Annotated in this window: 49 protein-coding genes, 1 tRNA gene and 1 pseudogene; 25 read left to right on the top strand and 26 right to left on the bottom strand. The window is 72.8% G+C overall.

What is annotated here, in order from left to right; all coding sequences use genetic code 11:
* Both CWN80_RS14795 and CWN80_RS14800 read left to right on the top strand, forming a co-directional pair.
* Positions 1-406 (top strand): annotated as a pseudogene (locus CWN80_RS14795) (5,10-methylene tetrahydromethanopterin reductase); the annotation flags it as partial.
* Positions 403-1,044 carry an FMN reductase gene (locus CWN80_RS14800; RefSeq protein ID WP_007929590.1) on the top strand — a complete coding sequence of 214 codons (642 nt, stop codon included), beginning with the start codon at positions 403-405 and terminating at the stop codon, positions 1,042-1,044. The pseudogene CWN80_RS14795 and the gene CWN80_RS14800, both read left to right, overlap by 4 nt.
* A gap of 28 nt (positions 1,045-1,072) precedes the next feature.
* Here CWN80_RS14800 and CWN80_RS14805 read toward each other — a convergent pair whose 3' ends face one another.
* Both CWN80_RS14805 and CWN80_RS14810 read right to left on the bottom strand, forming a co-directional pair.
* Positions 1,073-2,557, bottom strand: coding sequence for a hypothetical protein (locus tag CWN80_RS14805; protein ID WP_128277490.1), 1,485 nt, complete (start codon positions 2,555-2,557; stop codon positions 1,073-1,075).
* Between the two features lie 121 nt (positions 2,558-2,678).
* Positions 2,679-3,599 (bottom strand): NAD(P)H-dependent flavin oxidoreductase, encoded by a 921-nt coding sequence (locus CWN80_RS14810; RefSeq protein WP_007928578.1) that lies wholly within the window; start codon positions 3,597-3,599, stop codon positions 2,679-2,681.
* 38 nt (positions 3,600-3,637) lie between these two features.
* Here CWN80_RS14810 and CWN80_RS14815 point away from each other — a divergent pair, with 38 nt between their 5' ends.
* Together CWN80_RS14815 and CWN80_RS14820 are read left to right on the top strand one after the other, a co-directional pair.
* Positions 3,638-4,312 carry a peptidylprolyl isomerase gene (locus tag CWN80_RS14815; protein WP_007928577.1) on the top strand — a complete coding sequence of 225 codons (675 nt, stop codon included), beginning with the start codon at positions 3,638-3,640 and terminating at the stop codon, positions 4,310-4,312.
* A 28-nt stretch (positions 4,313-4,340) separates the two neighbouring features.
* Positions 4,341-4,676, top strand: coding sequence for an MGMT family protein (locus CWN80_RS14820; protein WP_007928576.1), 336 nt, complete (start codon positions 4,341-4,343; stop codon positions 4,674-4,676).
* Between the two features lie 21 nt (positions 4,677-4,697).
* Here CWN80_RS14820 and CWN80_RS14825 read toward each other — a convergent pair whose 3' ends face one another.
* Positions 4,698-6,206 (bottom strand): DHA2 family efflux MFS transporter permease subunit, encoded by a 1,509-nt coding sequence (locus CWN80_RS14825; RefSeq protein WP_007928575.1) that lies wholly within the window; start codon positions 6,204-6,206, stop codon positions 4,698-4,700.
* A 112-nt stretch (positions 6,207-6,318) separates the two neighbouring features.
* Here CWN80_RS14825 and CWN80_RS14830 point away from each other — a divergent pair, with 112 nt between their 5' ends.
* Positions 6,319-7,383 carry an XdhC family protein gene (locus CWN80_RS14830; protein ID WP_007928574.1) on the top strand — a complete coding sequence of 355 codons (1,065 nt, stop codon included), beginning with the start codon at positions 6,319-6,321 and terminating at the stop codon, positions 7,381-7,383.
* On the opposite strand, the gene CWN80_RS14835 is transcribed toward CWN80_RS14830, so the two are convergent.
* Positions 7,374-7,934 (bottom strand): nucleotidyltransferase family protein, encoded by a 561-nt coding sequence (locus tag CWN80_RS14835; RefSeq protein ID WP_007928573.1) that lies wholly within the window; start codon positions 7,932-7,934, stop codon positions 7,374-7,376. The genes CWN80_RS14830 and CWN80_RS14835 overlap by 10 nt on opposite strands.
* 471 nt (positions 7,935-8,405) lie before the next feature.
* The gene (locus tag CWN80_RS14840; protein ID WP_007928572.1) at positions 8,406-9,221 is read right to left on the bottom strand and encodes a hypothetical protein; all 816 of its coding nucleotides are present in this window, start codon (positions 9,219-9,221) and stop codon (positions 8,406-8,408) included.
* A gap of 158 nt (positions 9,222-9,379) precedes the next feature.
* Here CWN80_RS14840 and CWN80_RS14845 point away from each other — a divergent pair, with 158 nt between their 5' ends.
* The 6 genes from CWN80_RS14845 (at position 9,380) to CWN80_RS14870 (ending at position 15,600) form a co-directional block, all read left to right on the top strand.
* Positions 9,380-10,630 (top strand): YncE family protein, encoded by a 1,251-nt coding sequence (locus CWN80_RS14845; RefSeq protein ID WP_128277491.1) that lies wholly within the window; start codon positions 9,380-9,382, stop codon positions 10,628-10,630.
* Positions 10,627-11,511, top strand: a complete 885-nt coding sequence (locus tag CWN80_RS15585) for a diacylglycerol/lipid kinase family protein (protein WP_007928569.1) — start codon at positions 10,627-10,629, stop codon at positions 11,509-11,511. Before CWN80_RS14845 ends, CWN80_RS15585 begins: the two co-directional genes overlap by 4 nt.
* A 42-nt stretch (positions 11,512-11,553) precedes the next feature.
* Entirely contained in the window at positions 11,554-12,312 is a 759-nt protein-coding gene (locus CWN80_RS14855; RefSeq protein WP_007928568.1) for an SDR family oxidoreductase, read from the top strand.
* A gap of 191 nt (positions 12,313-12,503) precedes the next feature.
* Positions 12,504-13,133 (top strand): VOC family protein, encoded by a 630-nt coding sequence (locus CWN80_RS14860; RefSeq protein WP_007928567.1) that lies wholly within the window; start codon positions 12,504-12,506, stop codon positions 13,131-13,133.
* Positions 13,134-13,420: 287 nt separating this feature from the next.
* On the top strand, positions 13,421-13,933 hold the full coding sequence (locus CWN80_RS14865; protein WP_128277492.1) for a MarR family winged helix-turn-helix transcriptional regulator: 513 nt from the start codon (positions 13,421-13,423) through the stop codon (positions 13,931-13,933).
* Positions 13,930-15,600, top strand: a complete 1,671-nt coding sequence (locus CWN80_RS14870; protein ID WP_337590153.1) for an MDR family MFS transporter — start codon at positions 13,930-13,932, stop codon at positions 15,598-15,600. The genes CWN80_RS14865 and CWN80_RS14870 overlap by 4 nt, the downstream gene beginning before the upstream one ends.
* A 55-nt stretch (positions 15,601-15,655) precedes the next feature.
* On the opposite strand, the gene CWN80_RS14875 is transcribed toward CWN80_RS14870, so the two are convergent.
* Positions 15,656-16,570 carry a pseudouridine synthase gene (locus CWN80_RS14875; protein ID WP_007928565.1) on the bottom strand — a complete coding sequence of 305 codons (915 nt, stop codon included), beginning with the start codon at positions 16,568-16,570 and terminating at the stop codon, positions 15,656-15,658.
* An 83-nt stretch (positions 16,571-16,653) separates the two neighbouring features.
* On the opposite strand from CWN80_RS14875, the gene CWN80_RS14880 reads away from it, so the two are divergent.
* The gene (locus CWN80_RS14880) at positions 16,654-17,676 is read left to right on the top strand and encodes a pirin family protein (protein ID WP_083853764.1); all 1,023 of its coding nucleotides are present in this window, start codon (positions 16,654-16,656) and stop codon (positions 17,674-17,676) included.
* A 134-nt stretch (positions 17,677-17,810) separates the two neighbouring features.
* On the opposite strand, the gene rsgA is transcribed toward CWN80_RS14880, so the two are convergent.
* Positions 17,811-18,896, bottom strand: a complete 1,086-nt coding sequence (rsgA, locus tag CWN80_RS14885) for a ribosome small subunit-dependent GTPase A (protein WP_007928562.1) — start codon at positions 18,894-18,896, stop codon at positions 17,811-17,813.
* 49 nt (positions 18,897-18,945) lie between these two features.
* Positions 18,946-19,461 carry a hypothetical protein gene (locus tag CWN80_RS14890; RefSeq protein WP_007928561.1) on the bottom strand — a complete coding sequence of 172 codons (516 nt, stop codon included), beginning with the start codon at positions 19,459-19,461 and terminating at the stop codon, positions 18,946-18,948.
* 149 nt (positions 19,462-19,610) lie between these two features.
* Between CWN80_RS14890 and CWN80_RS14900 the strand changes: the two genes are divergently transcribed.
* A complete protein-coding gene (locus CWN80_RS14900; protein ID WP_007928560.1) occupies positions 19,611-20,363 on the top strand; it encodes a thermonuclease family protein in 753 nt (250 codons plus the stop codon).
* A 30-nt stretch (positions 20,364-20,393) separates the two neighbouring features.
* Here the strand turns inward: CWN80_RS14900 and CWN80_RS14905 are convergent, their stop codons facing one another.
* Complete coding sequence (locus CWN80_RS14905; RefSeq protein ID WP_007928559.1) at positions 20,394-20,870, bottom strand: ATP-binding protein; 477 nt, start codon at positions 20,868-20,870, stop codon at positions 20,394-20,396.
* 100 nt (positions 20,871-20,970) lie between these two features.
* On the opposite strand from CWN80_RS14905, the gene CWN80_RS14910 reads away from it, so the two are divergent.
* The 4 genes from CWN80_RS14910 (at position 20,971) to CWN80_RS15455 (ending at position 25,040) form a co-directional block, all read left to right on the top strand.
* On the top strand, positions 20,971-21,852 hold the full coding sequence (locus CWN80_RS14910) for a DUF5926 family protein (RefSeq protein ID WP_007928558.1): 882 nt from the start codon (positions 20,971-20,973) through the stop codon (positions 21,850-21,852).
* Positions 21,853-21,854: 2 nt separating this feature from the next.
* Complete coding sequence (locus tag CWN80_RS14915; RefSeq protein WP_128277493.1) at positions 21,855-22,556, top strand: glycosyltransferase; 702 nt, start codon at positions 21,855-21,857, stop codon at positions 22,554-22,556.
* On the top strand, positions 22,553-24,070 hold the full coding sequence (locus CWN80_RS14920; protein WP_007928556.1) for a glycosyltransferase family 87 protein: 1,518 nt from the start codon (positions 22,553-22,555) through the stop codon (positions 24,068-24,070). The genes CWN80_RS14915 and CWN80_RS14920 overlap by 4 nt, the downstream gene beginning before the upstream one ends.
* Positions 24,071-24,383: 313 nt before the next feature.
* Positions 24,384-25,040 carry a hypothetical protein gene (locus CWN80_RS15455; protein WP_156811788.1) on the top strand — a complete coding sequence of 219 codons (657 nt, stop codon included), beginning with the start codon at positions 24,384-24,386 and terminating at the stop codon, positions 25,038-25,040.
* Between the two features lie 20 nt (positions 25,041-25,060).
* Here the strand turns inward: CWN80_RS15455 and CWN80_RS15460 are convergent, their stop codons facing one another.
* Positions 25,061-27,256 (bottom strand): alkaline phosphatase family protein, encoded by a 2,196-nt coding sequence (locus tag CWN80_RS15460; protein WP_157986940.1) that lies wholly within the window; start codon positions 27,254-27,256, stop codon positions 25,061-25,063.
* A 57-nt stretch (positions 27,257-27,313) separates the two neighbouring features.
* Between CWN80_RS15460 and CWN80_RS14935 the strand changes: the two genes are divergently transcribed.
* Genes CWN80_RS14935 through pheA form a run of 3 tightly spaced genes read left to right on the top strand, consistent with a single transcriptional unit; the run spans position 27,314 to position 29,924 of the window.
* On the top strand, positions 27,314-28,558 hold the full coding sequence (locus tag CWN80_RS14935; RefSeq protein WP_238148264.1) for a glycosyltransferase 87 family protein: 1,245 nt from the start codon (positions 27,314-27,316) through the stop codon (positions 28,556-28,558).
* Positions 28,555-28,962, top strand: a complete 408-nt coding sequence (locus CWN80_RS14940; RefSeq protein ID WP_007928547.1) for a DUF4446 family protein — start codon at positions 28,555-28,557, stop codon at positions 28,960-28,962. The genes CWN80_RS14935 and CWN80_RS14940 overlap by 4 nt, the downstream gene beginning before the upstream one ends.
* Before the next feature lie 29 nt (positions 28,963-28,991).
* Positions 28,992-29,924 carry a prephenate dehydratase gene (pheA, locus tag CWN80_RS14945; RefSeq protein WP_007928545.1) on the top strand — a complete coding sequence of 311 codons (933 nt, stop codon included), beginning with the start codon at positions 28,992-28,994 and terminating at the stop codon, positions 29,922-29,924.
* A gap of 21 nt (positions 29,925-29,945) precedes the next feature.
* Here the strand turns inward: pheA and CWN80_RS14950 are convergent, their stop codons facing one another.
* The 6 genes from CWN80_RS14950 to CWN80_RS14975 form a co-directional block, all read right to left on the bottom strand.
* Positions 29,946-30,989 carry an alpha/beta hydrolase gene (locus tag CWN80_RS14950; RefSeq protein ID WP_128277495.1) on the bottom strand — a complete coding sequence of 348 codons (1,044 nt, stop codon included), beginning with the start codon at positions 30,987-30,989 and terminating at the stop codon, positions 29,946-29,948.
* Positions 30,986-32,014 carry a 1-acyl-sn-glycerol-3-phosphate acyltransferase gene (locus CWN80_RS14955; protein ID WP_007928542.1) on the bottom strand — a complete coding sequence of 343 codons (1,029 nt, stop codon included), beginning with the start codon at positions 32,012-32,014 and terminating at the stop codon, positions 30,986-30,988. The genes CWN80_RS14950 and CWN80_RS14955 overlap by 4 nt, the downstream gene beginning before the upstream one ends.
* Positions 32,011-32,835, bottom strand: a complete 825-nt coding sequence (locus CWN80_RS14960; protein WP_128277496.1) for a patatin-like phospholipase family protein — start codon at positions 32,833-32,835, stop codon at positions 32,011-32,013. The genes CWN80_RS14955 and CWN80_RS14960 overlap by 4 nt, the downstream gene beginning before the upstream one ends.
* Positions 32,836-32,844: 9 nt before the next feature.
* Complete coding sequence (locus CWN80_RS14965) at positions 32,845-33,852, bottom strand: transglutaminase family protein (RefSeq protein WP_007929912.1); 1,008 nt, start codon at positions 33,850-33,852, stop codon at positions 32,845-32,847.
* Positions 33,849-36,440, bottom strand: a complete 2,592-nt coding sequence (locus tag CWN80_RS14970) for a circularly permuted type 2 ATP-grasp protein (protein WP_128277498.1) — start codon at positions 36,438-36,440, stop codon at positions 33,849-33,851. The genes CWN80_RS14965 and CWN80_RS14970 overlap by 4 nt, the downstream gene beginning before the upstream one ends.
* A 145-nt stretch (positions 36,441-36,585) precedes the next feature.
* Positions 36,586-37,818 carry an endonuclease/exonuclease/phosphatase family protein gene (locus CWN80_RS14975; protein WP_007929919.1) on the bottom strand — a complete coding sequence of 411 codons (1,233 nt, stop codon included), beginning with the start codon at positions 37,816-37,818 and terminating at the stop codon, positions 36,586-36,588.
* 239 nt (positions 37,819-38,057) lie between these two features.
* Here CWN80_RS14975 and CWN80_RS14980 point away from each other — a divergent pair, with 239 nt between their 5' ends.
* Positions 38,058-38,645: a winged helix-turn-helix domain-containing protein gene (locus CWN80_RS14980; protein WP_007929853.1), complete on the top strand. Its 588-nt coding sequence runs from the start codon at positions 38,058-38,060 to the stop codon at positions 38,643-38,645.
* Positions 38,642-39,922 carry an MFS transporter gene (locus CWN80_RS14985; RefSeq protein ID WP_007929852.1) on the top strand — a complete coding sequence of 427 codons (1,281 nt, stop codon included), beginning with the start codon at positions 38,642-38,644 and terminating at the stop codon, positions 39,920-39,922. The genes CWN80_RS14980 and CWN80_RS14985 overlap by 4 nt, the downstream gene beginning before the upstream one ends.
* Positions 39,923-39,927: 5 nt before the next feature.
* Here CWN80_RS14985 and CWN80_RS14990 read toward each other — a convergent pair whose 3' ends face one another.
* The 5 genes from CWN80_RS14990 to CWN80_RS15010 form a co-directional block, all read right to left on the bottom strand.
* Positions 39,928-40,392 carry a hypothetical protein gene (locus CWN80_RS14990; RefSeq protein ID WP_007929851.1) on the bottom strand — a complete coding sequence of 155 codons (465 nt, stop codon included), beginning with the start codon at positions 40,390-40,392 and terminating at the stop codon, positions 39,928-39,930.
* A 24-nt stretch (positions 40,393-40,416) separates the two neighbouring features.
* Positions 40,417-41,580 (bottom strand): acyl-CoA dehydrogenase family protein, encoded by a 1,164-nt coding sequence (locus CWN80_RS14995; protein WP_040881796.1) that lies wholly within the window; start codon positions 41,578-41,580, stop codon positions 40,417-40,419.
* A 151-nt stretch (positions 41,581-41,731) separates the two neighbouring features.
* Positions 41,732-42,574: a CoA transferase gene (locus CWN80_RS15000; RefSeq protein WP_007929545.1), complete on the bottom strand. Its 843-nt coding sequence runs from the start codon at positions 42,572-42,574 to the stop codon at positions 41,732-41,734.
* 1 nt (position 42,575) lies between these two features.
* A complete protein-coding gene (locus CWN80_RS15005) occupies positions 42,576-44,750 on the bottom strand; it encodes a 3-hydroxyacyl-CoA dehydrogenase NAD-binding domain-containing protein (protein ID WP_007929547.1) in 2,175 nt (724 codons plus the stop codon).
* A gap of 35 nt (positions 44,751-44,785) precedes the next feature.
* Positions 44,786-46,006: an acetyl-CoA C-acetyltransferase gene (locus CWN80_RS15010; protein ID WP_007929548.1), complete on the bottom strand. Its 1,221-nt coding sequence runs from the start codon at positions 46,004-46,006 to the stop codon at positions 44,786-44,788.
* Between the two features lie 114 nt (positions 46,007-46,120).
* Here CWN80_RS15010 and CWN80_RS15015 point away from each other — a divergent pair, with 114 nt between their 5' ends.
* Entirely contained in the window at positions 46,121-46,693 is a 573-nt protein-coding gene (locus CWN80_RS15015; protein WP_128277499.1) for a TetR/AcrR family transcriptional regulator, read from the top strand.
* A gap of 132 nt (positions 46,694-46,825) precedes the next feature.
* On the opposite strand, the gene CWN80_RS15590 is transcribed toward CWN80_RS15015, so the two are convergent.
* The gene (locus CWN80_RS15590; RefSeq protein WP_169330622.1) at positions 46,826-46,963 is read right to left on the bottom strand and encodes a hypothetical protein; all 138 of its coding nucleotides are present in this window, start codon (positions 46,961-46,963) and stop codon (positions 46,826-46,828) included.
* 69 nt (positions 46,964-47,032) lie between these two features.
* Here CWN80_RS15590 and CWN80_RS15020 point away from each other — a divergent pair, with 69 nt between their 5' ends.
* On the top strand, positions 47,033-47,581 hold the full coding sequence (locus tag CWN80_RS15020) for an NYN domain-containing protein (RefSeq protein ID WP_007929554.1): 549 nt from the start codon (positions 47,033-47,035) through the stop codon (positions 47,579-47,581).
* A 79-nt stretch (positions 47,582-47,660) separates the two neighbouring features.
* Complete coding sequence (locus tag CWN80_RS15025) at positions 47,661-48,146, top strand: hypothetical protein (RefSeq protein WP_007929556.1); 486 nt, start codon at positions 47,661-47,663, stop codon at positions 48,144-48,146.
* 56 nt (positions 48,147-48,202) lie between these two features.
* Here the strand turns inward: CWN80_RS15025 and CWN80_RS15030 are convergent, their stop codons facing one another.
* The 4 genes from CWN80_RS15030 to CWN80_RS15465 form a co-directional block, all read right to left on the bottom strand.
* Complete coding sequence (locus CWN80_RS15030; RefSeq protein WP_007929558.1) at positions 48,203-49,063, bottom strand: outer membrane protein assembly factor BamB family protein; 861 nt, start codon at positions 49,061-49,063, stop codon at positions 48,203-48,205.
* Between the two features lie 95 nt (positions 49,064-49,158).
* Entirely contained in the window at positions 49,159-49,629 is a 471-nt protein-coding gene (locus tag CWN80_RS15035; RefSeq protein ID WP_007929560.1) for a hypothetical protein, read from the bottom strand.
* A gap of 79 nt (positions 49,630-49,708) precedes the next feature.
* A tRNA-Leu gene (locus CWN80_RS15040) sits at positions 49,709-49,791 on the bottom strand.
* A gap of 93 nt (positions 49,792-49,884) precedes the next feature.
* Positions 49,885-50,061, bottom strand: a complete 177-nt coding sequence (locus tag CWN80_RS15465) for a hypothetical protein (RefSeq protein WP_156811806.1) — start codon at positions 50,059-50,061, stop codon at positions 49,885-49,887.
* Positions 50,062-50,207: the final 146 nt, after the last annotated feature.

Genomic DNA, 50,207 nt, shown 5'->3' on the forward strand with positions numbered 1-50,207 from the left:
CTATAGGAGCATCAACGCGCCGGTCTACGGCCACGGGCCGTCGATGGAGGACTTCACCCGGCAGACGCCGCTCACCGTCGGCACGCCCGAGATGGTCATCGAGCGCACCCTCTCCTTCGCCGACCACGTCGGTGACTACCAGCGCCAGCTCTTCCTCATGGACCACGCCGGCCTGCCGCTCCAGATGGCCCTCGAGCAGGTCGAGATCCTCGGCCGCGAGGTCGTGCCGGTGCTGCGAAGGGAGTTCGAGGCACGCCGCCCCGAGGGCGTGCCGAGCGAGCCGCCGACCCACGCCTCGCTGGTGGCCGAGGGCCCCGACAGCCCGCACCGTAAGGTCGTCACCAGCCCGGTCGCCATCGCCGAGCAGGAGGCTGCGGCGCAGCGCGAGGAGGTCACCACCCGATGAGCCGGTCCGTCGTCGTCATCACCGCTGGGCTCTCGTCGCCCTCGAGCACCCGGCTGCTCGCCGACCAGCTCGCCGACGCCACGCGCGCTGCCGTGGGCGGGCGCGGCGAGTCGGTCGACGTCGAGTTCGTCGAGCTGCGCGAGCTGGCCGTCGAGATGGCCCAGACGATGGTCTCGGGCAACCGGCCGACGCCCGGCCTGGAGAGCGTCCAGGCCAAGGTCGTCGCCGCCGACGGCCTGATCGCCGTCACGCCCGTCTTCACCGCGAGCTACTCGGGCCTCTTCAAGACCTTCGTCGACCTGCTCGACAAGGACGTGCTCATCGGCAAGCCGGTGCTCATCGCGGCCACCGCCGGCACGCCCCGGCACAGCCTCGTGCTCGAGCACGCGATGCGCCCGCTCTTCGCCTACCTGCGCGCGGTCGTCGTGCCGACCGCGGTCTTCGCCGCGACCGAGGACTTCGGTGGCGACGCCGACCTCGAGCGCCGCGTGCACCGCGCGGCGGGCGAGCTCGCCGCCCTGGTCGTCGCCGAGCGCACCGGTGTCGCCGGCTTCGCGCCCACGGGTGACGAGGCGAGCGGCCCGTTGGGTCCGGTGACCGACTTCATCCAGCTGCTGCGCGGGCACGACGGGAGCTGACCCCCCTTCGCCCGGCTGGCGGCGGCGCTCAGCCTCGCAGCCGCCGCCGAAGGGAGCCCGGCAGGCCGGCGACGGCCGCCACCCCGAGCGCCGTCTTGGGCTCGTAGCCGACCCGCCACAGCCCGCCGTGTGCCGCCGCCTCGCTGAAGAGCTCCTCCGGGTGGGCGCGCTGCGGGCTCTCGCGGACGAGATCGCGCACAAGCAGGGCCGCCATGAGCGGACGCACCGTCTCGGGGGCAAAGACCTCTACCCCGAAGCGGTGCGCGCCGCCGTAGGCCGCGCCGAGCACGGGGTTCTTCGTCACCGAGCGCGTCCACGTCGCCGGCGCGACGTTGAAGGAGACCGTCTGACCGGCGCCCTCCGCGGCGACGCCCCGCCACCGCTGCAGTCGCTTGGCGATCGTGTAGTTGGGTCCCTGCTGCGGGACGATGACATCGGCGATGCCGGGGCCCCCTTCGCCGACACCCGCGTAGGCCGGGGCGAAGAGCCGCCCGCGCCCGAGCGCCCGTACCGGGGCCTGCACCCCGCGCAGCCCCACGCCGCGCGCCGCCCAACGGCGCCGTGACTCCGCGACGACCTCCGGGGGCACGACGAAGGCATCGGTCGGGGTGGCCAGCCAGGCGAGCGCGGTCTGCGGGTCGTCGTCCGTCAGCGCACCCATGAGCAGGTCGACGGCTGCCGTGACCCGCACGTGCACCCCGGAGTCGGCGTAGGCGTGCATGCCGACCGCGAGCGGCTGCTCGCCCCGCACCCGACGCAGCCACTCGAGGACCTGCCCCGGCTGGTGGACGACGTCGGCACCGGAGTCGCCCGCGACGTCGACGGGGAAGGTCAGGGTGCCGGCGCTGCGCGTGGCCAGCCCCTTCTTGTGCCGCCAGGCGCGGCTGCGCGGCAGGTCGATCGCCAGGACGTCGGCTCCCCACGACAGCAGCGTCTCGAGCGGCCCCATCTCCGCGCCGGCGCCGATGAGCAGGGCGCGGTGGCCCGGCAGCGCGAGCCACTCGGGGTGGTCGATGACCTCGGCGACGGCCGCGGCGAAGCTCGGCTCGACGACCCCCGCGTCGACCCAGGCGGCCAGCTGCCCGCGCAGCTCGTCACCGGCGAGCTCGCGGCCACCGACCGGCACCCGCAGCTCGGCCACGGGGTCCGCGGTGCCCCGCACGCTCTCCGAGCCGAAGGGGGCGGCCCCCGGGGGCAGCGTCACGGTCGCCTCGTCGAGCGGAGACTCGTCGCCGGCTGCGTCGACGAGCACCATCCGGCGTCGCATCGAGGCGAGCCCGTCGTCAGCGATCTGCCGGGCGGCATCGGCGCTGGCCGCACTCGCCGCGGTCACGTCGCGGACGAGGTCGACATAGCCCTTGCGCCAGTCGCGCACGCCCTCGATGCGGTCGGCGAGCGCGGGGTCGACCCCGCGCACGGAGTCCGCGAGGACCCCCTTCGTCGTGGCGGTCGTCGACCGCACGCCCTCGCCGTCAGCCGGGAAGTGGACGCCGGCGGAGATCTCGTCGCTCATGACCCCATCCTGTGACGGCGGTCACGTGCGGATCAAATCCCTCAGACGTCGTCCCAGGGCGAGGTCTGCCACGAGGAGCAGGTCCGGGAGCAGACGCGGTACTTGACCCGGGCGGGCCGGCTCAGCCGCCGGGCACCAGCTGCCGCACGACGCTCGCCGCATCGGTCTCGGCGGTCAGGCGGTCGACACCCACGCCAGCGTAGAGCGGCGTGTAGTCGGTGTCGCCCCGCTCCCGACCGGCGGCGTGCTCCCCCTTCGCCGCGTCGGTCATGGCGTCCTCCTGGCCGGCCCACTGCCGGACGAAGGGGGTGGCCACCGCCCGCCCGCCGAACTCCCGCGGCCACGCGATGCCCTGGGCGACGTCGTGCACCCGCGAGTAGCGGGTGCTGTCCGCCGCGACGAGCGCTGCCCGCGCCTGCGGCGAGTTGTCGGCCTCGACACAGGTGAGGAAGGGGGTGCCGCACCACGCGCCGGCTGCCCCGGCCGACATGACCCGGGCGAGGTCCTCGGCCGTCGCGATGCCACCGGCTGCGACGACCGGGCGGTCGGTCGCGGCGAGCGCTGCGGCGAGGATCTCGTCGGTGCCCATCTCGTCACGGCCGTGGCCGCCCCCTTCGCCACCGCGAGCGACGATGACATCGGCCCGCGCGCGGATCGCCTCGTCGAGATCGGTCGCGTTGCCGACCTGGCAGGCGACGAGCAGGCCCCACTCGTGCAGCCGGCGCACCGGCTCCCGCAGCGGCCCGAAGGAGACCGAGACGAGCTTGGGCCGGGAGAGCCCGGCGAGCGCCGTCACCGCGTCGATCTGCTCGTCGAGCTCCGGCACCCAGGCCATGAGCCCGATGCCGAAGGGGGCCCCGCCCGCCCCCGCGATCGCCGCCTGCTCCGCGATCCACCCCGGTGACGCGCTGCCGCGCGCGCCGATCATGCCGAGGGCGCCGGCCGCGGAGACGGCGTGCGCGAGACGGCCGCCGGCGACGCCGGCCATCGGGGCGCTGATGATCGGGTGGGTGGTGCCGAGCAGGTCGGTGATCGCGATCATGTCCCTCATCATGCTCCGTGCGCTCCTAGACTCCGGCCATGACCCGACGTACCGCCGCTCTTGCCGCCGCCGCCCTGCTCGCCCTCACCGGGTGCGGCTCCGACTCCACCGACGGCGAGGGCGCCACCTCGTCGGGCGCGGAGACCACGGCCATCAGCGGGGAGACGGAGTGCCCGCCCGAGGACGGGGCGAAGGTGCGGGCCACGAGCTTCGAGCAGGCGCCGCCGATGTGCATCGACGAGGCCAAGACCTACACCGCGACGATGACGACTGATGCCGGTGACGTGACGATCGAGCTCGACGCGAAGCAGGCGCCCGAGACCGTCAACAACTTCGTCGTCCTCGCCCGCTACAAGTACTACGACGGCCTGACCTTCCACCGCGTCATCCAGGATTTCATGGCCCAGGGCGGCGACCCCTCGGGCAATGGCAGCGGCGGACCGGGCTACGAGTTCGACGACGAGCTGCCCCAGTCGGGCGACTACGAGGTCGGGTCCGTCGCGATGGCCAATGCCGGGCCGGACACCAACGGCTCGCAGTTCTTCATCATCACCGGCGACGCGGGCGTGCAGCTGCCGCCGAGCTACAGCCTCTTCGGCAAGGTCACCGAGGGCATGGATGCCGTCGAGGCGATCGAGGCCGATGGCTCGGTCGGCGACGGCACCCCGGCCAAGGTCCACCGCATCGAGAGCGTGACGATCAGCGAGAAGTAGGCCGAGGGCTCGAGGGGCGGGAGCGGTGGTGGACGACGTCCTCGTCGAGCGCGTGCTGCGCGCCGTCGAGCTCGTGCCGCGAGGGCGCGTCGTCTCCTACGGCGACCTCGCCGCGCTCGTCGGCACCGGCCCGCGGCAGGTCGGCGCGATCATGCGGGTCTACGGCAGCAACGTCACGTGGTGGCGGGTGACCAATGCCACCGGCGACCTGCCCTCGCACCTGCGCCAGGCGGCCTTCGTCGAGTGGGCGGTCGAGGGCATCGAGGTCAAGCCCAATGCGCTCGGCTGCCGCATCCGCGACCACCGGGCCGACCTCACCGAGCTCGCCGCCGCGTGGGAGGCGGCGGTCGCCGCTCTGGCGTGAGTGGCCGGGCCACCCGGCCACCTAGCCCCGCTGGTGACGCATCTGCTCCAGCGCGAGGGCGGCGGCGGCACCGACGACGAGCGCGGCGGCCGGCATGAGCAGTGACTCGGCGAAGGCGGAGGACAGCGCCTCGGCGACCTGCGGGGGCAGGGCTGCGGGACCGGCGGCGGCGCTCCCTTCGCCCGAGCCGAAGCGCTCGGCCGCTTGCGGGCCGAGGTGGGCGGCGATGCGCGCGGACATCAGGGCGGCGATGGCCGCGGACCCGATGACCGAGCCGACCTGGCGGGTCGTGTTGTAGATGCCCGAGCCGGCGCCGGCGAGGTGGATCGGCAGGTTGCGGTTGGCCGTCGTCGCGAGCGGGCCCCAGATGCAGGCGCCGGTCACGCCGATGAAGGTCATCGCGACGCACACGGCGACGATCGAGGAGTCGGGGGTCATCAGGCGCGAGAGCACGAAGAGGGTCACGGCGAAGCCCCCCAGCCCCAGCGCCGGCAGCACCCGCGGGTGGATCCGGTCGACGAGCTGGCCGACCGGCCGGGCGAGGGCGATCGAGGCGATCGCCTGGGGCGCCATGAGCAGGGCGGCCTCCGTGGGGGTGTAGCCGCGCACGCTCTGCAGCCACACGAGGAGGGGAAACATCATGGCCGTCACCGACAGGCCCATCGTCGTGATCGCCAGGTTGGACAACGAGAAGTTGCGGTCGCGGAAGAGCCCGAGCGGCACGAGCGGCTCGGCCGGCCCCCGCGCCTGCCACCCGACGAAGCCGACGAGGACGAGGACCCCGAGGCCGATGAGCGCGGGCACCGTGATCGGGCCGGCGAGCTGCCCCCAGTCGTTGCTCTCGCCCTCCTGCAGGCCGAAGATCACGAGGAAGAGGCCGACGGCCGACAGGCCGACGCCCACCCAGTCCATCTGGTGGGCGTGCCGCTGCAGCTGGGGCACGAGACGGGCCGCCGCGACGAAGCCGAGGATCCCCACCGGCACGTTGATGAAGAAGATCCACTCCCAGCCCCACGAGTCGAGGAGCAGGCCCCCGAGCAGCGGACCGACGAGGAAGGCGACGCCGGCGGTCGCGCCCCACAGCGCCATGGCCGAGCCGCGTCGGGCCGGCGGGAAGGTGCGGGTGATGACGGCCATCGTCTGCGGGGTCATCATCGACGCTCCGAGCCCCTGGACGACGCGGGCGCCGATGAGCCACCCGATGGTCGGCGCGAGACCGCAGGCGAGCGAGGCGAGGGTGAAGATCGCCAGGCCGGTGAGGTAGAGCCGCTTGGGTCCGTAGCGGTCGCCGAAGCGCCCCGTGATGAGCAGCGGCACCGCGTAGGCGAGCAGGTAGGCGCTCGTCACCCACAGCACCGGCTCGATGCCCGCGTCGAAGCTCTCCATGAGCGCCGGCGTCGCGATGGAGACGATCGAGACGTCGACGAGGATCATGAAGAAGCCGACGACGAGCGCCCACAGCGCTGGCCACGGGTTGTCGGGGAACTCGTCGTCGCGGAGCACGGGCGCCTGGCCCGCCTGGGTCGTCATGGGTGCGACGCTACGCCTCGGGTCGGCCAGTCCCAGCATCCTTCGTCGGGAGGCGAGCGTGGGCGCACCGGCCTAGGCTGCGCAGGCGTCACCGCCGACGAAGGGGGCGCCCGTGCACGACGTCCTCGACGACCTCGAGTCCGCCTGGCACGCCGGCCGCACCGTGGGCCTCGCGACGCTCACCGTCACGTGGCACTCCGCCCCGCGCCAGCCGGGGGCCACGATGCTCGTGGACGAGGACCGTGCCGTCGGCTCGGTGTCGGGTGGCTGCGTCGAGGGGGCCGTCTACGAGCTGGCCCGCGAGGTCGTCACCGACGGGGCCCCCACACTCACCCGCTACGGCGTGAGCGACGGTGACGTCCTCGAGGTGGGCCTGACGTGCGGCGGCACCCTCGAGCTCTTCGTCCAGCCGGTGTCGGCCACGACCTTCCCCGACCTGCCCGAAGTCGTCGCGGACATCCGCTCGGGTCGCCCGGTGGCGGTCGCCACCGTCATCGAGCACCCGGACCGCGGCCTCGTCGGGCAGCGGCTCGTCGTGCGGCCGGACGGTGACTCCCCTTCCCCGGCCCCTGAGGAGATGCTCAGCCCCCGACAGGTCGCGGCCCTCGCCGACGACGCTCGGGGGCTGCTCGCCCAGGGCCTGTCCGAGGTCCTCACCTACGGGCCCGACGGGGAGCGCCGCGGCGAGGGGATGCGCGTCTTCGTCGAGGCCTTCGCGCCGCCGCCGCGGCTCATCGTCTTCGGCGCCATCGACTTCGCCTCGGCGATGGCCGACCAGGGCCGGCTCCTCGGCTACCGGGTCACGGTGTGCGACGCCCGACCGACCTTCGCCACCGCGGCGCGGCTGCCCGGGGCTCACGAGGTCGTCGTGCGCTGGCCGCACGAGTACCTGCGCGAGGAGGCCCAGGCCGGTCGCATCGACGCGCGCACGGTCCTCACCGTCCTCACCCATGACCCGAAGTTCGACATCCCCCTCCTCGAGGTCGCCCTGCGGCTGGAGCAGGTCGCCTATGTCGGCGCGATGGGCTCGCGCCGCACGCACGACCAGCGCGTGGCGCAGCTGCGCGAGGTCGGCGTCTCCGACGACGAGATCGCCCGGCTCAGCTCGCTGCGCTGGGGCGGCGCGGGGTCACGGCTGTCGGAACGTGCCGGGCCGATCCACCACGCTCACGGCTGAGGTCGGTCGACGTCCCGGCCGGTCGCGAGGTCGCTGCACTCGACCCGCTCCGCGCCGTGACGTCGCAGGTAGTCGCCGGCACCGCTGTCGCCCGCGAGCTCGGCCACGAGTGGACCCCAGTGGTCCCGCCCGATGAGCACCGGGTGCCCCGGCGCCCCGGCGTACACCGCCCGGCGCAGGGAGCCACGCCCCACCTCTCCCCCGAGCAGCCGCTGCGCCACGACAGCCGTGACGTCGGGCAGGTCGACGAGGTGGACCAGGGCGGCATCGGCCTCATCCTCGCCGAGGACCTCCAGGCCATGACGAAGGGAGTGACCCACCCCCTTCGCCCAGTCCGGGCAGTGCGTCCAGGTGGTGCGCGGCAGGTCCAGCTCGGCCTGCTCGCCGCTCGCGCCGAGCACGACGACCGTGGCGCCACAACCCCCTTCGTCCAGGACGGACACGGCGCGGGCCAGCCACGAGGTGCCGTCGGAGTCGGTGACGAGGGCCTTGGGCCGGCCCATCCGCCGACCGGCTCCGGCCGCGAGGACGAGTCCGTGGACGAGGGTCATGCGCTCGACTGTAGGGACGCGGGCGGGGGGTGCGCATCTCCCTAGGCAAATGCGGGTGGTGGCCCGCATTTCCCTAGGCAAATGCGGGCAGGGCTGCGCATTTGCCTAGGGAAATACGCAGTCCTTGCCCAGCGACTGAACGCAGGTTCAGCCTGCTGAACGTGAGTTCAGTCGACGATCGCACCGGGCGGGCGCGGGTGCGCGATGCCGCGCTCGCGCTCATCGCGGAGCGGGCCTCGCCCGCTGGGCTGACCAGGCGATGCGCTTCTATGCGGCCATCTTGTCCACACCCGATACAGCCGCAGACGACGGCATCGGGACCCACCCCCCTTGCGCCATCCCGCTCGGCGGATACGACGAGGTGGCCGCCTCTTGGGAGCCGCACCGCCTGGCTCACCCCACACCTGGTCGTCTCACCGGCGGCACCCTGCTCTCGGCAACGTCCCGGCCGAGCGGGTCGACGTCACGGGCTCACTCGTCGCGGCGCTCGGCGGCCTCGCCCTCACGGTCCTCGGCGTCATCGGCTTCGTCCGCCGGGACGTCCCGCACCGCTGAGCTCCCCGAGCCGGGCACGGAGGGGCCCCCTGCGGCCCTCCGTGCCCGCTCGGCGTCCTGGTGGCGTCGCCGCGAGATCTCGGCCCGGGCCAGGAGCAGACCGGCGATGACGGGGAAGACGTACTTCAGGTGGTCGAGGATCCAGACGAGCCACCCGGGCGCGGTCCAGTCCGGCCACGGGATCGCGGGCAGGTCGAGCGAGGGCCACGGGATCGACGGCAGGTCCCAGTCGGGCCACGGGATGGACGGCAGGTCCCAGTCGGGCCACGGGATCGACACGACGAGGCGGGCCGCGAGCGCGGCAAGCAGGATCGGTATGACGACCTTGCCCACCCCGGCCAGGACGTGCCGCGCGGCGTAGAGGCGCGGCTTGGCGCGCATCCGGTCCTCACGCACCGCCGCCGGGGACCCGGGCTCCGGCACGAGGTCGAGCCCCCCGACCCCGAGCTGCGCCTTGGCCTCGGCGGTCGAGCGGTCGCCGTCGAACCACGTCGCGCGCACCGGCTTGCTCAGAGTGGTGAAGCGGGCGCGCACGGCCCCGACCTCGTCGGCGAGCTCGTGCTCCTCGTCGGCCACGAGGTAGAGGTTGTCGGCCGCGGCGGACGTCGCCGTGGCCAGCTCCTCGTCGTCGACCCACCAGGTCGCGGTGTTGCTCCACCCGTCGCCGACGGAGGTCTCGACCCGGTGCCGGCGACCGTCGATGACCATCTCGTAGACCTGCGTGCCTCCCATGCCGCCAAGGCTACGAAGGCCCCCGGGGCGCGACATCGGTCGCAGGTCTGGTCCCGCGTCATCCTTTGGTAGGGCTGCGGCCGACGTCGGTGCGCCTCCCCCGCCCACGCGCCCGGCCGCCGTAGTTTGCGAGGAACCGACTGCCGAGGTGTCCTTCCGTGAAGATCAACAACGACCCGGTCTACGTGCGACGACGTCGTGTCGCCCTCGCCGTGCTCGTCATCGTCGTCATCGTCGTCGCGCTCTGCCTCGGCCGCCTCTTCGGCGGTGACAGCGCCGAGGCCGCCAAGGTCACCGCGAGCCCCACCGCGGCCCCGTCACCCTCGAGCGCACCGGCGAAGGTCGAGCAGCCCGCCCCCGAGGAGTCACCGGCGGCGAAGGGAGCGCTCGGCGCCCCCGCGGACACGACGATGACGAGGGTCCAGCGGATCACCGGCGAGCTGACCCCCAAGTCGGTCGTCGCCTCGCCCACGGGACAGGTCTTCGCGCAAAACATGATGTACACGCACACGGTGAGCGTCTTCGGCGCCGACGGGGCGCTGCACAAGACGATCTCCGACGAGGTCGACCTCGCCGCCTTCGGCGAGGAGGGCCACTCCGGCTCGAGCCGGGGCGCGCCCGTCGAGATGGCCTTCAGCCCCGACGGCAAGACCGCCTGGGTGAGCAACTACTCGATGTACGGCGAGGGCTTCGCGCCGGAGGGCAAGGACGCCTGCACCGGCCCCGAGGGCATCTCCGACAGCTACGTCTACAAGATCGACACCGCGACGCTCGAGATCACCGACGTCGTCCGCGTCGGTGCGGTGCCCAAGTACGTCGCCGCCACCCACGACGGCTCGCGGGTGCTCGTCACCAACTGGTGCTCGATGGACATGGACGTCATCGACACCAAGACCGCCGAGGTCACCCGCACGATCAAGCTCCCCGGCAAGCACCCGCGCGGCATCGCCGTCAGCCCGGACGACAAGGTCGCCTTCGTCGCGATCATGGGCTCCGACGAGACCGTCCGGGTCGACCTGGCGTCGGGTGAGGTGACCGACTTCGCGTCGACGGGCGACGGCCCGCGGCACCTGCTCGTCTCCCCCGACGGCAAGCACCTCTACGTCTCCAACAACGGCTCCGGCACGGTGAGCGAGGTCGACACCACGACCGGCAAGACCGTCCGCGAGGTGCAGGTCGGCTCGCAGCCGCGGTCGATGGCCATGAGCCCCGACGGCGGCGCCCTGTACGTCGGCAACTACGGCAGCAGCACGGTGAGCAAGATCCGCACCGAGGACTTCACGGTCGTCCAGACCGAGTCGACCGACGGCCTGCCGATCGGCATCACCTACGAGCCGACGAAGAAGCGCATCTGGGTCGCCAGCTACGGTGGCTCCATCGTCGTCTTCGACGACTCCCGCACCGCGTGAGGCTCGGCCTCGTCCTCAACCCCTCGAAGGGGGGCTGGGAGCGGGTCCTCGACGCCGTCACCGCGCACGCCCGGCAGTCCCGCTGGCCGGAGCCGGCCGTGCACCTCACCTCCCGCGAGGAGACCGGGCGGAGCCAGGCGGCTGCCGCGATCGCCGCCGGCGCGGAGCTGGTCGTCGTGGCCGGCGGGGACGGCACGGTGCGCGAGGTGGCCCACGGACTGGCCCGCACGGGCGTCGAGCTGGGCATCGTGCCCGCCGGCACGGCCAACCTGCTCGCGCACAACCTCGGGCTACCCCGCACCGTCCCTGCGGCCGTGCAGGTCGCGGTGGCCGGTCGGCCGCGCCCGGTGGACCTGGGTCTGGCCCGCGTCGACGACTCGGGGGACCTCCCCTTCGTCGTGCTCGCGGGGATGGGCCACGACGCGGCGACGGTCGCGGCGACCAACCCGACGCTCAAGGACCGGATCGGCTGGCCGGCGTACGTCGCACCGGCGACGGTGAGCGCGCTGCGCCGGCCGGTGCCGGTGACGGTGCGTCACGACGGCGGCGACCCGGAGCACCTGCGGGTGTGGAGCGTGCTCGCGGCCAACTGCACCCGGGTCCGCGCCGGGGTGCACATCGCGCCGGGCGGGCTGGTCGACGACGGGCTCTTCGACGTGCTCGAGGTGACCGTGCGCCGCCCCGGCCAGTGGTTGGGTGTCGCGGCGAAGGGGGTCTTCCGGCTCCCCGGTGACGTCCCGGGGCTGGCGACCCGCGCCTCGCGGGAGGTCGAGGTGGTCAGCGAGGCGCCGCTGCACGTCCAGCTCGACGGCGACGTGCTCGGCCCGGCACGCCGCCTGACGGTGCGCTGCGAGGAGCACGCGCTGCTCGTGCGGACCTGACCGCGCCGCCGCCGTCGGTCGCGCGCCCGGTACCGTCGGGCCATGACCTTCACGACCCTCATCACCGGTGCCAGCTCCGGCCTCGGCGCCGAGATGGCCCGCCAGTTCGCCGCGCTCGGCCACGACCTCGCCCTGACCGCGCGCCGCACCGACCGGCTCGACGAGCTCAAGGCGCAGATCCTCGCCGACCACCCCGGCCGCCGGGTGGAGACCTATGCCCTCGACGTCACCGACGACGACGCCGTCACCGCCGTCTTCGACCAGGCGAAGGGGGACTTCGGTCGCCTCGACCGGGTGATCGTCAACGCCGGCCTCGGCAAGGGTGCGCCCTATGGCAAGGGCAGCCACTACGCCAACCGGCAGACCATCGAGACCAATGTGCTCGGCGCCGCGATCCAGACCGAGGCCGCGATGGCGATCTTCCGCGAGCACAAGGCAGGGCACCTCGTGCTCATCGCCTCGGTCACCGCGCTGCGCGGCATGCCGAAGTCGATGACGACCTATGGCGCCTCCAAGGCCTTCCTCGCCTCCCTCGGCGAGGGCATCCGCAGCGAGCTCATGGGCAAGCCCGAGCTCGACATCGACGTGACCGTCCTCTACCCGGGCTACATCCGCTCCGAGATGAACGAGAAGGTCGAGCAGAAGACGAAGTTCATGGTCGACACCGAGACCGGCGTGCGCGCGATGGTCGTCGCCATCGAGGGCCGCAAGCCCAAGGCGCTCGTCCCGCCGAAGCCCTGGGTCGTCGTCGGCTCCGCGATGAAGGTGCTGCCGCTCTCCGTCGTTCGCAAGATGCTCTGACCCCCGGTCCCTGAGGACGCGAGCCAGCGCCGTCTCGAAGGGCCCCCGCCGAGGACGGTCCCTGAGCTGCGCGCCGACGAGACCCTCGCGGGCACGATCGAGACCTTCGACCGTCGCTGACACAGGGCGGCCGGCGACCCCCTTCGCCCAGCCGTGGTCGCCGAAGGAGCCGGCGACGGCATGATGGCCGGGTGCGCATCACCGGCTTGACCATCAGCAGCCCCGAGCCCGCCGCCACGCAGGACGCGTGGCGGCGGCTCGGCCCCGTCGACCGCGAGGTCGAGGTGGTCGAGGGGACCGGCGGCCTGACGGCCGTCACCCTCGGCGTCGACGACGTCGCGGCAACCGAGCGGCTGCTCCAGCGGCGCGGCCTCGTCGGTGACGCCAGCGGCTTCGACCTCGGCGGGCTGACCTGGCGACTCGCTCCCTTCGTCGAGGGCGAAGAGAGCACCGACCTCGTCCTCGACCACGTCGTCGTGCGCACCGGCGACGCCGAGCGTGCCGCCGCCGACCTCGGCGCACGCGTCGGTCTCGACCTCCGGCTGGACCGGCGCCTGACCGAGCACGGCTTCCGCGGGCTCTTCTTCCGGTGCGGCGACGCGGTCGTCGAGGTGGCCGCGCCGATCGAGCCGACGGGCGAACCCGACTCCTTCGGCGGCCTGGCCTGGCGGTCCGCCGACATCGAGGCCACCCGCGAGCGCCTCGTCGCCGGCGGCGTCGAGGTCTCCGAGGTGCGCACCGGCCGCAAGCCCGGCACCCGCGTGGCGACCGTCCGCGACCGCGCCCTGGGCACCCCGACCCTGCTCATCGAGCAGAGCTGAGCTTCCAGGAGGAGCGCACCGCCGGCATCGTCGCCGACCGGGAGTGCGCATTTCCCTAGGCAAATGCGGGGCGCCACTGCGGGTTTCCCCAGACAAGTGCAGCGACGACCGCGCCACGCGAGCGCGTTGGCGTCCACTCGGCCCGGCGAGCGGTCGCCCCTTCCAGGTGCCCGAGATGAACTGAGATGGCCGACCATCCCCTGTCGAGCCGATCGCCGACCGGCTTCCTCAGGAGCCGTGCACGACTTCATTTGGATGCTTGCGGCACGCAGGTATATAGTTGATGTATGCACACAACCAACCCCACCGTCGCAGTTCAGCTGCAGGAGACGCTGGGTCAGGTCTTCGGGCTCTTCTCGAAGATGATCGCCCGCCGTCAGGCGCTCGACCCCCAGGCCATGAGCCGCACCGACTACGCCCTCCTCGGCACGCTGGCGCACTGCCCCACCGAGGCCGGGATCCGCATCTCCAAGCTCGCCGAGTCCCTCGGCCACGACCTGTCGACGATCAGCCGACGGGTGAGCCACCTCGAGACGCACGGGCTCCTCGAGCGCCTGCCCGACCCCAGTGACGGGCGCGCCTCCACGGTGCGCCTGAGCGGGGACGGCCTCCAGACGCTCCTCGACGAGCGCAGCGCCCGCACCGGCCTCCTCGGCCGGGTGCTCGCCGACTGGCCGGAGGAGGACCTCGTCGACCTCGACCGTCTCCTCACCCGGCTCGCCGCAGATCTTGCCGCCGACGCGCAGTCGGCGACGCACCCCCCTTCGCCCCTCCAGACCTCCGGAAGGACCGCCTCGTGAGCACCACCACGGCATCCGCCCCCTACACGATGAGCACGGAGAACAAGCGCGTCTTCGCCGGCCTCATGCTCGGCATGCTCGTCGCCTCTGTCAGCCAGACCATCGTCGGCCCCGCCCTGCCCCGGATCGTCTCCGAGCTCGGCGGCATGGACCACTACAGCTGGGTCGCCACCGCGGCCATGCTCGTCTCCGCCGTCACCGTGCCGATCGTCGGCAAGTTCTCCGACCTCTACGGCCGCCGCGCCTTCTACCTCGGCGGCATCGTCGTCTTCATGATCGGCTCGATCATCGCCGGCTTTTCGCAGAGCTTCTGGATGCTCGTCGCCGGCCGCGCCGTGCAGGGCCTCGGCATGGGCACGCTCATGCCGCTGTCGCAGACGATCATCGGCGACATCATCCCGCCGCGACAGCGCGGCAAGTACCAGGGCCTCATGGGCGCGGTCTTCGGCGTCACCTCGGTCGCCGGCCCGCTCCTCGGCGGCGTCATCACCGACCACCTCGGCTGGCGCTGGCTCTTCTTCGTGTCGCTGCCCATCGGCCTGATCGCGCTCTTCTTCATCGCGCGCTTCCTCCACGTGCCGCACACCCCGCGCAAGGCCCCCATCGACTACCTCGGCATCACGACCCTCTCGACCGGTCTCGTCGCCCTGCTGCTCGCCGTCTCCTTCGGCGGCTCCAGCTGGGCCTGGGGGTCCGGTGAGTCCATCGGCCTCTTCGCCCTGAGCGTCGTCGCCCTCACCGCCTTCGTCGTCATCGAGCGCAAGGCTGTCGAGCCGGTGCTGCCGCTGCGCCTCTTTGCCAACCGCACGATCAGCCTGAGCCTGGTGTCCGCCTTCGGCGTCGCGATCGTCATGTTCGGCGCGATCATCTACATCCCGGTCTTCGCCCAGGGCGTCATCGGGGTCAACGCGACGAACTCCGGCCTGATCCTCATGCCGCTCATGCTCGGCTTCATCATCTGCGGCATCCTCACCGGGATGCTCATCACCCGCACGGGCAGGTACCTGCCCTTCATGCTCACGGGCATCGCGATCATGGCGGTCGGCGTCTTCCTGCTCACCCGCCTCGACCACACCGCCACGAGCCTGCAGCTCACCGAGGCGATGGTCGTCCTCGGCGTCGGCCTCGGCATGGCGATGCAGCAGTACACCCTCGTCGTGCAAAACGTGGTCTCCCGCGCCGACATGGGCGTCGCCACCGCGTCCACCCAGTTCTTCCGCAACGTCGGCTCGACCGTCGGCATCGCGATCTTCGGTGCGGTCATGTCCAGCGGTCTGCAGGAAAAGATCGCCTCGCACCTGCCCGGCGGCATGCCCGCGCAGGCCGGCGGTCACATGGACGCCGGGGCGGTGCTCGACCCGAGCGCCCTGGCCAAGCTGCCCCCGGCTGTCGCCGACGCCGTCCGCTGGGGCCTGGCCGACAAGCTGACCGACGCCTTCGCGCTCGGCCTGCCGATCCTCGCCGTCGTCTTCGTCGCGACGCTCTTCATCCCCAACACCCCGCTGCGCGAGTCCAACGACGACCACCCGGTCGAGGACGCCGGCCAGCAGGTGCTCGACGCCTACGCGTCGGAGTCCGGTGAGGGCGACCACCGCACCGCGGGCGAAGGGGGCGACTCCGTCAGCGGGTCGGCCGCATCGGACCTGACCGGAGCGCGCCGGGGCTGAGACCCCCTTCGACCGACAGCGGCCCCACCTCGCGACCCGCGGGGTGGGGCCGCTGCTACGTGATCGGGAGGCTCCGCCCGCTGACGAAGCGCCGCTCGCGCCCGTCGACCGGGTCGACGATCTCGAGGGTGCTCGCGACCAGCTGCAGCGGCGTCGAGAAGTCGTCGACCGAGACGTCGAGCACCTCGGGGTAGAGCGGGTCGCCGACGATCGGGATGCCGAGTCCGTGCAGGTGCAGCCGCAGCTGGTGGGTCCGCCCGGTGTGCGGCGTCAGCCGGTAGACGGCGAGGTCGCCCAGCCGCGCCTCGACCTCGATGTCGGTCACCGCGTTGACCGGGGCGTCTGGGACGACCTGCGCCTGCCACACCCCGCGCGTCTTGGCGATGTGGTTGCGCACCGTGCACGGGAAGGTCAGCTCGTCGCGCCGGGGCGCGAGCGCGAGGTAGGTCTTGCGCACCTGCCGGTGCTCGAAGAGCGACTGGTACGGCCCGCGCCACCGCCGCTCGGTGGCGAGCAGGAGCACGCCGGAGGTGACCCGGTCGAGGCGGTGCAGCGGCGAGAGCTCGGGCAGGCCCAGCTCGTCACGCAGTCGCACGGTGACGCTCTGCCGCACGTGCCGACCGCGGGGGATCGTCGAGAGGAAGGGCGGCTTGTCGACGACGACGAGCCGCTCGTCACGGTGGAGGACCGCGATATCGCCGGGCACCTCGGGCTCCTCGCGCAGGTCACGGTGGAACCACACGAAGGTGTGCGGCCGGTAGGCGTCGTCGGCCAGCAGCACCGAACCGTCGCCGTAGACGAAGCGCTCGTCGGCGAGCATCCCGTCGACGTCGACCCCCTCCGGCGAGGTGTCGCGCAGCCAGTGGCCCATCGTCGACCACGGGCGCGGCCGGCCGTGGTCGTGGTCGGGGGTGCGCACCCAGGCCGCGCCGAGACCGTGGCGCGGCGGCAGGGGCGAGCGAGGGGGCACGAGCCCGAGACTAGGCGACCTCCCGGAATGTTTGATTTTCAACTACTGTTGTCACGGACGATCACCAACCGAAGGAACACCCGATGCCCGCTGTGACCGTCGACGACATCCTCGCCCTCCCCCGCGTCACCCAGCCGACCCCCGACGCGGTCTCCCGCCCGGTGCTGTCGGTGAGCACGGCGCCCAAGGGCTTCGAGGGCGAGGGCTTCCCCGTCCGCCGCGCCTTCGCCGGTGTCGACATGGCGCGCCTGGACCCCTTCATCCACATGGACCAGATGGGTGAGGTCGAGTACGCCCCCGGTGAGGCGCGCGGCACCAGCTGGCACCCGCACCGCGGATTCGAGACGGTCACCTACATCATCGACGGCACCTTCGCCCACGAGGACACCCATGGTGGCGGCGGCCTGATCACCGACGGCGACACCCAGTGGATGACCGCTGGCTCCGGCCTGCTGCACATCGAGGCCCCGCCGGAGGAGCTCGTCGTGGGCGGCGGTGTCTTCCACGGCCTCCAGCTGTGGGTCAACCTCCCGAGCCACCAGAAGATGTCCGACCCGCGCTACCAGGACATCCGCTCCGGCCAGGTCGGCCTGCTCTCCAGCCACGACGGCGGCGCACTGCTGCGCGTCATCGCCGGAGAGCTCGACGGCCACGAGGGCCCGGGCATCACGACGACACCGATCTCGATGATCCACACGACGATCGCGCCCGGTGCGCGGATGCACATCCCATGGCGCGAGGACTTCAACGGCCTGGCCTACGTGCTCTCCGGCCGCGGCACCGTCGGCCCCGACCGGCGCCCGATCCGCGAGGGCCAGCTCGCCGTCTTCGGCTCCGGCGTCGCCCTCGAGATCACCGCGGAGGACACCCAGGACGCCCGCAGCGCCTCGCTCGAGGTCATCCTGCTCGGCGGCCGCCCGATCCGCGAGCCCATCGCCGCCTACGGCCCCTTCGTCATGAACACCCGCGAGGAGCTCGTCACCGCCTTCGAGGACTTCCAGGCCGGCCGCCTCGGCGTCATACCCAAGACGCCCAAGGTGCGCCCCGCCCTCGAGGTTGCCGAGGAGCTGGCGCATGGCAACCACCCCGGTCACGACGTCCTCTGAGGGGGGCCCTCCCCCTTCGCCCCCCCGTGGGGAACCTTCGCCTTCTGGGTGCTCGTGCTCCCACCGACGCTGCTGGCCGTGGCCATCGTCTGGGGTTGCGTGCGTCTGATCCGCGGGTCGCGTCACTCCTGACCTCAGGCGAAGGGGTCCTGCCCCCGCTTGATCGCCGCCTGAGCCCGGCCGGCCCGGCCCGTCGCCGCCCACCGCTTGCGCGCGGCCGCGCGGGCGGCGGGGTCGGTGCGCCGGGCGATCCACTCGGCCTCGCGCTGGAGCTTGCCCCAGTTGTGCCAGCGCCGCTCGTCGAGCTCACCCGAGGCGAGCGCGGCCTGCACGGCGCACCCGGGCTCGGTGCCGTGGCCGCAGTCGGCGAACCGGCAGGACGCGACGAGCAGCTCGACGTCGGGGAAGGTGAGGGCCACCCCTTCGCCGTCGTCGTGCAGCCCGATCGAGCGCAGACCGGGGGTGTCGACGAGCACCCCGCCACCGCCGAGCGGGACGAGCTCGCGGGCGGTCGTCGTGTGCCGGCCCTTGCCGTCCTGCCGGGTGTCGGAGACGGCCTGGAGCTCTTGCCCCGCAAGGGCGTTGACGAGCGTCGACTTGCCGGCGCCGGACTGCCCGACGAGCGCGGTCGTCCCACCGGAGAGCACCGCGGCGAGGACGTCGATGCCCTCGCCGGTCTCTGCGGAGACGACGTGGACGTCGACCCCGGGGGCGGCCGCCTCGACCTCGGCGCGGGTGGCATCGGGGTCGAAGGCGAGGTCGGACTTCGTCAGCACGACGAGCGGCTGCGACCCGGACTCCCAGGCGACGACGAGGTAGCGCTCGATCGTCGACAGGTTGACCCGCGTCTCGAAGGGGACCGCGACCAGCACGTGGTCGAGGTTGGCCGCCATGACCTGGGCGTCGGACCGCTCACCGGCGGCCGTGCGGACGATCGCGGTGCGCCGCGGCAGGACCACTCGGACGACGTCACCATCGGGGCGACGCTCCAGCCCGACCCAGTCGCCGGTCGTCGGCTGGTCCTCGAGATCGCTGCCCGCAGGCAGCCGGACGAGCGCCGGCACTGCCCCGTGCGCGGTGTGGACGGTGACCCGGCCGCGGTCGACCCGGCCGACGCGACCCGCCTCCAGGGCGAAGGGAGCCGACCGCGCCACGTCGTCGAAGGCCGCGGCGCTCGCCTCGTCCCAGCCGAGGGCGGTGAGGGTGGTGGTATCCGTCATCCGGACCACGGTGGCAGCGCACCACCGTGGTCCGCCAACGAATTCCGGGTCAGGCGCGCTTGCGGCGGGTCAGCCAGAGGACGAGACCGATGCCCATGAGGACGACGGCGATGCAGCCGAGCCCGGCGCCGACGCCCATGCCGATGAAGCCGCCCGTCGAGAGGCTGTCGCCGACACGGAAGGGGCTCGCGCAGTTGATCGTGTAGTCGCCCGCCTGGTCCGCCTCGATGGCGAAGACCCGGTGGTACTGCTCCTCGCCCCAGCTGGTGGTCTGCGTGCTGCCGCTCGCATCGCTCACCGAGCCGGACGGGCCGGTGACGGAGCAGCTCGCGGACTCGTCGCTCGACCACACGGCCCGCGTGTCGCCCTCCTGGAGGGTGACGGTGTGGCTGCCGGTGTACTCGGGGCTGTCGGCGAGGTCCTGCCCCGACCCGACGGTCATGAACCCGCCGACGCAGCACAGCGCGACCGCGATGATCGCGAGGACCGCCCCGACGATGAGGAGCCAGGGCTTGCCGCCCTTCGCCGGCGGGGTGGACGGGTATTGCGGCGCGACGTACGACATGCCGCAAACCCTACGGCAGCGGGCCCTTTGACAATTCAACTTCGTGCGGCCATCCTTCTCCCAGGACCGGGGGGAAGCCGGTCCTGGGTTCGGGCCGGGCCCTGCTGTGCCTTCCCACCCCCATCCCTTCGCCCTGACCGGAGCCTGCCGTGATCCGCCGCCTCGCCACCCTGGCTGCTGCTGCCCTCGTCGTCGCCGCCCCTGCTGCCGCTGCCGCTGCCCCCGCGGCCGTCGCCGCCCCTGCTGCCGCGACCGTCGCCACCGCCACCACCGCCAAGCCGCCGAAGGGGGCCAGCTCGGTGCGGGTCCTCAAGGTCACCGACGGCGACACCATCCGGATCAGCTACAAGGGCAAGTCCACGCCCGTGCGGCTCATCGGTCTCAACGCGCCGGAGATGAGCCCCCGCCAGTGCTACGCGACCCAGGCCACGGCCCGGATGAAGCAGCTGACGGCCTCGGGCAGGGTCTACATCAAGGTCGACTCGACCCAGGGCAACACCGACCGCTACGGCCGCCTGCTGCGCCACGTCTACACCCCGGGCGGCCAGTCGGTCGCGCTCAAGCTCATCGACGGCGGCTACGCCAAGGAGTACACGTACAACCGCCCCTACGCCGGTCGCACCTCCCACCTGCGGGCCCAGTCGAAGGCCAAGTCCGCCAAGCGTGGCCTGTGGCGCTCCTGCACCGTCGCCCCGAAGCCCAAGCCCGTCGTGACCAAGCCCAAGCCGGTCACCTCCGGCTGCAAGATCAAGGGCAACATCAGCAGCAGCGGCGAGAAGATCTACCACGTGCCCGGCGGCCGCTCCTACAACGCGACCGTCATCACGACGAGCAAGGGCGAGCGCTGGTTCTGCTCCGAGAGCGACGCCCGGCGCGCCGGCTGGCGCAAGGCGCGCGCCTGACCGATCGCCTCGGCTGACCCGTCGCGGGTCTCAGCCGACGCGGCGGCGCGAGGGGCCGCCGAGAGCGGCCCACACGGTCGTCTGCTTCTCGTCACGCTGCACGCCCCACTCGTGGGCGATGCTGCGCACGATGCGCAGACCGCGACCGGAGGTCGCCCACACCTGACGCGGCGCCGGGGCCGGCTCGGTCTCGGCGCCGCCGTCGCTCACCTCGATCTCGACGGCGTCACCGCGCGCCTTCCAGTGGATCCGGACGGTGCGGTCGGCCAGCGGCGAGGCGTGGCGCAGCGAGTTGGTGACGAGCTCGGTGACGACGAGCTCGGCCTCGCTGGTGATCTCGTCGGAGACCCCCCGAGCGACGAGGTCGAGCGCGACCGCCTCGCGCACCCGGGTGACCGACTGCAGCTCCCACCGGGCGCGGATCGTGCGGGCCTGGCCCTTGCCGATCTCGCCCCCGAAGGAGTCGACGGTCGGTGCGGCGTCGGTGCCGTCGTGTGCCTGGCCCATGGGTGAGGCGGTCCCTTCATCGCGGTCGCTTGCCCGCACATTGTCCCTGTCGCGGCGGTGCGACCCAAGCCCCGGCCTCCGAGGGCCTACGCTGACCGCCATGGGCAAGGCTTCACGACGCAAGAAGGACGCACAGGGCAAGACCAAGGTCGCCCCGGTGCCGTACGTCGCACGTCCCTTCGAGGGGCTGCCGGGCGAGGCGGACTGGGTGGCGGCCTACGAGATCCTCCCCGCCGCCACGGCGACGCTGACGCTGCGCGCCGACGCCGTGCCCGACGGGTCTCCGGAGACGGTCACCCTGGCGAGTGTGCTGCCGATGGCCTGGCCGGCGCTGCGTCGCCAGGACGGCACCGTGCTCATCGCCAGCCAGTCCGGCTCGAGCAGCGGTGACCCGAGCCGCGACCTCGGTCAGGCACTGCTCACCGCGCTGTCCGCCGAGCCGGGCGCGCCGATCCCGCAGCTGCCCCGCACGACCGCCGAGACCCCGCGCCTGCAGGACCTCATCGACACCGACGCTCCCTTCGAGATCACCGTCCACGAGGGCTTCGACTTCTGGGTCGAGGGCCAGGAGGTGAGCGGCGAGGCCGCCGCCTCCCTCGAGCGGGCCAACGAGTCGGTCGTCCCGACGGCCCCGATCGCCGGCACCCCGAGCACTTACTGGTGCCGCATCGGCGAGCGCACCTACATCCGCCACATCATCGGTGACGCCGAGGACGTGGCAACGACCGCTCTCGCCCGGCTCCACGCGAAGGGCGAGGCCCACCTCGACGACGACCGCCGCCTGCTCGGCATGTTCCGTGCCGGCGGCCTCGTGGTCCCGGTGTGGGAGGTGGCCCCCGACTCCGACCCGTCGGAGCACGAGGCCGCCGTCGCCGACTTCGCCGCGCGCTACGCGACGGCTGCCGCCTCCGACGACGAGCTCACTGCCGAGGAGCGCCGCGCCCGTGCCGGCCTGCTCTCCCGGCAGGTGACGCTGCGCTGACGATGTCCGCCCGGGTGGCCGCGATCGTGCCGGCCAAGGACGAGGGTGATCGGGTCGCCACGACCGTCACCGCGCTGCTCGGGCTCGACGACATCGCGCTCGTCGTCGTCGTCGACGACGGCTCGACGGACCCGACCGCGGCCGTCGCCGCGGACGCCGGCGCGCTCGTCGTGCGCCACCCCGCCAACCGGGGCAAGGCCGCTGCGCTCGAGACGGGCGTGGCCCGCCTGGCCGAGGAGGAGGCCCGCACCGGCGCCGAGCCCTACCTCCTCCTCTTCGCCGACGCCGACCTCGGGGAGTCCGCGGCCAACCTCGCGCCCCTGCTCGAGCCGGTGCTCGCCGGCACGGCCGACCTCGCGGTGGCCAACATCCCGCGCAGCGCCTCCTCGCTCGGCGCTGGCCGCGTCGTGAGGCTGGCGCGCGGCCAGATCGAGGCGATGACCGGTCGCGTCGTCGAGCAACCGCTCAACGGCATGCGGGCGCTCACCCGGGAGACCTTCGCCGACGCGACCCCCCTCGCCTCCGGCTGGGGCGTCGAGGCCGCGATGCTCGTCGACGTGCTGCGCGCCGGCCGTCGGGTCGTCGAGGTCCCCGTCGAGCTGACCCACCGCCGCACGGGCAACGACATCAAGGGACGGGTGCACCGGGCGATGCAGCTGCGCGACGTCTCGGGCGCCCTGCTCGCCCGCCGCTTCCTCTCGTGACGTCGGCTGCCGACCCGGCGGGGCCGTCGGCACGCCCCGGCTCGCACGCCGACCCGCCCCCCCGCGCGCGCCTCGACGTCGGGCTGCTCGTCGCCGGGCTCGGTCTGCTGCTGCTCGTCGGCGCGAGCGGCACGTCGGTCGCCCTGCCGCCCCTCGGGCCGCACGGCTGGGCCCCGCCGAGCCTGCCGTGGCAGCTGACGCCGTGGACGGTCGTCGCGCTCCAGACCCTCGGCTACCTGCTCGGTGCCGCCTCGCTGTGGCGGCACGTGCGCCGGCCCGTCCCCCTTCGCCTGCAGTGGTGGCACGTCGTCGGGTTCGCCGTGCTCGTGCTGCTCACCGCTCCCTTCGGCACGGCGGACCACACGAACTACGCGGCCTACGGGCGCATCCTCGTCGAGGGCGGCGACCCGTGGACGGTCGTGCCCTCGCAGTGGCGCGGCGACGCCGACCCGGTCGTCCGCTGGGTGCAGGACCCGTGGCGCGAGGCGGCGAGCGTCTACGGACCCGTCGGCACCTGGCTCATGGGGCTGTCGGCCCAGGTCGGCGGCGAGCTCGCCCGACAGGTCGTCTGGGTCTGGCAGGCCCTCGTCGTCGGGGCCTGGCTCGGAGTGCGCGAGCTGCTCGTGCGCCTGGGCACGGACCGGCCGACCGTCGACCGGTGGTGGACGACCAATGTCCTCGTCGTCGGGGCGGGCGTGCTCGGCGCGCACGTCGACACCCTCGCCGTCTGTGCCATGGTCGCCGCGCTGGGCCTCGGTCTCGCGGGCCGGCCGCTGCTCGCCGGTCTCGCGACCGGCCTGGCCGCGAGCACCAAGCTCACGGCCGGCGTCGTCGGCGTCGCCCTGCTGTGGGGGTGGCTCGGGACGTCGCCCCGGCCCCGCAGGTGGGCCGAGGTGGCGCGGCTCGTCGTCGGGACCCTCATCGTGCTCGTGCCGGCCCACGCCTTCGTCGGGCGAGCGGCCCTGACGCGGATCGGCGAGGCCGGCAGCGGCATCTCCTACGCCATGCCCTGGCGGTCGGTCTACACGCTGCTCGACCTCTGGCTCGACGAGGGCGTCGCCCGGAGCGTGACGACGTGGGTCGCCGCGATCGGGTGCGTGCTGCTCGCGGTCGCGCTGTGGCGGATCACCGACGGCCTGACCGAGGTGGTGGCGGTGCGGGCGCTCTTCGTCCTGACGACGGCCTACTCCCTCGGCGCCGGGTACGTGCTGCCCTGGTACGAGCTGCCGCAGTGGCTCGCCACCGCCGTCCTCGTCGGGCTCGTCGGTCACGAGGGATGGCGGCGGCTGAGGCCCCTCCTGCTGCTCCTCGTGGCGCGCTCGCTCGTACTGGCCCTCGCCTACGTCCCCGGGCGGGTGCACCTGCCCGAGGACGTCGAGACCGTGACGCTCGCGGTCCGCTTCGTCGCGTCACCGCTGGCGACGCTGGCGGTCTGGGTCGCGATCTGGGTGCTGTGCCGGCAAGCCCGTCAGAGGCGAGTCAGGGGATGGTCAGGAAGGGGTCAACGGATCTAGGATCCAGTGATCGCGCGCAACCCGGGGGGACGAGATGGAGTGCACTTCGTGCGGGACGACGAGCACGGGAGCCTTCTGCCCCGGGTGCGGGGCCCGCATGGCGGCCGATGGTGGCACGGACGACGCCGGTCGCTTCTGGCAGGACGACGAGCCAACCCGCGCCCAGGCAGCACTCGACCCCCGCCCGGGCTGGCCGCAGCCGTCGCCCGAGACCTCGTGGGACGACTGGATCGTGCAGCAGCCGACGCCGCCCGCGGGCCCAGGTCCACTCCCGGTCACGCCCACTGCAGCTGCACCGACAGCGGGGGCCTCGATGGCCCCACCCCCCGGCTCGCACGGCGGCCCGCCGTGGACCGCAATCGTCGCTGCCGTCGCTGCCGGTGTCCTGCTGCTCGGTGCGGGTGGTGCAGCGTTGTGGTTCTTCGGCTCCGACGGCGAGCCCGCGGCCGGGCCCCCTTCGACCTCGACGCCGACGACGACCGTCACGGCCACGCCCCCGCCCACGACGACGGTGACGAGCACCGCGACGCCACCTCCGACGACCACGGTGACGACGACCGCGGCACCACCGAGCGCAGCCGAGCAGCTGAGCGACAAGCGCGACGAGTCCCTCGGCCGGCTCGTCACCGATGGCGACTGGGCGGTGAGCCTCTCGGCCAAGCAGGACGGCACCCGTGACGACCGCCAGCTCACGAGCAGCGGGTCCCACGTCTTCCGCCTCCCCGACATCCTCGAGCTGCACGAGGAAATCGAGTCGACCTACGCCTGGACCGACGTCTACCTGCTCAAGGCCGAGGACCTCGGCAGCACCGTGGGCGCCGATGACGACAAGATCTGGATGACCATCGTCGACCCAGGCTGGCTGACGACCCGCGAGGACGCCGAGGCGTGGTGCGAGGTCGAGTTCTCGTGGCTGAGCGGGGACGACCTCGACAACGCCTGCTACCCCCGCCAGCTGCGGGCTCCCTGACGCCTGCAGTGCGCAGTGGGTCAGCCAGTCGCTGGCCCCTCCACACGCTCATCCCGCGCTCGGCCGGCTCCGGCCCACAGGACGAGCAGCGCCGGCGCGAGGACGAGCGCCGCGGCGGCCGGGATCGCCGTGCCCGAGTCGTTGAGCAGGAAGCCGACCGTGAGCGCGACGACGAGCCCGATGAGACCGACGCGCAGCCCGGGATAGGCGGACATCAGCGGCTGGACCCGTTGTCCCGCAGCGCTGCCCGGCCGCGCGAGCACCCAGATGACCGCGACGAGGACGACCGGCACGAGCAGCGCCGCGCGCTCCGGGCCGAGCAGCAGGTCGACATTGGTCTCGAGCTTCCGCACGAGGATGCCCCACGCGTCGCCGTCGAGCAGGCTCTGGAAGAAGCGGCCGAGATGGGTCCGCTGCTCCTCGGGCCGCAGCCAGTCCGCCCCCGCCATCGCGAGGAAGCCCACGCCGGTGGCCAGACCGATCGCGACGACCTTGGCCCACGTCAGGCGGACGCCGGCGACGGCGAGCACGAGGTAACCGACCGACGGGATGAGCGCGAGCGCGCCACCGCCGTCCGCCCCGAGCCAGGCGTCGACGACGAAGGTCACCAGGCCGACCACACCGACGACGAGCGCGGCGGCCGTGCGGCGACCGCGGGCGACGAGGGGAGCCGCCAGCACGCTCATGAGCAGGAAGGCCGAGGCAGCGAAGATCGCGAAGGGGACGTTGCCGAAGCCGTGGAAGCGGCCCCCGTCGAGAGGCAGCAGGCCGAGGGTGGAGAGCATCGTCATCCGCCCGCGGCCGAGGAGCAGGTCGCCGGCAAGCAGGGCGAAGGTGATCGCGGAGACCGCGCCGACCGCCGTGCGGGCCATCAGCGGACCCTCGCCCCGCAGGTGCGCAGGTGCCAGCCGCACGACGAGCAGCACGAGCGCGAGCACGGCGGCGACGAGCGCCAGGTCGATGACGCCGAGCCGCAGGACGAAGCCACCGAGGACCGACTCCGTGTCGAACCACCGGGTGAGGGTCAGCAGGTAGGTCGAGGCGGGCACGGCCATCGCCGCGAGGGCGACGAGCCCCACGGCCCGGACGATCGTCGGTCGCCAGCGCTCCGGGCCGACGCGGGCGACGAGCCCGGCGAGGGCGAGCAGCCCGACGAGGCCGACGCCGAAGCCCCGGAAGAAGGGCGGGATGACCTCGTCGGCCGCCTGCAGCTGGGCGTCGTCGTCGACGAGGGTCGCGACCCGATCGCGCGCCGGCGCGTCGTCGGCGACGGGCACGAGGGCGCGCCCGGCGATCCCCTCCGGCGGCTCCATCCCGGCGATCGTCAGCACCGAGTGGGTGAGGTCGGCCACCTGGGCCATCTCGTCGCGCGTCGTCGAGTCGGAGTGCAGCCACCCCGCAGGTGTGCCGCCACCGGTCATCGCGAGGAGCCGCAGGCCGGGCTTGCCCCCGTCGTCCGAGAGCCCGGCGACGATCACGACGGTGTCGGCGTCGGCGGCGGTCAGCACGTCGTCGACCGCGGCGTCGACCGCGGCGACCTGCCGCTGCCGCGGGTCCCCCTCCTCGGCGATCGTGATCGGCGGCGCTCCCACGAGGGTGACCGGGCAGGGCTCGGCGACCCCCGGCTCCCCCTCGCCGTGGACGATGCCGTCGCGGGAGGTCATCGCGAGCACCGCGCCCGGCCCGCTGCCGGTGATGCAGCCGCCCGCCTCGTGCACCGCCGACCCGAGCGACCCGATCCGGGCCTCGAAGCCTTGCGCGGCAACCCCCTTCGACAAACCGCTCCAGAAATCGCGGTCCATCTCGACGGAGGTCATCGCCGACGACGACTCGACCTCCGGCAGGGAGTCGCAATGCGGCAGCGCTCGCGGGTCGGCCCGCAGCTGCCCCCGGGTCACGTCCCGCGGCTGGGCCGCGCGGTTGCCGGCGGACAGCCCGAGCCACCCGTCGACCGGGCACGAGGTGAAGTAGGTGGAGCGCACGTTGAGGTTGCTGATCGCGCCGCCCTGCGACAGCGAGTGCAGCGCCGGCGTCCCCTCGGCGGTGACGTCGCTCCACGACAGGCCGGGAGCACCCACGACGACGACATCGCGCGGCCCGGTCTCGGCGCTGGCCCGACCGCCGCCGACGCCGAGCACCCCGGCGACGAGCACGAGCAGGACCAGCACGACCGGGAGCAGACCCCGGGCGCGCGGAGGGAGTGCGGCGCCGACCATGCCCCAACCGTAGTGACCTGCGCCGCGGGCCAGCCCCCGTCGGCCACAATGGGGCCCATGTCCCGCCTGAGTCGACCCCACGTCCTCCTCGGGGTCGTCCTCTTCGTGCTCGTCGCCGCCTGGCCGATCGCGAAGTTCCTCTTCCTCTTCCCGCAGGACCAGTGGCAGGTCGACGTGCAGGTCTACCGCGAGGGCGGGCTCTCGGTCCTGCAGGGGCGCGACATCTACGCGCAGATGACCCAGCCGCCGCAGCTGCTGCCCTTCACCTACCCGCCCATCGCAGCCTTCCTCTCCGTGCCGCTCGCACTCGTCCCCTTCGAGGTCGCGGCCTGGCTGTGGACCATCGCCCAGCTGCTCGCCAACGTCGCCATCGTCTGGCTCGCGTGGTACCGGGTGCGCGAGCGGGTCGGGGTCTGGGCGCCGGTCCTCGTCGGTGTCGTCGCCGCCGGATTCCTGTGGACCCAGCCGGTCGGCGACGGGATCCGCTTCGCGCAGGTCAACGCCTTCCTCGTCCTCATCTGCCTGCTCGACCTGCAGCGGCCACGGCACCGCTGGCTCGCGCGGGTGCCCCCGGGCGTGCTCGTCGGGCTCGCCATGGCGATCAAGCTGACACCCGGCGTCTTCGTCATCCACTACCTGCTGGGCCGCCGCTGGCGCGAGGCCGGCTGGGCGATCGGCACCGCCACCTTCGTCTCGGTCGCCGCCTGGCTCGTGCTGCCGCAGGCCTCCTTCGCCTTCTGGGGCGGGGCGCTGTCCGACCCGACCCGGCTCGGCCCCAACGACGGCTCGGCCAACCAGGCCTTCCGCGCCACCCTGCTCCGCCGCGGACTCGAGGGCACCGAGCTCACCCTCGCGTGGGCCCCGTGGCTGCTCGTCATGGGCGCGGTCGTCTTCTGGATCGCCCAGCGCGCGCACCGCCAGGGCGACTGGGTCGCGGAGGCGGCAGCCGTCGGCCTCGCCGGCTTCCTCCTCTCCCCGGTCTCGTGGGTGCACCACCTGCACTGGATCATCGTCATCGTCCCGGCGATCCTCGGGCCCTACGTCATGCGCTGGCGCCGGCCCGACTGGCCCCGCCTCGGAGCGGCCGCAGTCGTCATCGCGTGGTTCGTCTGCACCATGCCCTTCTGGGGGGTGCTGTGGAAGCGCGAAGGGAGGGACCCGCGCTGGGTCGGCGACCTGCTCGTCGAGGGCAATGTCATCGGCAGCGTCGTCGTCCTCGCCCTGCTCGCCTGGGCGATCCACCGGACCGACCGTGAGATGCCGGCTCGGGTGCCGGGGGACAGGCCTAGGGTGAGCGCATGAGCGCCGTCGAGATCGCCCTGCTGTGCGGACTCGCCCTCGCCCTGGTCGCCGTCGTCGCCCTGCTCGCCCGCACCCGCGCCCTCGGTGAGCGGATCGCGACCCTCGAGGCCCGCTCGCCCGTCGGCGAAGGTGACCTCGCCGCCCTTCGTCACGACATCGGCCAGGCCCTGCGGCACGTGGCCGTCGTCCGCTACGACGCCTTCGGCGACATGGGCGGTCGGCTGAGCTTTTCGGCAGCGATCATCGACGACGCCGGTGATGGCCTCGTCGTGAGCAGCATCCACGGCCGGGGCGAGTCGCGCACCTATGCCAAGGGAGTCGTCGGCGGCGACGCCGACTCGACCCTGACCCCTGAGGAGCGGCAGGCTCTCGCGGCCGCTCGCACCGGATCACCGGACGCCTGACCCCCTTCGTCCGTCCCAGGAGGAGAGACATGACCCGCTACGCCTACCTCGGCCCCGAGGGCACCTTCACCCAGCAGGCGCTGCTGTCGTGGGTGGCCGACGCGGAGCACGAGCAGGTCCCCCTCGGGTCCGTCGACGCGGCCCTCGACGCGCTGCGCGCCGGTGACGTCGACGCCGCGGTCGTCCCGATCGAGAACTCCGTCGAAGGGGGTGTCTCGGCCACCCTCGACGCCCTCACCTCGGGCGACCCGCTCGTCGTCGTCGGCGAGGTCCTCGTGCCGATCACCTTCGTCGCCTGCGCGCGGCCGGGCACCGCGCTGGGAGCGGCTCGAGCCATCGGCACCCACAGTCACGCGTGGGCCCAGGTGCGCGGGTGGGCGGGTGGGCGGGCGCCGCAGGCGATCTACGTCCCGACGCTGTCGACGGCGTCGGCGGCCAAGGACCTCGCCGAGCACCCGGGTGAGGTCGGCTACGACGTCGCGGTCTGCGCCCCGATCGCCGCCGAGCACTTCGGGCTCGAGGTGGTCGCCCACGACATCGGTGACATGAGCAATGCGGTGACCCGCTTCGTCGTCGTCTCCCGGCCCGACTGGCTCCCGGCTCCGACCGGGCGTGACAAGACGACGGTCGTGCTCTACCAGCGCAGCGACCGCGCGGGCGGGCTGCTCGAGCTGCTCGAGCAGTTCGCCGTCCGCGGGATCAACATGACCCGGCTGGAGTCCCGGCCGACGAAGGAGTCGATGGGCTCCTACTGCTTCTCGATCGACCTCGAGGGGCACGTGCAGGACGAGCGGGTCGGCGCGGCGCTGATGAGCCTGCACCGCGTGTGTGCCGACGTGCGCTTCCTCGGGTCCTATCCCGCCGCCGCCGGCACCCCGATCTCGGTCGACCCGATCACGAGCGACGCGGCCTTCGTCGCGGCACGGCAGTGGCTGGACCGGCTGCGGCGGCTCGGGGGCTGAGCCCGGCTCGTGCCCGGCGCGTCACACCCGCCCGGCGAGCACCCCGTCGCACCAGTCGAGCAGCCGGGCCATGAGTGCGTCCGACTCCGGCAGCCGGGCGTCGGAGAGGTAGCTGTGCCACATCCCTTCGGCGAGCACGAGGTCGGCCTCCCCACCGGCGGCCCGCCACGCGGTGTGGATGCGCGCGGTGTCGGAGAGGAAGAGGTCGCGCGTACCCGTCGTGAAGATCGCCGGCGGCAGCGGCTCGCCCGACCAGTCGGCGTGCACGGGTGAGACGAGGGGGTCGCGCAGGTCGGCCCGCCCGGCGTACGCCCGCGCGAAGCGCTCCTGCTGGCCCCGCCAGCGCAGGTAGGCGTCGCGGCCTTCGTTGACGCGGTAGGAGTCGCCCTCGCCCGCCAGGTCGCCGAAGGGGGTCAGCCCCACCAGGCCGATCGGCTGGGGCAGGTCCGACCCGCTCTCCCGCAGGGCCCGGACCCGCTGCAGCACACCCAAGGCCAGGTTGGCTCCGGCCGAGACCCCGCCGAGGAGGACCTGCGGCCCGCGCTCACGGACCCCGGCCTCGTAGGCGGCCAGGCAGTGCTCGATCGCGACCGGGAAGCGCTCCTCCGGAGCGAGCGGGTACTCCACCGACACCACGGGGCGCCCGAGTCCGGCGGCCAGCCGCAGCCCGGTGCCGTCGCGCGCCGACCCCCAGCAAAATCCGCCGCCGTGGGCCCACAGCACCCACGCCTCCCCCGCGCGCGCATCCTGCCCGTCCCTGCGCATTTCCCTAGGCAAATGCGCAGGGAGTGGGCGACCAGATGGCCCTTCCGTGCGCATTTCCCTAGGGAAATGCGCACCGGTGAGAGGAGTCGTCATCACGAGGTCGCCGCGGGCATCGTGCGCGACCTCGACCCCCAGTGCCGCGCGGTCGGTCTCGAAGCCGGCGAGGCGGGCGTCGGCCCCCTTCGTCCGCAGCCACCGGGTGATCCGGGGCGTGAGCGGCCACCGGTGCACACGGTTGTCCGCCTCCGCAGCCGCCGCGACGGCCACCGTGCTCACCGTCGGCGGGAACCACGGCTTCACCGGTGCTCTCGCCCGCTGATGCGCCTGTCGACCCAGGAGTTGACCTCCGCCCAGCGCGCGTCGAGCCAGGCGGCGACCTCGTCGGGCCGGGTGGGGACGTCTTCGCTGTGGTACGTCCGGCCGCGGATGAGCAACCGGTTGCGGAAGGGCACGGCGCGGACCACGGCGGCCGGCCCGGAGATCATGTCGAGGCCGGTGTGGGCGATGACCATGACGTCCGCATCGGGCGCGTGCTCGCGCATCGCGGCCACGCCGCGGGAGCGGGGCTCGAGCACCCACGGCCGCGAGCGCGCGAGCTCCTGCCGCGCCGTCTCCCCGCGCGACCCGAGGTCCTCGACGAGCACCTCGTGCCGCTCGCGGGTCCAGTTGCGCCCCTCCGGGAAGATGAGCATCGCGTCCTTGGCCGTGAGCGTCGACGCGAGCTCCTCGACCCCCTTGGTCCGGTCGTCGCCCGCGCCGGATCGCGAGGGCACGAAGTAGGAGTCGAGGCGCTGCAGGACCATCGCGATGCCCGGGTCCCAGAGCATCGCGTCGGCGAGGATGATCCGTGGGATCCGCCCGGCGGTCGAGGCGAGCAGCCAGGCGATGGCCAGCGAGTCGGCCGGGCCGGCGTGGCGGGAGATCACGACGAGCGGGTGCCCCGGTCGGCCGACGGTCAGCTGGCCCTCGATCTCGACGTGGAAGCCGACGACCCGCCGCGCGGTGAAGAGCACGTTGTCGAGCGCCCGCTTGATGAGCGCGAGGTGGTCGGCGTCCCAGGTCGGGCTCGTGCCGCGCGGCGAGCGCAGCCGCAGGTACCAGCACTCGACGACGAGACCGATGTCCTCCCACATGATGTAGACGGTGAGGAAGAGGCAGCGCAGGATCGCCAGCCGCCGGTCCCACGGCCACAGCAGCACGAGGAAGGGCACGAGCACGAGGAAGGCGAGCGACATGACGATGCCGAAGAGCGGGTAGAGCGCCTGCAGGACCATCCGCAGCCACAGCGGCGGCGCCGGGAGCGAAGGGAGCGCGCTGATCCTCATCGCGTGGTCCCCTCGAGGTAGGCGCTCGTCGCCTCGAAGGCCCGGGCCATCCGCTCGTCGACCTTGGCGACCGTGCCCTGGCCGAGGAGCGAGGCCGTCGGCGTGCGGTCGGTGCCGCTCGGCAGCACGTGCAGCCGCACGGAGTCGGGCACCTCGGCGATCTCCTCGACGAAGCGGTGCCGGCGGGCGATCTCGAAGGCGACGAGCCCGACGTCGAGCGGGTTGGTCGGCGCGGAGAGCGGCTGCTCGACCCGCCCGACCTGGAGCACGTGCACCTCGGTCGCGCCGAGGGCGATGACCCGCCCGACGGGGATCGAGTGGACGAGGCCACCGTCGTAGTAGTGCGCCCCGTCGATCTCGACGGGGGCGAAGAGCCCGGGCACGGCGCAGCTGGCGGCGACCGCCGGCCCGATGGGCCCGGCCGTGAACCACCGGGACACCGAGCCCTCGATCTCGGCGGCGACGCACTGGAAGGGGACGGGCAGGTCCTCGACGAGGTCGACGCCGAGGTGGCGCGCGACGAGGTCGGGGATGAGCCCGGGGCGCATGACGTGGGTGCCGTGCTTGGCCAGGCGCGCGGCCCGCCGCACCGGGCTTTCACTCATCTCCCCGGAGCGCACGACGTCGCGCCACAGCTCCTCGAGGCGCCCCACCCCTTCGACCGTCGGGTCCGCGGCGACGAAGGCGCCGTTGAGCGAGCCGATGCTCGTGCCGACGACGAGGTCGGGGGTGATGTCCGCGGCGAGCAGCGCCTGCAGCATGCCCACCTGGGTCGCTCCGAGGACGCCGCCGCCACCGAGGACGAAGGCGGTCATGGGCATGGCGTCAGATTACTGCGCCGGCGTGTCGGCCCGCGGGTCGGAACCGTCCTGGGGGATGACGTCGACGCCGACCTTGAGGCTGGAGCCACCCCCTTCGCCGAAGATCACGCCCTTGAGCGGCGAGACGTCGCGGAAGTCGCGGCCCCACCCGGTGACGATGTAGCGCGAGTCGGCGAAGTGGTTGTTCGTCGGGTCGAGGTCGACCCAGTCGCCGTCGGGGGTCATCGCCGCGACCCACGCGTGCGAGGCGTCTGAGCCCTGGAGCTTGACCTTGCCCGGGGCCGGCCGGGTCTCGATGTAGCCCGAGACGTAGCGCCCGGGGATGCCGACAGCGCGCAGGCAGCCGGCGGCGAGGTGGGCGAAGTCCTGGCAGACGCCTTCACGCTGGGCGAGCAGCTCGGGCAGCGTCGTCTTGACGCTCGTCGTGCCCTTGGCATAGGTGAAGTCGCGGTAGATGTCGGAGTAGAGGGCGACGAGCGCCTCGCCGAGCGGCCGGTCGGGCGGCAGGATCCCGGCCGAGTAGGCGATGACCTCGGGCGCGATCTCGACGAGGGCCGACGGCAGCAGGTACTGGGCCGCCTCGGCACGGTCGATGCCGTCGCCGGCGGCGATCTGCTCCGCGGCCTCCGCGACGGTCCACGCGTTGAGCCGGTCCATGTCCGGCGCCGGCCACTCGATCTCCATGAGGCTCACCTTGTGCACGTCGAGCACCGTGTGCGGCGTGCGGACCTCGTAGAAGCTCGAGTGGTTGCCGAAGTGGTCGACGTGCTCGGTGAGGATGTGCGGCTCGGGGCTGATCTCGACGCGGTGCTCGAGGACGCGCTGCCGGCTCGTCTCCCGCGGGCGCAGCAGCGCCCGGCCGAAGGAGTCGGTGACGTACTCCTCGTAGGTGTACGTCGTGCGGTGGCGCACCTCGTACTGCCGAAGGGTGTGGTGCTCCGGCTTGATGATCGGCACCAGGGGGTCGCCCGTGGCGACCGGCTCGGGGGCCGGGGGGCGTGACGGGGTGGCGCTCACCAGGACTCCTCTCCACCGTTCCACTGGACCCACTGCACGTTGCGCCCGGCCTGCTTGCGGCGGAAGTAGGCCGCGTCGACGGAGCGGTGCACCTCGCGCAGCTGGGTGCCGAGGCTCGACAGGCTGCCGGCGAGCGGGGCGCGACCGTCGGCGAAGAGCCCGTCGAGGTCGAGCCCGGCGATCCGCTCGGCGATCTCGCGAACGGCGGGCAGCGCGGCCTCGTCGTCGATGAGCTCGAGGTCCTCGACGAGGCGGTCGACCTGGAAGGCGACCGAGCGCGGGTTGGTCACGTCGCGCAGGAGCAGGTCGACGGCCGCCTGCAGTGCCGACATCCCACCGAGCCCGGAGGTGAGCCGGCGGCGGTAGGTGATGACCGACTCGGCCGCGAGGAGCGCCGACTCGGTGGTCGTGCCCTCGACGACCGGCGCCCGCTCGACGGCGAGCACGGAGGCGAGCAGGCGGATCGTCTGCTGGGCGCGCTCGACGCGCTTGCCGGCGTCGGCGAAGGCCCACGCCGGGTCGCGGATCAGCGACTCGACACCGATGCCGGCGAGCGCCAGCAGGCCCTCGATGGTCTCCATGAGCAGCTCCTGCAGGTCGTCCTGCGGGACGGCGTGCTGGAGGGTGCGCTCGAGGCGCGACATGACGAGCCAGGTGTCGAGGGAGAGGCTCTCGCGGACCGCCTGGGCAGCGATGACGGCGCGGTGGGTGCTGTAGGCGACCGACCCGACGATGCGGGGGTCGAGGGTGAGCGCGCGCAGGTGCGGCAGCGGGTCCTCGCGGCGGCTGGCCCCCTCGTCGCCGACGAAGCCGGGGTGCACCGACATGACCTCGGTGACCGCGTCGAGGATCGCGAGCATCGCGGCGTGGCCGGTGGTGCCAGGGCGGGCCGCGTGGTCGTCGACGAGGTTGTCCGCGACCCGCAGCAGGCGGGCGGCGGCCTCGGCGCGCTCGGCGTAGCGGCCCATCCAGTACAGGTCGGCGGCGACACGGGGTGCGGGGGCCGCGTAGCCGGCGGCGGTCCCCCCTTCGACCGTGGCGAAGGGGAGGCCCTCCCCCTCGGGGGCGGTCGCCTCGGTGTCGGCGCGGACCCACACGTCCTTGCTCATCGCGCCGGTGAAGCTCGAGATGGCGCCGGAGTCGGCGCGGACGGCGAGCCGGCCGAGGCCGCCGGGCATGACGACGTAGTCCTCCTCGTCGGCGACGGCGAAGGTGCGCAGCACGACGCTGCGCGGCTCGAGGCCGCCGGCGGTGACCACGGGTGCCGTCGACATCGTCAGCGGGTCCTGCGCGGTCCAGCGCCACGGCTCGGCCTGGATGCGCATGGCGAGCTCGTCGCGCTCGTCGGCGCTCAGCTCCCAGCCGAAGACCGAGTTGCTGTTGCCGCTGCGCGAGGCCGGCTTGACGACGAGGCTGGAGAGGTTGGTGACGATGTGGCTGAGGTGGGTGGGCTCGCCGGCCCACCACGTCTGGGTCGAGGCGAGGGAGAGGTCCTCGCCGAGGACGTGCCGGCAGATCTGCGGCAGGTAGGGGATGAGCGCCGGGTTTTCGAGCACCCCGGAGGAGATCGGGTTGACGATCGAGACGTGGCCGAGGCGGGCGGCCTCGACGACGCCGGGCAGGCCGAGGCGGGAGTCGCCGCGCAGGTCGAGCTGGTCGATGGCATCGCCCTCGACGCGGCGCATGATGACGTCGACCGGGGAGAGCCCGCTCGTCGTGCGCATCCAGATGCGGCCGTCGCGGCTGACGAGGTCCTCGGACTCGACGACGGGCACGCCGAGCACGGTGGACTGCAGCGCCTCGTCGAAGGCCGCGTCGCTCAGCGCGCCGGGCGTGAGGATGACGATGCGGGGCACGTCGTCGGTGTCGGGGGCGGCGGCGACGAGCGCCTTGTGCACGTGGAAGAAGAACCCGCGCAGCCGCGCGAGGTCGACCTCGCGGTGCAGGTCGGGCAGGACGCGCGCGATGATCCGGCGGTTGGCCATGGCGTAGCCCGCGCCGGTCGGTGCCTGGGTGCGGTCGGAGAAGACCCGCCAGGCCCCGTTGCGGTCGCGGGCGAGGTCCATCGCCGGCATGACGAGCTGGCGGGGCCCGGGCAGGTGGATGCCGTCGGCCTGCGGGAGCCAGCCGTCGTGCCCGTAGACGGCGGCACCGGGCAGGATCCCGGAGCGCACGAGGCTCTGCTCGCCGGTGAGGTCGGTGAGCACGGCGTCGAGCAGGGCGGCGCGCTGGCGCACGCCCTGCTCGAGGCGGGCCCACTCGGTGGAGCCGAAGGTGAGCGGCAGCGGGTCGAGCTCCCACTCGCGCGGCTCGGTGGGGATCTGGCGCCCTTCGGGTGCCTCGCTGTCCTCGGGGGAGACGCCGGCGCCGTAGGTGATGCCGTCGTCGGCGACGAAGCGCCGGGTCGCCGAGCGCGCTGCGAGGAGGGCGGTCAGACCGGCGCCGGCGATCTGGTCGGCGAGCGGCTGCGCCGCCTCACGCACCCCGTCGAGGGTGACGAGCTCGTCGACCCCTTCGCTGCTCGTGACGATCTCGCGGTAGTCGTCGAGCAGGGGTGAGGACCGGTCACCGATGGCCGCAGCGGACATGTGGCGACACTAACGCTGTTGGGTGGACTGGCCCGAACCCCATCCGCCCCACGTTTCTCGGGTCACCCGAGAATCGCCCCCTTCGCAAGAGTTTGGAACCCTTGCGAAGGGGGCGTTTCTCTTGCTGAGTCGGCGCGAAGGGGGGTCAGCGCCTCCCGTGGCCCCGGCCGACCTGCGTGTCGACCCACACCAGCCGGTGGTCGCTCGTCGGGAAGGGGTAGCTGCCGGTGAGCCGGTACAGCGGGTGCTCGCTCGTGGGCCAGAAGACCCGTGCGTGCCGGATCGGCAGGTCGCGGCTCGGCAGGACGTAGTCGGCGCGGATGTTGCCCGGCGGCTCGGCGAAGTCGGCGGTGTCCTGCGCGGGGTTGCCGACGTGCTCGTCGTTGATCCCGCCCTGCTGCTCGCTCGCCTCGACGGCGCCGCGGCTCGTCGGGGTCACCGAGGTGTTGACCCGCGGGTGGTCCAGGAGCTGGTGGATCGCGTCGTCGGTGCTGTCGCCGTCGTCGGGGTCGGCGTTCTGGTCGCCCGCGATGACGAAGCTGGCCCCCCGCGGGAGGCCACCTCGCCTCCCTTCGTCGTCGCGGATCCAGCGGGCGTCCGTGCCGCCGGAGACATAGTCGGCCCACAGACGGATCTCGTCGGCGTTGCGCCGCCCGTTGCGGTCCTCGGGCCCGTCGAAGGTGGGCGGTGTCGGGTGGCTGGCGAGGAGGTGGACGGTCCTGGCGCCGATGCGGATCGGCAGGTCCCAGTGGCTCTTGCTGCTCAGCCGCAGGTCGGCCTGCTCGGCGGGCGAGTAGTAGTCGGTGGGCATGCGGTTGCCGGGCATCGACTGCCACTTCAGCTGCTGGAAGGTGCGCACCTTGCGCGTGTCGATCGGGTACTTGCTGTAGACGACCATGCCGTACTGCCCGGGGAAGAGCCCGAAGCCGTAGGCGTCGTCGCCCCCGCCGACGGTCCCGTCGTTGTTGAGGTCGTGGCCGCTCGGGACGCCCGTGTTGCTCGGCGCGATGTAGTGGTAGGGGTAGTCCACGGGGTCGGCGCCGCGCTGGCCCACGGCCAGGTAGTTGTCGCGAAAGAGGCGAGCGGCCTTGCGGGAGTAGTCGAACTCGTTGACGAGCACGACGTCGGGGTCAGCCCGCTGGATCGTCTCGGCGACGTTGCGCGCCTGCTCGTTGTCACCGGTCGACAGGTCCTGCTCGAGCTGGCCCTCGGTGGCCCGGTTGAGCGAGGCGTTGAAGGTCGCGAAGCGCACCTCCTGACCATGGTGCGGGTGCTTCCCCTTCGGCCGGTGGTCGTGGGCGGTGGCCGGGGCGGCCAGGGTCAGGGCGAGGGCGGCCGCGCCGACGAGCGCGGCGGTCCGGCGGGTGCGTGGCGTCATGCTCCCGACGCTAGGGCCGAAGGGAGAACACCGCCTGTCCAATGGACCAACGCTTCCTCCCCGCCCCCTGAGGAGGTCGCCCCGCGACCGTCTCGAAGGGGCCCCCACCCCCACCGCTCCCTGAGGAGGTCGCCCCGCGACCGTCTCGAAGGGTCCCTGAGGAGGTCGCCCCGCGACCGTCTCGAAGGGATCGCAAACATTCCTTTGCAAACAGACCTTTGCGGTCTAGGCTCCTCCCCATGGACCCCGTCACCCCCGACGTCACCCAGCTGCGCGCGCTGACCCACCCGGTGCGCATGCGCATCCTCGGCCTGCTCCGCACACTCGGTCCGGCGACGGCGAGCCAGGTCGCGCGCCGCCTCGGACTCAACTCGGGGGCGACGAGCTATCACCTACGCCAGCTCGCGGAGCACGGCTTCGTCGAGGAGGCGAACGACCTCGGCAACAACCGCGACCGGTGGTGGCGGGCGAGTGCCATGACGACCTCCGTCCGCGACGACGACGTGACGACGGACGAAGGGAGGGACGCCACCGACGCCTTCCACCAGCTGGCCGTCACCCAGCTCGCGAGCCGCATGCAGGGCGCCGCCGTCCGTCGAGGGGGCGAGAGCGAGGAGTGGCGCGCCGTCACCTCGATCAGCGACCTCCAGGTCCCCGTGACCGCGGAACAGGCGGCGCAGATACTCACCCGCTTCGAGGACCTCATGTGGGAGGTCCTCGCCGAGCACCCGCCCACGCCCGGCGAGCTCGCCGACGACCAGCGTCGCTACGCCGTCGTCATCTCGAGCTTCCCCGCCGATGACGAACCCGGGTGGGAGTCACGATGACCGAGCCCCTCTCCCCCCTCGCCGCCCGCCGGGTCTTCCTCACCCTGACGACGACCCGCTGGCTGCCGATCGGCTTCGTCGTCGGGCTGCTCGTGCTGTGGCAGCTCGAGCGCGGCCTGAACCTGCCGCAGGCGCTCACGGCCTCGGCCGTCATCGGCGTCGCGGTCGTCGCGCTGGAGCTACCGACCTCCGGCTTCGCGGACGCCCTCGGTCGCCGCCCGGTCCTCATCGCCGCCGGGCTGGCCAATGTCGCCGCGATGGTTGCGCTCCTTGTCGCCCACTCCTTCACCGCCTTCGTCATCGCGTCGGTGCTCACTGGCGTCTTCCGCGCCCTCGACTCCGGCCCGCTCGAGGCCTGGTACGTCGACACGGTCCACGCCACCCGCCCGGGCGCCGACGTCGACCAGGACCTCTCGCGATCCACCTCGATCCTCGGGCTGGCGATCGCCGGCGGGGCGCTGCTGTCCGGTGGCCTCGTCGCCTGGCACCCGATCGGGTCGCACTCGGCGCTGTGGCTGCCCGTCGTCATCTGCCTCGTGCTCTCGGTGCTCCACCTCGCCGCGGTCGTCGTCCTGCTCCGCGAGCCGGTGACCCACGTCGACTCGACCGGCTGGTCGCGGGCGCTGTCCTCGGCCCGCGAGACCCCCGGCGTCATCGCCTCAGGTCTGCGGCTCGTGCGCGACAACCCGGTGCTCCGCGGGCTGGTGCTGCTCGAGGTCTTCTGGAGCACCGCGATGATCTCGATGGAGTCGCTGACCCCGGTGCGCATGGCCGAGCTCCCCGGCGGCGAGGAGCGAGCGGGCGTCGTCATGGGCCCGCTCGCCGCGGGAGCCTGGGTCGTCTTCGCCGTCGGCGCCTGGCTGTGCGGTCGGGCCTCCGCCCGCTGGGGTGTCGCGCGCGCCGCCATCCTCGGCCGGGTCGTCCACAGCGTGCTGACGATCGGGATGGCCCTGGTCGTCGGGCCGGTCGGCCTCGTCGTCGCCCACCTGCTCGCCTACACCGGCCACGGCATGCAGGGCCCGGCCTACAGCGCGTTGCTGCACCGCGAGGCGACCTCGGCCAACCGCGCGACCGTGCTCTCGCTGGGCTCGATGTGCGCCTTCGGGTCCACCGCGGTCACCATGCCGCTCGCGGGCCTGCTCGCCGCCGCGACGTCGACTCAGGTCGCGATGGCTGCCGCCGGGATCTTCGGCCTCGGTGGCGTCTGGTGCCTGCTCCCTGCGCTGCGAGCCGAGCGCCGCCGCCCTTCGCTCGTCGCCTCGGTCGCGACAACCTGACCAGGTCAGCCGTAGACGCGCCCCTGGGTCAGGTGCACCCGGACCGCGACATAGGTCGTCACCGCAGGCACGAGGACGCACAACCACCGGGCCGCCAGGAGGTCACCCTCGAACCCGCCGAGCGCAGCGTGCACTCCCGACCAGAGGGTGACGACGCCGGCGATCGCCGGCAGGAGCTTCAGCAGTGAGCTGCCGAGGGCGGCGAGGCACAGCACGGCCAGCAGGACCAGAGGCACCGCGACCAGGAGTCCGCTCACGTCTCCGGCCCCGGAGAGACCCCACAAGTCGAGGTCGAGGACGGGCGGTGCGACATCTTCCTGCAGCAGGCCGGTCGTCTCCTCCCCTTCGCCTTCCCACCGGGTCATCGGCAGGCAGGTCGTGATGAGCAGCGCGAGGGCACAGGCGACGAGGCCGCCCCTGCCCGCAGCCAGCTCGACGAGATGGTCATCGCGGTCGCCCCCGGTGGTCATGGCGGCAAACCTAGCGTCACGTCGTCAGAGCGTGCGCGAGATCAGCTCCTTCATGATCTCGTTGGTCCCGCCGTAGATCTTCTGCACGCGCGCCCCGGCGTAGAGCCGCGCGATGGGGTACTCGAGCATGTAGCCGTAGCCACCGAAGAGCTGCAGGCAGCGGTCGACGACCTCGCACTGGACGTCCGTCGTCCAGTACTTCGCCCGTGAGGCGGTCGCGGCGTCGAGCTTGCCGTCGACGTGCAGGGCGACGCAGTGGTCGAGGAAGGTCCGCGCCGCCATGACGTCGGTGGAGACCTCGGCGAGGGTGAATCGCGTGTTCTGGAAGGCGCTGATCGGCTTGCCGAAGGCGGTGCGCTCCTTGGTGTACGCCACCGCGAGGTCCACGGCGAGCTCGGCGGAGGCCACCGCGCTGACGGCGATCGCCAGCCGCTCCTGCGGCAGCTGCATCATCAGCTGGTAGAAGCCCTGCCCCTCCTCCTCACCGAGCAGGTTGGCCACGGGCACCCGCATGTCGGTGAAGGCCAGCTCACGGGTGTCCTGACCGTGCTGGCCGACCTTCTGCAGCACCCGACCGCGCTCGAATCCTTCGAGACCGTCGACCTCGGCCACGATGAGCGAGATCCCTTGTGCCCCTTCACCGCCGGTGCGCGCGACGACCACGACGAGACCGGCGTGCGAGGAGTTGGTGATGAAGGTCTTCGACCCGTTGATGACGTAGTGGTCGCCCTCGCGCCGGGCCGTGGTCTTGATGTTTTGCAGGTCCGACCCGGTGCCCGGCTCGGTCATCGCGATGGCACCGATGAGCTCGCCGGAGGCCATGCGCGGCAGCCACTTCTGCTTCTGCTCCTGCGACCCGTAGGCGAGCAGGTAGTGGGCGACGATCGAGGAGTGCACGGAGTAGCCGAGCGCGTCGTCTCCGGCCCGCCCCTGCTCCCACATCACGGCCGCCTCGTGGGCGAAGGTGCCGCCACCGCCGCCGTACTCCTGCGGGATCGAGATGCACAGCAGACCCGCGGCGCCCGCGGCCAGCCAGGTCTCCTTGTCGACCTGGTGCTGCTCGGCGAAGCGCTCCGCGTGCGGCGTCACCTCCCGCTCGAAGAAGGTGCGGGCGAGGGTGAGCACATCGGCCACCTCGTCCTGCATCCACGGGGAGGCATAGGGCTGGGGCATCAGGATCTCGGGCATCGTTGCCTCTCTGTCGTGAGTGCGGTTCGACCAGGGATGCCGCATCTCCCTAGGGAAATGACACCTCCTGTGGGCATTTCCCTAGGGAGATGCGACGTCTGGGTGCTATTTCCCTAGGGAGATGCGAAGTCGGGGGCGGGCGACGGGGCGGTCAGGATGGGCGAAGGGGGGCGAGCGGCACGTCGTGCTCCGCAGCCCAGGTGGCCCACTCGTCGGCCGTACGGCCGGCGAAGAGCTCCGCCAGCCGCTCGCGCGAGAGCTCCTCGGGCGCGATCCCGAGGACCTCGAGCAGGCGGGCGGTGAAGTGCGGCTCGAGCGCGGCGAGCGCGATCGGCCGGTCGGCGGTGTCGTAGACGGCGTAGACCGGCAGGCCGCCACCGAGCAGCGCGCCCGGCGCGGTGAGCCCGTGGCGTCGGGGGCCGGCGATCGTCGCCGACACGTCCGACAGGGCCACCTCGCGGCGTACCCCTTCACCCGTGCGGGACCGGGCCACGAGCGCGGCCGCAGCCTCCGCCGCCGCTCGCTCCGACCCGGCGAGGTCGACGACGAGGGTGGCGGGCATCCTCCCTTCGCCGAGCAGACCTGTCACTGCCTGGTAGGTGAGGTCGTGACCGGGCGTCTCCGCCTCGTCGCCCGGGTGGCCGACGATGTCGACCTGGCAGACCTGCGGGTGCCGCGCGTGCACGGACTCGAAGTCGAGCCCGAGCCTGCGCAGCGCCGACGGCCGCGAGCTGGTGACGAAGACGTCTGCGGCAGCGAGGAGCTCGTCGACCTCGGCCCGACCGGCGTCGGACTTCAGGTCGACCCGACGCACCTCCTGACCGACGTGCAGCTCGTCGTAGTAGTCCTTGGCGAACTGCTCCATCGGGTCACCGCCCGGGGGCAGGACCGTCACGGCGCTCGCCCCCTGCCCGGCCAGCCGCGCGACGGCGGCCGGCCCGGGCAGGTTGATGGCGATCGAGACGACGCGGACGCCGGTCAGGGGGTCGGACACGTCAGGTCTTGTCGACGAGGGTGCCGGCGGCGACGCGGCCGCGCAGCCACTCCGACGGGCGGAAGCGCTCGCCGTAGGTGTCCGCGAGCTCGTCGGCGCGCGCGACGAAACCGGCCAGGCCGCCCTCGTAGTTCGTCATGAAGGTCGCCGGCCCACCGGTGTGCGGCGGGAAGCCGATGCCGAAGATGCCGCCGACGTTGGCCGACTCGGTGTCGGTGAGCACGCCGTCCTCGAAGCAGCCCGCGGTCTCCAGCGCCATGATGAAGAGGTAGCGGTCCTGCAGATCACGAAGGGGGACCTGCGTCCCCTTCGCGAAGCGCTCGCGCAGCCCGGGCCACAGGACCTTGGGCCCGTCGGCCGGGTAGTCGTACATGCCGGCGCCGGCGGCGCGGCCCTTGCGACCCTCCGCGACCATCGTGTCGATGAGCTCCTCGCCCGGGCCCTTGGGCAGGGTCTTGCCCTCCGCGGCCGCGGCCTTGTCGGCCTCCGCGCGGATGTGCTGGGTGAGGGTCAGCGAGACCTCGTCGAGCATCGCCAGCGGCGGCGCGGGGAAGCCCGCCGTCGTCGCGGCCCGCTCGACGACCATCGGGTCGATGCCCTCGGCGACGGCGACAGCGCCCTCGAGGATCAACGTGCCGAAGACCCGGCTGGTGTAGAAGCCGCGCCCGTCACCGACGACGACCGGGATCTTGCGGATCTGCTGGACGATGTCGATCGCGCGGGCGGTCGCCTCGTCGGAGGTCTGCTCGCCGCGGATGATCTCGACGAGCTGCATCTTGTCCACCGGCGAGAAGAAGTGCAGGCCGATGAAGTCGGCCGGCCGGCTGGAGAACTCCTGCAGCGAGGTGATCGGCAGGGTCGAGGTGTTGGAGCACAGAAGCGTGTCCGGCCCGACGACTGCTTCGACCTCGGAGAAGACCTGCTTCTTGAGGTCGTAGTCCTCGAAGACCGCCTCGATGACGACGTCGACGCCCGCCAGGTCGTTGACGTCGGCCGTCGGGGTGATCCGCGCGAGCACGGCGTCGGCCTTGGCCTGGTCCATCTTGCCGCGCTCGACGCGCTTGGCGAGCAGCTTCTCGGAGTAGCCCTTGCCCTTCTGCGCGCCCTCGATCGAGACGTCCTTGAGGACGACCTCGATGCCTGACATGGCGGCGGAGTAGGCGATGCCGGCGCCCATCATCCCGGCGCCGAGGACCCCGACCTTGCCGACCTGGCGGCGCTCGACGCCCTCGGGGCGCAGCTTGCCGCTGTTGATCGCCTGCAGGTCGAAGAAGAAGGCCTGGATCATCGCGGTCGACTCGCGGCCCGCCGCGAGCTCGGTGATGTAGCGCGACTCGATCCGGCTCGCGGTGTCGAAGTCGACCTGCGAGCCCTCGACGGCCGCGGCGAGGATCGCGCGGGGCGACTTCGTCGGGGCACCCTTGAGCGTCTTGCGCAGGTTGGCGGGGAAGGCCGGCAGGTTGGCGGCGAACTTCGGGACCGACGGGCTGCCGCCGGGGATCTTGAAGCCCTTGATGTCCCACGGCTTGGTGGCCACGCCCTCGTCGTCCTGGTGCTCGCGGATCCACGCCTTCGCGGCCGGGACGAGCTCCTCGCGGGTGGCGACGAGCTGGTCGACGACCCCCTTCGCGTGGGCCTGCGCCGGCGCGTACTGCTGGCCCTGCAGGAGCCAGCCCATGAGGGCCTCCTGGATGCCGAGCATCCGCACGAGGCGGGTGACGCCGCCACCACCGGGCAGCAGGCCGAGGGTGACCTCGGGCAGGCCGAGCTTGACCTTGGGGTCGTCGACGGCGATGCGGTAGTGGGTCGCGAGCGCGAGCTCGAGACCGCCGCCGAGCGCCGCACCGTTGATCGCGGCGACGACGGGCTTGCCGAGCTGCTCGAGGCGCCGCAGCTGCGACTTGATGCCCTCGATGCCGGCGAAGAACTCACCGGCGGTCTCCTCGGTCACCGACTGAAGGTCGGTGAGGTTGCCGCCGGCGAAGAAGGTCTTCTTGGCGGAGGTCAGCACGACACCGGTGATGTCGTCGCGCTCGGCCTCGAGGCGGTCGACGGTCTCACCCATCGCCGCGACGTAGGTGTCGTTCATCGTGTTGGCGCCCGCACCGGGGTCGTCCATCGTCAGCGTGACGATGCCCTCGTCGTCGCGCTCGTAGCGGATCATGTTCTCGCTCATGGCTTCTCGTGCTTCCTGTCCGTGACGAAGGGGGGTCAGACGCGCTCGACGATCGTGGCGACACCCATGCCGCCGCCGATGCAGAGGGTGGCGATGCCGCGCTCGAGGTCGCGGCGCTCCAGCTCGTCGACGAGGGTGCCGAGGATCATCGCGCCGGTGGCGCCGAGCGGGTGGCCCATGGCGATCGCGCCACCGTTGACGTTGGTCTGCTCCTCGCTCCAGCCCATGTCGCGCATGAGCTTGAGGGCGACCGCGGCGAAGGCCTCGTTGATCTCGACGAGGTCGATGTCGCTGGCCTTCATGCCGACCCGGTCGAGGGCCTTGCGGCACGACGGGGCGGGGCCGGTCAGCATGATCGTCGGCTCGGAGCCGATGACCGCGGTGGAGACGATGCGGGCGCGGGGGGTCAGGCCCATCTCCTGGCCGACGCGCTCGTTGCCGACGAGCAGCAGCGCGGCGCCGTCGACGATGCCCGAGCTGTTGCCGGCGTGGTGGACGTGGTTGATCGCGTCGACGTGCGGGTACTTCTCGGTGGCGACGAAGTCGAAGCCGCCCTGCTCGCCCATCGCGGCGAAGGAGGGACGCAGCCCGCCGAGCGACTCGGCGGTCGTCCCGGGGCGGATCGTCTCGTCGCGGTCGAGGATCGTGATGCCACTGGCGTCCTTGACCGGGATGACGCTCTTGTCGAAGTAGCCGCCCTCCCAGGCAGCAGCCGCGCGGGCGTGGGACTGCGCGGCGAAACGGTCGACCTCGGCGCGGTCGTAGCCCTCGATCGTCGCGATGAGGTCGGCGCTGATGCCCTGGGGCACGAAGTCGGTCTCGAGGGCGGTGCGCGGGTCCATCGCCCACGCGCCGCCGTCGCTGCCCATCGGCACGCGCGACATCGACTCGACACCACCGGCGATGAGCAGGTCCTCGAAGCCGGAGCGCACGCGCGCCGCGACCTGGTTGACCGCCTCGAGGCCGGAGCCGCAGAAGCGGTTGAGCTGCACGCCCGCGACCGGCTCGGGGTAGCCCGCCTTGAGGGCGGCGATGCGCGGCAGGACGGCGCCCTGGTCGCCGACCGGCGAGACGATGCCCATGACGAGGTCGTCGACCTGGGCGGCGTCGAGGCCGGGGTTGCGCTCCCGGATCGCCTGCAGGAGGCCGACGGTCAGGTCGATCGGCTTGACCTCGTGGAGGGAGCCGGAGGCCTTGCCCTTCCCTCGGGGTGTGCGGACGGCGTCGTAGATGATCGCCTGGGGCTGCTCGGGCATGGGCCGGCTCCTTCGCGGGTCACTGCTGGGGTTCGCCTCGCACCCTACGCAGGCGTTGAACACGTGTGCAATGGTGGGTCGACTTGTTCACCGTCACACCGAAGGCAGGTCCCCGTGGGTTCACGAGAAGGCGCCGCCGGCGACACCAGCACGCGGATCCGGGACGCGGCACTGGCGCTCTTCGCCGCGCGGGGAGTCGCCGCGACGAGCCTGCGCGAGGTCGCCCGCTCCGCCGGCGTGGCCCCGGGGCTCATCGGTCACCACTTCGGCGGTAAGGAGGGTCTGCGCGAGGCGGTGGACGCCTTCGTCGTCCAGCGCTTCCGCGAGGCCCTGGCCTCGGTCCCCCTCGAGGGCACGACCGCGGAGATCGCGGCGGGCCGTGACGCCGCTGTCGCCCGGATGTTCGCGACCAACCCCGAGGTCATCGACTACCTGCGCCGCGTCGTCGTGACGCCCGGCCCCGGCGATATCGGCCTGGCCCGCCTGCTCATCGAGGAGACCATCGCGCAGACCCAGACCCTGCGCAACCACGGCGTGACCCGCAGCGGGGTGCCGGTCACCGAGCAGGCCGTCGCCGTCCTGCTGCGGCAGCTGGGCACCTGGCTGCTCCAGCCGACCCTCGACCGGATCTGGCAGCTCTCCGGCGCCGAGGGCGACTCCCCGGAGGTCCGCGTCACCCTGCGCTGACCCACCCGGCCCCACCTCCGGTCCCTGCCCTTCGAGACGCTCGGCCGTGGACGGCCTCGCTCCTCAGGGCCCGGAGGCCGCCCGCGGCGGTCCCAGAGGGCCCTGTCCCGGCGGCAGGCTCACGAGCCCCGCTCAGCCGTTGGGGTCGGCATTGGCCGGGCACTCGCACCACTGGTCGGCGGGCACCTGGGCCCGCACCTGCGCGACGTGCTCGCCGCACCCGCTCCACGTCGTCTTGCCGCACTGCTGGCACCGGACCGGCATGCACACGGGCGGTCACTCCCCTTCGTCGTCGTCGCGCCGGACACGCTCCGGCGCCGCTCACAGTAGGGTCCCAGCATGGCCGATCGCAGCACCTACCTCCTCGTCGACGGGGAAAACATCGACGCCACCCTCGGGGTCTCCGTCCTCGGGCGGCGCCCGGAGCCGCAGGAGCGGCCGCGGTGGAACACGCTGCTCGAGTACACCGAGGCGGCGTGGGGCCAGCCGGTCAAGGGGCTCTTCTTCCTCGCGGTGGCCGGTGAGCTGCCGGCCTCCTTCGTCCAGGCGCTGCTCGCGATGGGCTACCGGCCGGTGCCGCTGCGCGGCGAGGGCAAGGTCGTCGACATCGCGATCCAGCGCACGGCGCAGGCGCTCGTCGAGCGCGATGCCGACGTCATGCTCGTCAGCCACGACAACGACTTCACGCCGCAGATGGAGGCGCTCGCCGAGGACGAGGACCGGCGCATCGGCATCGTCGGCTTCAGCGAGTTCATGGCCAACGGGCTCAAGCAGATCGACGGCATGGAGTTCTTCGACCTCGAGTACGACGTGTCGGCCTTCAAGAGCCGCCTGCCGCGCGTCCGGGTCATCGAGATCGACGAGTTCGACCCGCTCGAGTTCATCTGACGAGCTGCGCGTCACCGCTCGAGCATCCTCGGCGCTGCCCTCGTTGGACTCCCGGAACGCCAGCCGATAGGCAGGAGGCATGGAGCAGACACCGGTGCCCCCGATCCTCATGGGCGTCTACCGCTACCCGCGGATGATGACCTCGAAGTCCGAGCCGACGATCCTCGGCGTCCTCCCGGGCCGGGTGTGGCTCGTCGGCCAGGGCGGCGTCCTCTTCGACGCGCCCGCGCAGGCGATCCGCGCCAAGGCGAGCAAGACCGTCGGACACGTCACCCTCGAGGTAAACGGCGGCAAGCACGTCCTCGCGGGGATCGGCAGTGCCTCGGGCGCCCCCTTCAGCGAGCAGCAGCTCGCCGAGCTGGCCGCCTCTCGTCCGGCCGTCGAGGGCCATCCAGCAAGCCAGTCGCTGATGGCCGGCCGCACCCTCTACGTCGGGGCTCCGGGCAAGATCGACGGGACCTACCAGGGCGGCGTCCAGTCGATCGTCGGCCGCGAGATCGGGCAGCAGCGGGAGATCGGCGCTGCCCTGCGCGAGCTGCTCACCGCCGTGGGCGTCGCGGTCTGAGGCCGCCCGACTGCCGGGCGCTGCATCCCCCTTCGTCGCCGCGTCGCGGGCAGTCGTCAGGGCAGGTCGACGACCACGACCCGACCGGTCGCCGTCGTGATGACGGCCCGGTCGTCCGACAGCAGCCGCACCGAGGTCCCGCCGACGTAGCCGGAGAGCAGCGGGCGGCTGCGGCCCGTCGCGGGGTCGAGCTCGTCGACGAAGCCCAGCGTCGTCGCACCGACGATCGTCCCGTCGGACCGGACCGCGAAGTCGTCGAGGCTCGTGCTCACCCCGGCCACGCGCTGCGTCGCGCCGGTCGACGGGTCGACGCGGAAGACGGCGCCGAGCAGCGTCGAGCCGACGTACAGCTGACCCTGCGGCCCCACGGCCACCCCGTTGGGCGTGGGGAAGGACGAGGTGAGACGGCGCCGCTCCCCGGTCTGCGGGGCGACCCGGTGGACCCCTGCGTCACCGCCCAGGGTCACGCTGACGACGAGGTCACCGTCGGGCAACCGGGCCATCCCGTTGGCCTCACCCATGCCGGTGGTGACGGTGCGTCGGGCCCCGGTCGTCAGGTCGATGGCGAACACGCCGCCCTTGCGGGTGAAGATCGAGGCGGGTGTGTTGCCGGTGACGACGTAGACGGTGTCGCCGTCGACGACCATCTGGCTGGGGTCGGCGACCTCTGCGACCGTGGTGATCTGGTGCGTCTGCGCGTCGACACGCTGGATCTTGTGCTGGTTGAGGTTGGCGACCAGCAGGTCCCCGTCGGCCAGGATCGCCGCCCCCTCCGCCCAGCCGCCGATGTTGACGTCGAGTCCGTCGGTGACCGCGACGCTCGTCGTCGGCGCGGCGACCGCCCCGGCCGACGGAGCGGCGATGAGCGTGAGAGCCGCGGCCGCGGCGACGATCGTGGTCCGGGTCAGGTGGCGCATGGTGTCCCCTCGTCGAGCGGAGCTCGCCTCGGCAGACACGGCCAACCTAGCGACCGAGGGTGCCGCGCACCTGGCAGACGTCAGAGCTCCCCTACTCAGGGGACGTCCCGATCGTCGTTGAAGGGCGACTCACGGAGCACGGCGACGTGGTCGGAGTGCAGGCGATCGCCCCACGCCAGCTCCACCCGGTTCAACCAGAGCTCGCTCAGGTGGAACCACTGACGCCGAGAGTCCTCTCGCGGGCGACGATGCCTTGCCTCGTACGTCCTCGCGAGCTGGGCCGCCATGTCCGTCACGAGCGACTCGACCACCCCGTCGACGCTCTCGTGCACCTCGTCCCGGACGAGCTTGCCCCGCTCATGAGCCCGGACGAAGAGGCGGCCGTCGTCCTCGCCGTAGTACGGGTGGGCTCCGTCGATGTTGTCGCGGTCCGGCACCCGCCAGGGCCGCAGACCCGACTCCCGCTCGAGGACCGCGACGCACTCCTCCAGACGGCGGGCGACCTCGGCGAGACGATCGGGCACGTCGGCGCCGCGCCCGGGCTGAGTCTGCGGGTCAGGTGCCATGCCGGCCAGCCTGCCACCGACCGGATGCAGGCACGACGAAGGGCGTCCCACCAGCTGGTGGGACGCCCTTCGTGAACTGTGCGCGAGGGGGGATTTGAACCCCCACGCCCTTTCGGACACTGGCACCTGAAGCCAGCGCGTCTGCCGTTCCGCCACTCGCGCAAAGAGTGAGCCGCGCACCTCTCGGCGCACGAGCCGTCTCATTGTGCCCCATGACCCGACCGATCCCCAAAGCGGCGGGGCGCGGGGTCCCGGTCAGCCCTGCTCGCTCACGCTGAGGTGCTGCTGGGCCAGCCGGCGAAGGGGGGCGAGCACCCGGTCGACGAGGACGGTCCCGAGGACCACCTGCCGCACCGCGCCGGCGGGGTCCTGGGGGACGGAGTCGACGTCGACCCGGGCCACACGCAGGCCCCCTTCCGCGTAGGCGCTCATGCGAGTCTCGTCGACCCCGGGTACTCCTCGCGCAGCCGGCGCACGACCCCCGGCACCCCCACCTGGGCCGCGGAGCTGAAGGAGGCGCATCCGCGCGCCCCGCACCCACTGAGCTTGTCTCCCTTCGAGACGGCCGCGGGCGGCCT

It is taken from the genome of Janibacter hoylei PVAS-1 (assembly GCF_004025845.1).
Classification (GTDB): domain Bacteria; phylum Actinomycetota; class Actinomycetes; order Actinomycetales; family Dermatophilaceae; genus Janibacter; species Janibacter hoylei.

Excerpts from the sequence above, each read along its gene's own strand:
- CWN80_RS14800 (WP_007929590.1), top strand. The coding sequence starts at position 403 with ATGAGCCGGTCCGTCGTCGTCATCACCGCTGGGCTCTCGTCGCCCTCG.
- CWN80_RS14805 (WP_128277490.1), bottom strand. The coding sequence starts at position 2,557 with ATGAGCGACGAGATCTCCGCCGGCGTCCACTTCCCGGCTGACGGCGAG.
- CWN80_RS14810 (WP_007928578.1), bottom strand. The coding sequence starts at position 3,599 with ATGATCGCGATCACCGACCTGCTCGGCACCACCCACCCGATCATCAGC.
- CWN80_RS14815 (WP_007928577.1), top strand. The coding sequence starts at position 3,638 with ATGACCCGACGTACCGCCGCTCTTGCCGCCGCCGCCCTGCTCGCCCTC.
- CWN80_RS14825 (WP_007928575.1), bottom strand. The coding sequence starts at position 6,206 with ATGACGACCCAGGCGGGCCAGGCGCCCGTGCTCCGCGACGACGAGTTC.
- CWN80_RS14835 (WP_007928573.1), bottom strand. The coding sequence starts at position 7,934 with ATGACCCTCGTCCACGGACTCGTCCTCGCGGCCGGAGCCGGTCGGCGG.
- CWN80_RS14840 (WP_007928572.1), bottom strand. The coding sequence starts at position 9,221 with ATGGGAGGCACGCAGGTCTACGAGATGGTCATCGACGGTCGCCGGCAC.
- CWN80_RS14855 (WP_007928568.1), top strand. The coding sequence starts at position 11,554 with ATGACCTTCACGACCCTCATCACCGGTGCCAGCTCCGGCCTCGGCGCC.
- CWN80_RS14865 (WP_128277492.1), top strand. The coding sequence starts at position 13,421 with ATGCACACAACCAACCCCACCGTCGCAGTTCAGCTGCAGGAGACGCTG.
- CWN80_RS14880 (WP_083853764.1), top strand. The coding sequence starts at position 16,654 with ATGCCCGCTGTGACCGTCGACGACATCCTCGCCCTCCCCCGCGTCACC.
- rsgA (WP_007928562.1), bottom strand. The coding sequence starts at position 18,896 with ATGACGGATACCACCACCCTCACCGCCCTCGGCTGGGACGAGGCGAGC.
- CWN80_RS14890 (WP_007928561.1), bottom strand. The coding sequence starts at position 19,461 with ATGTCGTACGTCGCGCCGCAATACCCGTCCACCCCGCCGGCGAAGGGC.
- CWN80_RS14905 (WP_007928559.1), bottom strand. The coding sequence starts at position 20,870 with ATGGGCCAGGCACACGACGGCACCGACGCCGCACCGACCGTCGACTCC.
- CWN80_RS14910 (WP_007928558.1), top strand. The coding sequence starts at position 20,971 with ATGGGCAAGGCTTCACGACGCAAGAAGGACGCACAGGGCAAGACCAAG.
- CWN80_RS14915 (WP_128277493.1), top strand. The coding sequence starts at position 21,855 with ATGTCCGCCCGGGTGGCCGCGATCGTGCCGGCCAAGGACGAGGGTGAT.
- CWN80_RS15455 (WP_156811788.1), top strand. The coding sequence starts at position 24,384 with ATGGCCCCACCCCCCGGCTCGCACGGCGGCCCGCCGTGGACCGCAATC.
- CWN80_RS15460 (WP_157986940.1), bottom strand. The coding sequence starts at position 27,256 with ATGGTCGGCGCCGCACTCCCTCCGCGCGCCCGGGGTCTGCTCCCGGTC.
- CWN80_RS14935 (WP_238148264.1), top strand. The coding sequence starts at position 27,314 with ATGTCCCGCCTGAGTCGACCCCACGTCCTCCTCGGGGTCGTCCTCTTC.
- CWN80_RS14940 (WP_007928547.1), top strand. The coding sequence starts at position 28,555 with ATGAGCGCCGTCGAGATCGCCCTGCTGTGCGGACTCGCCCTCGCCCTG.
- pheA (WP_007928545.1), top strand. The coding sequence starts at position 28,992 with ATGACCCGCTACGCCTACCTCGGCCCCGAGGGCACCTTCACCCAGCAG.
- CWN80_RS14955 (WP_007928542.1), bottom strand. The coding sequence starts at position 32,014 with ATGAGGATCAGCGCGCTCCCTTCGCTCCCGGCGCCGCCGCTGTGGCTG.
- CWN80_RS14960 (WP_128277496.1), bottom strand. The coding sequence starts at position 32,835 with ATGCCCATGACCGCCTTCGTCCTCGGTGGCGGCGGCGTCCTCGGAGCG.
- CWN80_RS14970 (WP_128277498.1), bottom strand. The coding sequence starts at position 36,440 with ATGTCCGCTGCGGCCATCGGTGACCGGTCCTCACCCCTGCTCGACGAC.
- CWN80_RS14975 (WP_007929919.1), bottom strand. The coding sequence starts at position 37,818 with ATGACGCCACGCACCCGCCGGACCGCCGCGCTCGTCGGCGCGGCCGCC.
- CWN80_RS14980 (WP_007929853.1), top strand. The coding sequence starts at position 38,058 with ATGGACCCCGTCACCCCCGACGTCACCCAGCTGCGCGCGCTGACCCAC.
- CWN80_RS14985 (WP_007929852.1), top strand. The coding sequence starts at position 38,642 with ATGACCGAGCCCCTCTCCCCCCTCGCCGCCCGCCGGGTCTTCCTCACC.
- CWN80_RS14990 (WP_007929851.1), bottom strand. The coding sequence starts at position 40,392 with ATGACCACCGGGGGCGACCGCGATGACCATCTCGTCGAGCTGGCTGCG.
- CWN80_RS14995 (WP_040881796.1), bottom strand. The coding sequence starts at position 41,580 with ATGCCCGAGATCCTGATGCCCCAGCCCTATGCCTCCCCGTGGATGCAG.
- CWN80_RS15005 (WP_007929547.1), bottom strand. The coding sequence starts at position 44,750 with ATGAGCGAGAACATGATCCGCTACGAGCGCGACGACGAGGGCATCGTC.
- CWN80_RS15010 (WP_007929548.1), bottom strand. The coding sequence starts at position 46,006 with ATGCCCGAGCAGCCCCAGGCGATCATCTACGACGCCGTCCGCACACCC.
- CWN80_RS15020 (WP_007929554.1), top strand. The coding sequence starts at position 47,033 with ATGGCCGATCGCAGCACCTACCTCCTCGTCGACGGGGAAAACATCGAC.
- CWN80_RS15025 (WP_007929556.1), top strand. The coding sequence starts at position 47,661 with ATGGAGCAGACACCGGTGCCCCCGATCCTCATGGGCGTCTACCGCTAC.
- CWN80_RS15030 (WP_007929558.1), bottom strand. The coding sequence starts at position 49,063 with ATGCGCCACCTGACCCGGACCACGATCGTCGCCGCGGCCGCGGCTCTC.
- CWN80_RS15035 (WP_007929560.1), bottom strand. The coding sequence starts at position 49,629 with ATGGCACCTGACCCGCAGACTCAGCCCGGGCGCGGCGCCGACGTGCCC.
- CWN80_RS15465 (WP_156811806.1), bottom strand. The coding sequence starts at position 50,061 with ATGAGCGCCTACGCGGAAGGGGGCCTGCGTGTGGCCCGGGTCGACGTC.